Source organism: Gymnodinialimonas mytili (genome assembly GCF_037544085.1).
Classification (GTDB): Bacteria; Pseudomonadota; Alphaproteobacteria; order Rhodobacterales; family Rhodobacteraceae; genus Gymnodinialimonas; species Gymnodinialimonas mytili.
This window is the reverse complement of record NZ_JBBIFW010000001.1, coordinates 280423-338093: the sequence shown is the minus strand read 5'-3', so window position 1 is coordinate 338093 and position 57671 is coordinate 280423. Positions and strand designations below refer to the sequence as shown.

The window sequence follows — 57671 nt, the reverse complement described above, 5'->3', positions numbered from 1 at the left end:
GTGTGGACCGCACCAGGTCGGGCGCGATGTCGTAATCGTCTTCCGGGGCCATGATGCCACGGGGCTTCTCGCCGTAGCGTAGACCACCGCAGGAATAGAGCACCTCACCCAGATCGTCATATTGATGTTCGTTGATCCAGGTGTGCAGATAGGTCGCCACCATGATCGCGTATTTGCAGGCGTCTTTGAGGTTTTGCCAATCCTCCGGCCCAGCCTGATCGAAGCTTTGCGCGGATGTAATGCGTGAGATTGCACGGGTTTGCCCATCGACGACTGGGCGGTCCAACGTGGGATCAAAGCAATACTGGCCGCAATAATAGTCAAAGCGGCGCTCTGCCAGATCGTGCCACTTGTCCCCTTCAGGCGGCGCATCGCCCGGCGCGGTGAACGCCACGGGCACGGCGTTGTTCACCAAATCCTCTGAGAAACGGTAGATTTCATACCAATGCTCTTTGATCTCCGCTTCGCGCAGCGCAAAGAACTCGTCGACATAGGTGCAGACCACATCCCAGAACATCCCTTCGGCCTTGGCGCAGCTATGGGCGGGGCTGATGGGTTCCATCGGTCGCCAACCCTTCCAATCCTGCACGCCCATGATGTCTCGGGTACGTTGCTTGAGCCCATTTTCACTCAGCGCGCTGGCCGATTGGATATAGCCGCCGATTAATGTCTTGTCGGCGGTGTGGTTGATCAGTGAGACCTCTTTCAGGTGCGGCATCAGCAAAGCCGCCACCGGGTTCAACGTGAGGTTGCGATAGCAGGGCACGGCGAATTGTTCGGCGTTCAGATGTGTACCGGCAAAGTGTTCTTCGACCTCGGTGTTGAAAGCCCCACTCACCCGCGCGACGCGTTTGGCATAGGTCCAATTCGGTTCGTCCTTCGGGGTGTATTTGCGGGTCTGCCACGGATCGGTGTCATAGGCGGACAGCTTGCCGGTAAGGTGGATTTCCACCGGCTCCGGAAGCCCGTTTTTCTTAAGCTTGAAGCAGATATCGACATCGGGCAGGGCGTAGATTTCGTTATGCTCGTACCAACATTTGCCGAAATAGCGGACCCAGTACCGGCCCTTACGGGTTTTGTCGGGCTGGAAATAGCCACGGTTCATCCCGTTCATCATCCGCTCACCGAACCAATCATCTCCGCGCGTATAGCCGGGCAGATACTTCTCAATGCAGGTGGTCAGGTTGACGGGGTAGTCCTTCTGGATCTGGGGAATGGTCAGCGTGCCGGGATCCATCTCGATCTGGTCGAGATGCTTGATTTTGGTCAGCTCGATCGGAATGACCTGCGAGATAAGCGCATCGACACGCCCCTCGCTATAATGCTCGGGCGCGTTGGTGGTGGTGTCGACGTGGGCGCGCGGGGTGTAGCCGTTTTCGCGGTAGCGCCAGAAATCCAGCCGAAGCGTGCGCAGGTTGTAATCCATGCCAATCAGATCTGATGGCTTGATCGGGATGCGCTTCCACAGATCGAAGTGGAACTGCGGGTCGTCCTGCTTGAAATAGACCCGCGTGGTGGTGTGCACTTCGAAATAGGTTTTGCGCATTGAAAACGCCCGGGCCTGACGCAGGTCGAAGGGGAGGCGGAACTGGCCGTCTTTATCGGTGCGGGTTTGACCCAGCTTGCGCCAGCTTCCCAACCAAGTCCGGCCCCAAAATTCCAGATGTAGATGATGGATGGGGGCGCCTTGGCCCCGGTCACCGCCAAAGATGGTGCGACCGACCAGATGACTGTCCACACGATCACACCAGATCTTGTCGCGGCGCGGGAACAGATCGGCCAGCACCTGTTTGATCCGGCGCTTGACCGCGATCCATTGTTCAAACGCCCATTCCAGCGCAATAGTGATCGGGTTTGTGATGATCTTGGAGCGACCGACTTCGAGGTGGTTGATCGATCGCATACGGGGCGTGAAAAAGCTGCCCCGGTCTTTGTATTCGATGCGGGTTTCCCGTTTTGCCTTCTCGACAATTTCCCGGATCGTAGCGTCGTCCACCGAAGTGGCGCCCGGCGTCAGTTCCGCCTCGGCCAGCGTGTTTTCGACATTCATCCCTCTCTCCCCACTGGCATTCGATCCCTGAGGTGATCCGCAAAATACATCGGCATTTTGCCTTTCCCCTTCGCGGCCAGTTCCCCTCGAAATGTGAACGCAAATCTGTCGCGTACCAAATCGTATGTTGTTTGCGAGACATTGATGCGACCCACTTCTCCGGCGGTTTCGATGCGCGCAGCCGTATTTACGGTATCTCCCCAGAGATCGTATTGAAACTTCTTTAACCCGACAATGCCGGCGACGACCGGGCCAGTATGCACCCCGATGCGCAATCCCATACCATAGCCTTCGCCCGCTGCATTGCGCGCGACCATGACATCGCGGATTTCCAGCGCGGCGTTCAGCACATTTTCGGCATGGGTCGAATTGGGCACCGGCAATCCACCGACGGCCATGAACGCATCGCCAATGGTTTTGATCTTTTCGATCCGGTGTTTCTCGCAGATCAGATCAAAGGTCTTGAAACAGGCATCGATCTCGCGGACCAGATCATCGGGGGACAGTTCTGAGGACAGCTTTGTAAAGCCTTCGAAGTCCGTGAACAGCACCGTGACACGTTCGTAGTATCGCGCGTCCGCATGGCCTTTGGATTTCAACTCCTTCGCGGTTTCGGCAGGTAGAATATTAAGCAGCAGATCATCGGTTTTCTGCTTTTCCTGGGCCAATTGTGCGGTGCGTTCGCTGACCTTTTGTTCCAATTGCGCATAGAGCCGCGCGTTGTCGATTGAGACTGCGATCTGTCCCGACAGCAGCGTCAACAGATCGACCCGGTCGCGGGTGAACGCCCCGGTGGTGAGGTTGTTTTCCAGATAGAGCACACCCACGCGCTTGCCCTGATTGACGATTGGAATGCACAGGATCGATTTGGGTTGATGCTGGGACAGGTAACGCTGCCCGCGCAGGCGTGCATCGCTGGTGGCATCTGCGATCACCACCGGCTCGCCCGTCCGGTGCACATATTGCGCGATGGGCACTGACAGATCGGTGTGCTCCTCCAGAAGCGTCCCTTGCATCACATCCAGTACGGCGCCGCCATCATCGCCACGGGCCTGCACGCGCAGCGCATCCTCTCCATCCTGCGCGAGCAACAGGAAACCGCGCTGTGCACCGGCGTTTTCCAGAACCAGCCGCATCAAAACCGTCAGCAAGGCGGTTGGCTTGACCTCGGAGGAGATCGTGGTGGAGGCTTTGAGCACGGTCGTGATGTCAAGCGCTGAGCCATCAATCAGGGCGGTAGAGGCCCGCTCTTCCGCACCCGTAGCGGTATCACCGCCAGATCCTGACAGATATTTCGGAAATGCATCGGCCAAGTCGCGCAGTTTGGCGCCAGCGCCCCATTCGCGATAGGTGGTATAGGCAGCCTTCAGGTGAAACTCCGCCAGCACGGCGCGGCCGGTATCGGCATAAAATCGGCCTGCCAATTCATACGCCAAGGCCTGTTCGTGCAAATAATCGTTCTCCGACGCCCCGGCGATGGCGCGATCATAGGCCAGGCGCGCCACATTGCCGTTGCCCCGAATGCGGGCCAGTTCCGCGATGCACAAATCGTATTTGTGGCGATAGTTTTCGGGTGCAAAACGGGACCAGCGTTTGAGCTTGGCGATGTCGCGCCGCGCCCGCGCCAGATGTGTGATCCTTGCCCGACCTGACTTGGTTTCGGCCAGGCCGATCAGGCAAAGCGCTTCGTAAAAATGATGGTTGGGGACTTCGAACTTTGCCAAGACCGCATCGAGCAGCTTCCGCGAGGCCGCGGCGTGTTCAGCCGCATCGGAAAAGCGCCGAAAATAGGTATTCAACATCAACTTGTTGAAATGGATAAAGAACGTTCCGGTCTTGTCGCTGCGCTCCAGATTCTGGGCCAGCATCCGGTCTTCGTCATAAGCATCACCGACCAGCCGCACGGGATCCTTGGATTGCCCGATGAAGTTCTGCATCGCCTGGAGGAAGACCTGATTGTAGTTGTAGTTGGTCTCCTGTTTGAACTGCAGGTAGAGCTGGCTGTAGGCTTTGGTTTCATCGGCAATGCGGGTCAGAGGGCGCCCGCAGAGATACGCTTGAATGCAGTAGATATTGGTGTTCACACAGGCAAATTCGATCAGCCCGGTTTCCATCCCGATCTGGAAGGATTGTTGCAGCGGTCGCAAGGTCTCACGCACATGCCGGTTCCAGTGGAAGATCAGCGCGTAAGGCGTCACGTAAATCTGCGCCTTCCATTCCTTGGCATTGAGCTTGTCCAACAGGTCGAGCGCCAATTGCCCATAGCGATCGCCAGTGCGCATCGCCCCCAACACACCGCACATCAGCACGCCGTAAGCGCCATAGGCAAAGCAAGAGACCGGGTGATTGCCATGCGCCAGCGACAGGCGGACCATGCGAAACACCAGCAGCGGGACCAGATTTGGCCGCCCCCAATAGACCGATGACATGATGTCCGCGATGATCCGCATCGCAGCACTTTTGCGCGGATCGATCATCAGCGGTAGCGCCATCAAATCGTCATTGGACCGCCCGCGCAGGGCGAGATGCGTCGCGATCAGGTCGCGGCCCACATGTGCGAAATTGGGGTGTTTGGGGAAGGTTTCGCCAAGGCTTTCCAGCAGTTCCAGCCCGGTTTCGATCGCATCGTAGAACTTGTTTTGCGCTTTATAGGCGAGAATTCGGATCTCATAGGGTTTGACCTGCTCCAGAATATCGCGCGAGCGGGTCAGGATTTCGCGGAACCATCCATCCATCTGGTCAAAATCGCCGCTGAGATAGGCCGCTTCGGTCGCTTCGGTGTAAAGCGCGAGGGTAAGGGTGTAGTTCTCGCTCCATGGTTCATCGCCCGGTCCCATCAACGCGATCCCGGTTGACAGATAGTCAAGCGCCGTGGGGAAGGCGGCGTTCAGCTTGGCACGGCGGCCCGCATCCAGGTTCAGTTGCGCCAAGGCGACTTGCGCGTCCCGATCCGTGATCAGCCCCCGCGCCAGGTTAAGCTGGTTTGCGATATCGAAAATCCGCGCGGGGTCTGGATCCTCTGTTTCATGGGCCTGAAGGCGCGTGCCGATCCGCAGATGGGTTTGCTGTTTCTCGTCGGCATCGATCAGCGAATAGACGGCCTGCTGGATGCGGTCATGGCTGAATTTATACGCCTCACCCCCAAGCGGCAGGATGAGCCCGTTGGCGAACGCCGGTTTCAGCTGGCCAGACAATGCGTCGGTGCTTTCGTTGCTGATCCAACTGAGCGTTTGCAAATCAAAGCGGTTGCCGATGCAGGCGGCCAGCTTCAAGCGGTGTTGAACATCCTGATCCAGCTTGCGCACCTTAGCTGCGATCAGGTCCACCACATTATCCGCGACGGATTTTTGCGCGATGCGGTCTGCATCCCATTGCCAGCGCGCCGTTTCGAAATCAAATTGCAGCAGATTTTCATCTGCGAAAGACTTCATGAATTCTCTGGCGAAAAAGGTATTGCCCTGGGTCTTGTCAAAGACCAACCGGGCCAGCGGCGCCACGTCGCGCGTTTCAGCGTTTAGCGAGTCGGACAGAATCTGAGCGATGGTGTCTTGCGACAGGGCGCCGACCTGGATGCAGTCCGGGATCAAGCCGGTCTCGGTGATCTCGTCGATCATGCGGATGAACGGGTGGGTCGGGTCGACTTCGTTGTCGCGAAAGGCACAGATCAGCATCAGATGCCCGCTTTCAGGGTCAGTCATCAACGCATGCAACAGGGCCAGCGACGCACTATCCGCCCATTGCAGATCATCAATGAAGATCACAGCCGGATGATCCACACTGCACAACGCGCGCACGAATTTACGGAACATGTACAAACAGCGGTTCTGTGCTTCGGCGCCGCCCACATCGGGAATCTGGGGCTGCGGCCCAATCAGGTGTTCCAGATTGGGCAGCAGATTGGTCAACACGCGGCCCTCATCGCCCAAAGCCGCCTGCAGTTTCTGGCGTAAGGGGGCGAGCTTGGCCTCATCCTCCGTCAGGAGCGTGTCCAAAAGCTGCGTGAAGGCCTCAAGCACGGCGAAATAGGGTGTGGCGCGCTGCAATTGGTCGAACTTGCCTGAGCAGAAATAGCCCGCGCGGGCGGTGATGGGTTTGTGCACCTCATGCACAAGGGCGGTCTTGCCGGTGCCGGAATAGCCACCCACCAGCATCAGGCTGCGGGCGCCTTTGGCGCAGGTGTCGAACGCGGCGACAATCCGGTCTATCTCCGCCTCGCGCCCGTAGAGCTTTTGCGGAAGGCGGAAGGTGCTGGAATAGTCCTCGGTGCCCAAATCAAAGGCGGGCGCCGCGGATCCGTGCTGCTCAAACGCAGCCAGACAGCGCACCAGATCAGCGTGCAACCCATGCGCCGATTGATAGCGCGCATCGGCGTTCTTTGTCAGCAGCTTGGCGACGATATCGGAGAGAGGCTGCGGCACCTGCCGGTTGTGATCGGTGAGAGGGCGGGGGATTTGGGCAAGATGCGCATGGACCAGTTCCAGCGCGTCCAGCCCGGCAAAGGGCGGCGCTCCGGTCAGCATTTCGTACAACGTCACCCCCAGCGAATACAGATCGCTGCGATGATCGACCGTGCGGTTCATGCGGCCAGTTTGTTCGGGCGAGACATAGGCCAGCGTGCCCTCAATCCGGTCGGGATTGCCGATATAGGGTTGCTTCAGGTTCAGATTGGTGGCGTTGCCAAAATCGATCAGCGACACGCGTCGGTCCTGCAAATCCACGATCAGATTTTGTGGGGTGACATCTTTGTGGATGATGTTGCGCGCATGGACCTTCGCCAACGCGTCGGCGGCGGCAATGGCGATGTGCAGGGCATCGACGATATCGTTCCGCTTGTCCTTGAAGGCTTTGTCCAAGGGTTCTCCAGGCACCCACTCAAAAATCATCGCATGGCGATTATGTTCCCGGGTTTTGTCCAGGACATGGCGCACGCCCTCGGGGGACAGCTCGGTCAGGATGTCGTATTCGTTATAGAATTGCGCGATATCGTCCGGGGTGGGAAACTCATAGTTGAGCACCTTGACCGCTTGGACCGCATCCGCGTTGCCGCTGCGACGAAACACCTTGGATTTCGGGCTTTCATGGATCAGGCGGTCGGTCATCTGCTGCGCTCTGGTCCTGGCCGACAGCCGCACCGCCCGACGCATCTCAGCCCCCTCTGAGGTCGTTTGTCCGAAAAGCTCGGTCGCACTGTTCGGCGCGGCACATAGATCATGTGCTGGTCGTCCTCCAAAGATCCGGTGATTTGCACAAAGCTTGACATGATTGTCGGCCCCTCGCGAGTACAAACACGCAACCTGCCCCTAGAGATACCCCTATTTTGTGGGGGTGTGGCTTTGTCAGCAATCCTGCAACATTGGCGCATCGGCCGAGCCACTGGTCTTCCGGTGCGCGCTGTCATCTACTGATCCTGATCTGATCGCTTTAATCCTATTGCCGCCTTCCTCGTCGCGCGAAACCGTCCCGTGCATGGCGTTTCGGAATAATCTCTTGGCGCTGCTTTGATTGGAACATATAGTGAACAAATGGCCCGTAAGACTCTGTCCGAAAAGCTTGCGATCCTCGCTGATGCGGCGAAATACGATGCCTCCTGTGCGTCTTCAGGGGGCGAGCGGCGCAATTCGCGTGATGGGACGGGGTTGGGATCGTCAGGTGGGGCAGGGATCTGCCATTCCTATGCGCCGGATGGACGTTGCATCAGTCTTCTGAAGATCCTGATGACCAACTTTTGCATCTATGATTGCGCCTATTGCGTGAACCGGGTCTCAAGTCAGATCGAACGGGCACGGTTTACGGTGGAAGAGGTGGTGCACCTGACCGTCGAGTTTTATCGCCGTAACTACATCGAGGGTCTGTTTCTGTCGTCGGGCATTATCCGATCACCTGACGATACGATGGCTGACATGGTGCGGATCGTGCGGACGCTGCGGCAGAAAGAGAATTTCCGCGGCTACGTGCATCTTAAGACCATTCCCGACGCGTCGCCTGAATTGCTGGATGAGGCGGGCAGATGGGCCGACCGCCTGTCGATCAATGTGGAGCTTCCGACGCAAGACAGCCTCGATACCTTTGCACCCGAAAAGAATCTGGCCGAGATCCGCAAGGCGATGGCCGATATGCGGGTTCGGCGCGAAGCCTCGCGCGAAAAGACATTTCGCGGGCGGGCCAGGACGAAATTCGCGCCTGCAGGTCAATCCACCCAGATGATCATCGGGGCGGATGGCGCAAATGATGCCACTATTTTGCGGCAGAGCACGAACCTCTATGCGAATTACGCGCTGAGCCGCGTCTATTACTCGGCGTTTTCGCCGATCCCCGATGCCTCCGAGATCCTGCCGCTGAAATCTCCGCCTTTATTGCGGGAGCATCGCTTGTATCAGGCCGATTGGCTGCTGCGGTTCTATGGCTTCAAAGCGGAAGAGCTGGGGCAGGGTGGGATGCTGGATTTGGATCTTGATCCGAAGCTCGCCTGGGCCCTGCAGCATCGCGGTCTGTTCCCGGTGGATGTGAACCGGGCGTCGCGCGAGATGCTGCTGCGGGTGCCGGGTTTGGGCGCGATATCGGTTCAGCGGATCCTGTCCGCGCGGCGCCACCGGGCGCTGCGCTATGAGGATGTCAAGGCTGTGGGTGCCAACATGAAAAACGCGAAGGCGTTTATCCTGGCCGAAGGCTGGTCTCCGCGTGGCATGACCGATGCCGCAGCGTTGCGGCAGCGCTTTGCGCCGCCCGCCGAACAATTGCGCCTGTTGTGAGCTATGCGGTGGATCTGCCCCGGATCGGAACGGTGACCGCATGGCGCCGCGCCGCGCGGCAGGCCTTGGCCGCTCAGATCCCGCCGGAGGCGTTGCGCTTCGATGCGACGCCGGGCCTGTTTGCCACCACCGCGCTGCCTGTGGACAAAGCGCCTGCGCTGCGCCTTTCAAAACCCGCCATCCAGACCATCGAGGCGGCTTTGTGCCATTCCGACCCGGAACGCTTTGATCGCGCCTACGTGGTTCTCTGGCGTTTGTCGCAGGGACAGCTGCGTTTCAGTGACCGATCGGACCGAGCCATGTCCAAGCTGTTGCACCAGGCCAAGGAGGTGCGCCGTGATATCCACAAGATGCATGCCTTTGTTCGTTTCCGCGAAGGCCCGCCCAAGGGCGGCCGTCGCGCCTTTGCGGCTTGGTTTGAGCCGACCCACCGCATCGTCGAAGCGGCAACGCCGTTCTTTGCGCGTCGCTTCGGTGACATGGATTGGATCATTAAGACGCCGGATCTGACCGCGATTTTTCGTGGAGGTCATCTGAGTTTTGAAGAAACGCGCGATACGTCACCGCCGTCGGACGACATGACCGAAGAACTGTGGTGCACCTATTACGCCTCGATCTTCAATCCAGCGCGGGTGATGGTGAAGGCGATGCAATCCGAGATGCCGCAAAAGTACTGGAAGAACCTGCCCGAAGCGAAACAGATCCCCGATCTGATCCAATCCGCCCCTGCCAGCGTGCAGCGAATGGCCGAACGCGCGCCATCGATGCCACCGGCCCACGCCGCAGCGATTGCGCGGCGGCGTCATGGCGACGGGCCTGCACCCGCTTTGGCGACTATGGACCGGGCGATTGAGGAGGCGCGCCGCTGCGACCGCTGCGCCATTGGGCAGTGCGCAACGCAAATTGTCTGGGGAGAAGGGCCGCGCGATGCCGATCTGATGGTGGTCGGTGAACAACCAGGTGATCAAGAGGATCTGATCGGTCGGCCCTTTGTCGGGCCGGCGGGCAAGGTGTTCGATCGCGCGGCGCTGCAGGCGGGTCTGAGCCGCGACGAGATCTACATCACCGATGCCGTCAAGCATTTCAAATTTGCGCCCCGCGGCAAACGCCGTCTTCATCAGCGCCCGAATGCGGGTGAGATACAGGCGTGCAAATGGTGGTTGGATTTCGAGATTCGGCAGGTTCAGCCGAGACTGATCGTGGCATTGGGGGCCACAGCCGCCGAGGCATTGACGGGGAATGGTCGAGAGATGCTGCGGCGCCGCGGGACAGTCGAACGCGGGTTGCTGGGCGTTCCTGTGTTTCTCACGATCCACCCGTCATTCGCCTTGCGCTTGAGCGATCCGGCACAACGGGCAGATCAAGAAAGCGCGTTTGCGGCGGATCTCGAATTGGCGCGCGTGGGCTTGGCGGCATTGCCGACCAATAGCCAGACCGCCTAAATCTACTTCGCCATAAAGGCCGAGAGGTCATCGAGGACAAGATCGCGATGTGCCCTCTGTGGCCAAGCCAATGGCTGTGTCAGGGCGGTCAGAAAATCTTCCGACCATTTCGCGATGTCGCTGCTTTCGATAATATCGATCAACTCCTGATGCCGGGCTTTGCGATCGGCCAGCGGCATGGTCAACGCGATCCGTAACGCTTCTGCGATATCGGACGGGTCATATGGGTTTACCTGCAGGGCTGCTTGCATCGCCTCCGCCGCGCCGGTCATCGATGACAGGACAAGAACGCCCGGATCATCGGGGTCTTGAGAGGCAACAAATTCTTTAGCGACAAGGTTCATGCCGTCGATCAAAGGGGTCACCAGCGCCACATCGGCTTGCCGATAAAGACCCGCCAGAACCTCCCGATCAAAGCCGCGGCATAGATACCGGATCGGCGTCCAGTTCAACTCGCCATGGGTGCCGTTGGTGGCGCCCGCCACGTTTTCCAACTGGCTCCGAATATCCTGGTAGGCCACAACTTCCGCGCGGCTCGGAGGTGCGATTTGCAACAATGTTGCCTTTGGATCTTGCTCGCCGCGTTGGTCAAGATAGGTGCGGAACCCTTCGAATTTGTGCACCAACCCTTTCGAGTAGTCGAGCCGATCCACCCCGATGATCAGTTTTTCCTGATGTTCCAGCCGGACCGGGGTGCGGTCCTGGTGTTTAAGGGCGGTGTCGCGCATATCGTCGACATCGATCCCGATGGGAAAGGATCGGACATCCACCTCACGTCCCGCGACCGAAACCTTGGCGTTCGACAGGATCTCGGCATCGGCAAATGAGCGCAGGGCCGAGAGGCATTCCCGCACATCGCGCTGCGCTTGCAGCCCGACCACGTCGTATTGACCTAGCCATTGCGCGAATTCCTGAACCTCTGACAATGCGCTCAGATCAGTCGCGCCCGGGAACGGAATATGGAGAAAAAAGCCGATACGATTTCTACAACGGAGTTTCCGAAGCTCCTGGGCGAGTGGCAGAAAGTGGTAATCATGTACCCAGATGACATCATCGGGTTCCAGGATATCCAGCAATTGACGCGCTACTCGTGCATTCACAGCCCGATAGCCCGGCGCGAAAGAGGCGTCGAATTCCATCAAATCCGTGCGACGGTGGCATAGCGGCCAAAGGATCGAGTTCGAATAACCTGAATAGAACGCCGCGTGATCTTCCGCAGTGTAATCGAACGTAAAGCGGCGATAAGCGCCACGCTTTAATTCACGAAGAGCTTTAGACGGCACATCTAGAGGGTCGGCTGCGGCGCCAACCCAAATCCCGCCACGTTTGGTCAGGAAATCGTGCAGCGCAAAGACCAGGCCGCCAGCGGGTGGACGATCATCTGCGATCCGGTTGGAAATAACGACTAGGCGGCTAGGACTGGTCAAAATCGACATCTCCCCTGTCGCTCCACCGTTGCAAATGCGCCTTCACATCGGAAGGGGCGGGCAGCCGATATCTGGCAATACTCTCTCCCTCGCCTACTTTCACGCCAAAGCCGCCCATAGATTGGGCAATTTCAAAAGCGGATTCGTCGGTGACATCGTCGCCGATATGGATCGGGCGCGCGGGGGACCACCCAAATCGCGCCATCGCATCAGCAAGCGCCGCGCGTTTCGTGGCGCCCTTCGGTTTTAATTCATAGGCGAATTTTGCCTGCTGGACGACAACATCGGATGCGGTACGGGCGGCGAGTTGGTCCAAGAAGTCGTGGACGATCGTTCTTTTCGGCGGATCTGCACGATAGTGGATCGCCGGGCCGAAGGGTTTGCGTTCCAAGCTGAGCGTCGGGTGATCCGCGCAGAAATCGGCGCAAGCCTCGGTGAGATTGGCGACATCGCTGGGCGGTTCGACCAAACGTTCAACTGTCTCGCCAATGGCAAGCTCTGCGCCATGGCTGCCATATATCGGGACGTCGATATTGTGAAGAAATCCGCGGATGTCATGCACGTTTCGGCCTGTGACAATCGCCAGGCGCGTTTTGAACGCGGTATGTGCCCCGGTCAGGATGGAGGGCAGATCCGGGTCGACCTCGACTGCATCCGGAGTGGCAGCGATGTCCACCAGCACGCCGTCAAAATCGAGAAATAATGCAATTTCCGAGCTGGTTACCTGCATGTCCATTGGGATGTGTTGCCTCTGCCGGTTGCGCGCCGTCGGTTTCAGACCATTGCGGGGCGAAAATGCATCAGCGTTGCATCGCCTCATCTAGTCTTGGCCGCGTTCCGCACCAACGTCGCCTACACAACATATAGTGTGCTACCTGCGTTTCGCTATAGGTCAAATTGCAAAGCTTTTGAGACAGTGTCGGCGAGTAGGCCCTAACTTCCGCAAGGTGCCCCGGCCAGAAGCCGAGGCGATCCGTGCTTTACGATGCCGCGATAGAGCGGAGCATCCATGCAGCTTGTTCGTGAAACGCCGAACGCTCTGTTGCCAGATCCTCAGTCACGGGGTCTTGCCGACCTTCGACCAAATTAATCAGGGCATGTAGCCGATAGGCCAATTGCGCATGATCCTGGGCAAGGTCCTCGACCATCCTCTGTGCGGAAGGTGTTGCATCGAGATCGACAATTTTCGACCGCTCCAAAATATCGTTCATCCGCATCGGAGCCAGTTGCCCCAATGCGCGGATACGCTCGGCCAACTCATCCGCGGCTTCGAACATATTCTCATATTGTTCTTCGGTCAGTTTGTGGATCGAGTAAAAAGCCGGACCCGTCACATTCCAATGATAGGCATGCGTTTTAAATATTAGGCGATAGGTATCGGCCAAAATATCGGCGAGACCATCAGCGATCCCTTCGACATCGCGAACGCCAGTAGTTACGTCTTCGCTTTGCGGTTTGATTTTCAGGGTCTCATTCATCGTTGAACTCCTTTTGACACTGGTTCAACCCGCGCGGCACGGCTTGGTTCCAGAAAACTGGACCGGAACAAATCAAACCTCTCGCGCGTTATGGCCAAAATTCAGAAGGAGCCGGGCGTGCAAGAAGAACAAGCCATTCGCGAGGCGACACGCCTCAATTCCAAAATGGTCTACGAAATTATACGCCGTGACGGAGAAGAGGAATTGGAGCGCCCGCTGAACTCCCTGGTTTGGTCCGGCGTCGCGGCAGGTCTGTTGATTTCATTCTCGGTACTGGGTGAGGCAGTTTTGCGCGCCAACCTGCCGGAGACCGATTGGCGCTATATTGTCGAGAACCTGGGGTATAGTTTCGGCTTTCTGCTCGTCATTCTTGGTCGGATGCAATTGTTCACCGAGAACACGATCACAACGATTTTGCCCCTGGTCGCTAGGCGCTCGGTCGCGTGTCTTAATCGCGTGATCCGATTGTGGAGTGTCGTGCTTGTCGCCAACATCATTGGTGCGGCGGGAGCGGCCGCTTTCATGGCCTTTAGTGGCGCCTTTGGCCCCGATCTGCTGGCTGTGATCGGTGACTTGTCGCGCCACGCAACGGGATTTCCCGCGGGTGAAGCGTTTTTTCGCGCCATCCCCGCGGGTGTGCTGGTGGCCTCGATCGTTTGGATGATGCCGGGCCAAAATGGCAGCGAGGTGTTGCTGATCGTTCTGTTTACCTGGCTGATCGCGGCAGGTGATTTCACGCATATCATCGCCGGATCGGTCGAGATGTGGTTCCTCGCGCTGCAAGGCGAATTGGGCGCGGGCCCGGCGCTGTCTCAATTTTTCCTGCCGGTGTTGGCGGGGAATGTGGTCGGCGGCACGCTCGTCTTCGCGCTTCTTGCCTGGGGGCAGGTTAAGGCGGAGGTCGAGCCGGGGAGTTGACTGACGCACGAGCTGCAATGCGGCGGAATAGGCCACTGAAATTGAGAGCCTGGATGCGTGCACATCTGCCAATGCGCGCTTCTGGATCGCCTGACACCAGTTTCTTGAGGCGCCAAAACACTGGACAACAATTCATCGTCAGCCAACCGCGATTGCTGCACACGACGACACTAAGAAGGGGCCAGATCAGCCGAGATATCTCATACCGGAGCCTTACGACGCGCAGTAGTTTGGTAGTGAGAAATGGTGCTGCTGGAGAGAATTGAACTCTCGACCTCTCCCTTACCAAGGGAGTGCTCTACCTCTGAGCTACAGCAGCGCCGGGGTGAGCGCGATTTAGACGCTTGGGCGCGCCCTTGCAAGCGCAATCTGGACGGCAATTGCCCAGCGGGGTAAACGCTGTTTCATGGCGCGCAAATCATCTCAGACAGGGTCGGACGAGCGATCCTCCAATCCCCGTGAGGATCGCTTGAAAACGGCGTTGAAGGCCAATTTGGCCAAGCGCAAGGCCCAAGCGCGCGCCCGCGCCGCCGAAGCAGACGTGTCTGAGGCCAACCAAGATAAACCGGCGAAAGCGCCGTAGAAGGGCAGAGCAGATGGACAGGATCGTAGTCACGGGCAATGGCCCGTTGAGCGGGCAAATCCCGATTGCAGGCGCCAAGAACACCTGCCTCAAGCTAATGTGCGCCGCGCTTCTCAGCGATGAACCGCTGACATTGACCAATGTGCCGCGTCTGTCGGACGTGGCGACACTCAGCGATTTGCTGGAAAGCCTAGGGGTCGAGATTGGGCGGCTCAGTGGCGGGCAGACGCTGGCCTTGTCAGCCACCACTCTGACTTCGCACCTGGCGCATTATGACATCGTGCGGAAATTGCGGGCCTCGTTCAACGTTCTCGGCCCGCTGATCGGACGGACAGGCGAGGCAATCGTATCTCTGCCAGGCGGCTGTGCCATCGGCGCGCGCGCGGTCGACTTCCACATCGCTGGGCTCGAGAAGATGGGCGCGACCGTTGAACTCAAAGACGGCTATGTCCATGCCTCGGGTGATTTGAAAGGGACCGAGGTCGAATTTCCCTTCCCATCGGTCGGCGCCACTGAAAACATCATGTGTGCCGCGGTCCGCGCCAAGGGCACGACCGTGATCAAGAACGCGGCGCGGGAACCTGATACCAAGGCGCTGGCCGAGTGCCTGATCGATATGGGTGCTGATATCGAAGGCGCGGGGACGGACCAGATCGTCGTGCGCGGCGTCGATCGCTTGCGCGGCGCCACCCATCGGGTCATCACCGATCGGATCGAGCTTGGCACCTATATGGTCGCCCCGGGTATCGCGGGCGGTGAGGTTGAATGCATCGGCGGCGAACGCCACTTGGTCGAGGCGCTTTGCGTCAAGATGGAAGAGGCGGGGCTTGAGATCACGGAAACTGACGTAGGCCTTAAGGTGCGCCACCCCGGCGGGCGACTGCGCGCAACCGATGTGACGACCGCACCGTTTCCGGGCTTTGCCACGGATCATCAGGCGCAATTCATGGCCATGATGTGCCTTGCCGAGGGCACCAGCACGCTGGAAGAAACGATCTTCGAGAACCGCTTCATGCACGCCCCCGAACTGATCCGCATGGGCGCAAACATCGAAGTGCATGGCAACACGGCCCGTGTGACCGGCGTTGAGACGCTGCGCGGGGCGCCGGTGATGGCGACGGATTTGCGCGCTTCGGTCTCGTTGATCCTGGCGGGGCTCGCCGCGGAAGGTGAGACCGTGGTGAACCGTGTCTATCACCTGGATCGCGGCTATGAACAATTGGTTCGCAAACTACGCGGCGTCGGTGCCCAAGTGGAGCGGTTGAGCGATGGGTGAGGACGCACGGTTCGAGGATGCTGGCGGCGCGCCGGTTGCGCTGCGCGCATTGGAAGCCGCCGATGTGCCGGTAATCTCTGCATTGGTTCAGGATGCCATCTTTCCGATCACTGAGATGCGCTGGGATCGGTCCAAGCGTCGGTTCGCGCTGCTGTTGAACCGCTATCGCTGGGAACAGCACCAGGCGGGCCGCAGCCCGGAACGTGTGCAATCGGTGTTGGCGATCGAGGATGCGTTGAAGGTTGCTAGTCAGGGGATCGACCGGTCCGATGCCGATACCGTTTTGTCGCTCTTGGCGGTGGAATGGGCACCCGCCGATGATGGGATGGGCTGTCTGACATTTGTGCTGGCCGGGGACGGGGCCATTGCGGTGGATGTTGAGGCGTTGGAACTGACCCTGCGTGATGTCACGCAACCCTACGCGGCGGTGTCGGGCAAAGCACCTGAACACAGGCTATGATCCGAACTCTGACCGAGGAGGATGCGAAGACGTTTGCGGCGTTGCGGCTGGAAGGCATCGCGTTGTTCCCCGAAGCCTTTCTGTTGACCGAAGCGGAGGCCGCAAAGGCGCCGATTGACGCCGTCGAGCGGTTTTTGTCACGTGGCACGATGCAGGGCTGTTTCGATGGCGAGCGTCTTGTCGGCTTCATCGGAATGGACACACATTTCTGGAGCATGACTACGCATCGCGCCCATATCGGTCCGTTCTATGTGACGCCCAGCCATCAAGGCCGCGGTACGGCTTTTGCCTTGATGGACGCGGTCGAACAGCGCGCCGCCGATAACGGCGTCACACAATTGGAGCTTTGGGTGGCCAGCGGCAACACACGGGCGCGGGCGTTCTATACTGGACGTGGATTTCGCAAAACGGGCGACCTGCCCGCTGCGGTGTTGATGGATGGCACCCCTCAGAGCGATGTGTTCATGCTGCGTGATTTGACCGATCCATTGCCTCTCCCCGGCGGCGACGGATTGCGGCGCCTTGGCCCCTTGGATTGGCGGCTCTACCACGAAATACGGTCAGAGGCGCTGACCACGGCGCCGAAAAGCTTTGGCAGCACATTGCGCGAATGGAAGCAGAAGGCGCCTGACGACATTGCCGACGGGTTGCGGCGGGTGAATTTCTGGGCCGTGGTGCACGACGGGCGCGTTGTGTCCGCTGCGGGCTGGCATCGAATGCCGGGTGCCGTACAGGCCCATCGGGGTCACATCGTCGGCGCCTATACGCGGCCCGAGGCGCGCGGGCAGGGCCATTTTGCGGCTATCATGGCCAAGATCATAGACGAGGCGCGCGCGGCGGGGATGGCCCAACTGGAACTGGATGTGGGCAGCGAGAACGCACCGGCGCGCGCGGCTTATCAGAGATTGGGCTTTGAGGTGACAGGGACTATCCCCGGTGCGTTGAATCATGATGGCCATATTCATAACCAACTCTACATGGTGCGCCCGTTATGACGCTTGAGGCGCGCGATCCTGCGCGGTATTTGGCGCAAGATTGACGGAGGGCCTATGCCAAAGTTTCTGAACACAACAGACGCGGATTTTGAGGCTCAATTCACCGCACTCCTGGCGATGAAACGCGAAGACGCGCCTGAGGTCGATGATGTCGTGGCTGAGATCATCGCAGATGTGCGCGCGCGCGGCGACGAGGCGGTGATCGACCTGACCGAGACGTTCGATCATGTCGAGCTTACGCCCGAGACCCTGGCCTTTTCGCAAGATGAGATCGCGACCGAGGTTGCGAAGGTCAGCCGTGAGGACAAAGCCGCCTTGCAGATGGCCGCCAAGCGCATCCGTGCCTATCACAGCCGTCAATTGCCCAAGGACGAACGGTGGATCGATGGAACCGGCGCCTCGCTCGGTTGGCGATGGGGCGCGATCTCTGCGGCTGGGCTCTATGTGCCTGGCGGCCTGGCCAGCTATCCGTCCAGCGTTTTGATGAATGCGATCCCGGCCCAGGTCGCCGGTGTGAAAGACCTGACAATTTGCGTGCCCACACCCGACGGTGTCGTGAACCCGCTGGTCTTGCTGGCCGCCCAATTGTCCGGCGTGGACCGGGTCTATCGGATCGGCGGGGCACAAGCGGTTGCGGCCATGGCTTACGGCACCGAAACCATTGCGCCCGTGGACAAGATCACCGGGCCGGGCAATGCCTATGTGGCCGCAGCGAAACGCCGTGTCTTTGGCAAAGTGGGCATCGATATGATCGCCGGGCCGTCAGAAATCCTGATAATTGCGGATCGCGACAACGATCCCGACTGGATCGCCACAGATCTGCTCAGCCAGGCCGAACACGATGCCAGCGCGCAATCGATTCTGATCACCGACAGTGCCGATCTGGCCGCGAAAGTCGCGCACGCGGTGACGGAACAGCTTGAAAGCCTGCCGCGGGCCGAGATTGCGGGTGCCTCTTGGCGGGACAATGGCGCGATTGTCACCGTCGCCAATATGACCGAGGCGGTGGCCCTGTGCGACCGGATCGCGCCCGAGCATCTTGAGATTTGCACCGCCGCGCCGGAAACGCTGTTGGCGCGGATCAAACATGCCGGAGCCGTCTTTTTGGGTCAGTGGACACCGGAGGCAATCGGCGATTACATCGCTGGGCCGAACCACGTGCTGCCCACGGCGCGCTCGGCGCGGTTCTCCAGTGGGTTGAATGTATTGGACTTTATGAAACGCACAACGGTCACGCGGATGACGCCTGAATCGCTGAAGGCGATCGGACCATCGGCAGAGCGGCTGGCGGCCTCCGAAGGGCTAGGCGCCCATGGACGGTCGGTCACTGCGCGGCTTGAGCGATTGAACAAGGGGCCTGGTGAGTGACGATGCATATTTGCCATATCGAGATCGACACGGTCGGGATGCCCGCGCCCACGGCCGAGATCGAACAGGAACGCAAGGTCGCAATCTTCGATCTGCTTGAGGAAAACACCTTTGTCTTGCCCGCGGATCGCGGGGCGCCCGACGGGCCTTATCGTCTGACGCTCGGCATCCGTGACAAGCGTTTGGTGTTTGACATCGACACGGAAGACGGTGCCAAGGCTGCGGAGTTTCATCTGTCGCTTAGCCCGTTTCGCCAGACGGTTAAGGATTATTGGCAGATCTGCGAAAGCTATTTCAGCGCCGTCAAAACGCTGCCGCCAAGCCAGATTGAAGCCATCGACATGGCCCGCAGGGGGATCCACAACGAAGGCGCGCGGTTGCTGCAAGAACGGTTGGAGGGCAAGGCGGAGGTTGATACCGATACCGCGCGGCGGCTCTTTACCCTGATCTGTGTTCTGCATTTCGGGGGCTGAGGCCGGTGCCCGCCACACACCCCTCCCCGGTGACCTTTCCGCAATCGGTCCTGTTTTGCTGCGACCACAATTCCACCCGCTCGCCGATGGCCGAAGGGCTGATGAAGAAGTTCTACGGCCACCGCGCCTATGTGCAATCGGCCGGCGTGAAGCACGAGCTTGAGATTGATGGTTTTGCGGTTGCGGTCTGCGCCGAACTTGGTGTGGAGTTGGAGCGTCACCGCGTAAGGTCTTTCGATGAGATGCAGGAATGGGGCGACGATCTGTCAGGATTTGACCTGATCGTCGCATTGTCGCCCGCAAGCCAGCGCCGTGCGCTGGATATGACACGACACTACCATATCGATGTGGAATATTGGCCCATCCTCGACCCAACCGGCCTGGGCGAAACCCGCGAGGCGAAGCTTTCCAGCTACCGTCAGGCGCGTGATCAGATCATCGCGCGGATGAAGGAACGGTTCGGCGAGGCGGCATAGGGACCTGACGTTGTCAGACTGGCACCCGGCGGACGTGCGTCAAGGCCGCGGTGAAGCTGGCCTTGCTTCCCATTCTGCATCCAACGGCAAATGAAAGCCGTCGCGCTGTCGCGCTCTCCGAAACTCAGACCTCCGTGGCGTTTTACACGCTGGTCGCCCTGGTTTTGTCTGCCGAAGCGTTTCGCATGCGCGCGGGATATGCCGCCTGGATGCTGGTCTTCTCTGTCATGTTTGTCGCCTTCGTTCTCGGCAGCGTCTTGGTGCTTTTGCGGACGTTGGGCGCCCCATCCATGGATAGGGCGCGGTTGACGATCGCGGGACGGGAAGGCCGGCTTTGGCTGAAGGCTAACCCGGTCAAGATACCCTTCTGACGGACCGCTTTTGGCGGTTTGACCGATATCACGTGTCTTCCCTCTGCCGCCGCCGACCTGTATCCCAAGTGCCATGGACACTCACGCTCTCATCACTCGTTACTACGCCGCGTTCAACGCCCCCGACACCGAAGGCATGATTGCATGTCTCGCCCCGGACATAGCTCACCACGTCAATGAAGGGGCGATCCGGACCGGTCACGATGCGTTTCGCGCCTTCTGTGCCCATATGGACCGCTGCTATGACGAAACGCTGACTGATATCGTTGTCATGACCACGGGCGACGGGAGCCGCGCCGCGGCGGAGTTCATTGTGCACGGTGCTTATCTAGAGACGGATGAAGGTCTGCCCGAGGCCCATGGGCAAAGCTATTGCCTGCCTGCCGGTGGGTTTTTCAGCGTCGCGGACGGACAGATCACCCGCATCGTCACCTATTACAACCTGGCCGATTGGGTCGCTCAGGTCAGCCGATGAGCCTGCTGGTCGAGCCGCTTTCCGGTGCGGCGCTGGATGCGGCCTTACCGGATCTGGCGCGATTGCGGATCACGGTCTTTCGCGCCTTTCCCTATCTCTATGACGGGAACGAAGACTACGAGCAGCGTTATATGCGATCTTATCGGGATAACCCGAGCGCCATTCTTGTTGCGGCGCGGGATGGCAACCGGGTTGTCGGCGCGGCCACCGGTATGCCTTTGGCCGACCATCACGATGCCGCACAGATCAAGGACGCCACGGATGTCAGCGATGTGTTCTATTGCGCCGAAAGCGTTCTTTTGCCGAACTATCGTGGTCGGGGGATTGGGCATGCATTCTTTGACCAGCGAGAGGCCCACGGCCGCGCTTTGGGCCTGTCCAAATCCGCTTTCTGTTCGGTCGAGCGCCCCGAAGATCACCCATTACGCCCGACGGATTATCAACCGCTCGACCCCTTCTGGCGTAAACGCGGCTACGCGCCCATCCCGGGTCTGACAGCTGAATTCAGTTGGAAAGACGTCGATAGGCCGGCGGAAACGGTCAAATCCCTACAATTTTGGATGCGTGCGTTATGAGGATTGCCACAGCCGCCTATCCGCTCGACCTGCTGCCGAATTGGACTGCCTATGCCGAAAAACAGATCGCTTGGGTGCGGGAGGCCGCTGGTGCAGGGGCCGATCTGCTGGTTTTTCCGGAATACGGCAAGATGGAGTTGGTAGGCCTTGCTGGGGTGCAAACTGCTGGAGATCTGGAAGCGAGCCTGCACGCCGCTGCGGATCTGGACGAACAGGCCAATCACCTGATGGCCGATTTGGCGCAGGGCTATGGCGTGCACATCCTGTGCGCAAGCGGACCCGTTTTCGAAGAGGGCCGCGCGCGACCCGTCAACCGCGCCTGGCTGGTCGGCCCCGATGCCGAGGCGCCGTTTGTTGCGTATCAGGACAAGCAGGTCATGACGCGGTTTGAGCGCGAGATCTGGGATGTGGTGCCTGGTGACCCGCTGCAGGTGATCGAGACACCGTTGGGCAAGATTGGCGTTCTAATCTGCTATGATGCGGAATTTCCGCTGCTGGGCAGGGCGTTGATCGAACAAGGCGCTGAGATCCTGCTGGTGCCGTCCTGCACGGATGGATTGGCGGGCTATTCCCGTGTGCGTATCGGCGCCATGGCCCGCGCGCTGGAAGGGCAATGCGTTGTCGTTCAATCTCCGACCGTGGGCGAGGCGCCTTGGTCGCCTGCCGTCGATGAAAATGTCGGCGCCGCCGCCATCTACGGCCCGCCTGATCTGGGCTTTCCCGAGACGGGGGTCATCGCCGCAGGCGACCTGAATGAACCGGGCTGGATCCTGGCCGATATCGACCTGTCGGACATCGCCCAGGTGCGCCTCGAGGGGTCGGTTTTGAACCAAGCCCATTGGTCCGAGAGCCACAACCGCGCCATCCAAAGTGACCATAACGGCGATTTGCCTTGAAACCTTTAGCCTTTGCGCGCATTTACCCCGCATCTGCTCCGATCCTCGGGGCGCAACAATTGGAGTGACCATGGCCAAGGAAGAGATGCTCGAATTTCCTGGTGTCGTGAAGGAACTCCTGCCAAACGCGACATTCCGGGTCGAGCTCGAAAACGGCCATGAGATCATCGCGCATACGGCGGGTAAGATGCGGAAAAACCGCATCCGGGTTCTGGCTGGCGACAAGGTGCAAGTTGAGATGACGCCCTACGATCTGACGAAGGGCCGCATCAACTATCGATTCAAGTAACGGGTCTGTCGCAATGGCATTGATCCTCGGCTCTGGCAGCCCAAGGCGGCTGGAGCTTTTGGCGGTGCTTGGCTTGACGCCAGACGATACCCGCCCCCCCGACATCGATGAAGACCCCGTGAAAGGGGAATTGCCGCGGCCCTATGTGGAACGTATGGCACGGGAAAAGGTTGTGGCCGTCAAAGCCGCGCCCGGAGATGTCGTATTGGCCGCAGATACCAGTGTCGCGGCAGGGCGACGGATCTTGGGCAAGCCGGCCGATGAGGCCGAGGTGCGCGATTTCCTGACGCTGCTCAGTGGGCGACGGCATCGCGTCTATACCGGCGTGGCGGTGCGGGTTGGCGACAAGGTTTCTGTACGGCTGGTGGAAAGTCGGGTGCGGATGAAACAGCTAAGCGCATTGGAAATCGACGGCTATATTGCCACCGGCGATTGGCGTGGCAAGGCGGGCGGCTATTCGATCCAAGGGCCCGCCGGGGCGTTTATCCCGTGGATCTCCGGCAGTCATTCCGCGATTGTCGGCCTGCCATTGGCGGAAACGGCACAGCTTTTACAGGGGGCGGGTGTACCCGTCTGGGGCCGATGAAAGGCCGGGTTGTTCTCCTTGATCATCTGGAGGGTCGTGCGGCGGCGGCCTTGATGGTCGACGGGGCCTTGCAGGACGTTTTGATCGATGCACCGGACGGGATGGCGCCGGGTGTGGGTGCCATTGCATGGGGCGTGGTTTCACGTCGGTTTGGCGGGCAGGGCGGGGCGATCCTGAATCTGGGCGATGGCCGCGAAGGCTACCTGCGCCGGGCGAAGGACATGCAGCCCGGTGACGCACTATGGGTACAGGTCTCGGGTGTGGCGGAACCGGGAAAGGCTATTCCAGTCAGCGAAAACCTGATCTTCAAATCCCGCTACGCCATCGTGACGCCGTTTGCGCCGGGCCTAAATGTCAGCCGTGCGATCCGAGACGACGAAGAACGGGACCGCTTGTTGGAAATCGCCGCAGACAGCCGCGCAAACTCGGACGAATACGGGCTGATCCTGCGGTCGGCGGCGGCCGGGGTCGATGCGGATGCGATCTATGACGACATCTACGCCATGTGCAAAACCGCTACGATGGTGGTCGAACAACGCGACGGCCCGCCGGAATGGCTGTTGGATGCCGAGGATGCGCATGCCTTGGCGTGGCGCGATTGGTCGGAGCCCGACCCAGATGAGGTGATCCAGCAGGATGGCTGTTTTGCCGATCACGGGGTTCTGGATGCGGTGGAAGCGGTTTTGGCGGCACGTCAGCCGCTGGCAGGCGGCGGCCATGCCTATGTCGAGACGACTCGCGCCTTAGTGGCGATTGACGTGAATACTGGCGCCGATCACTCTTTCGCAGCCGGTTTGAAGGCCAATTTAGCGCTCGTCAGAGATCTGCCACGGATCCTGCGGATCAAAGGATTGGGCGGGCAGATCACGCTCGATATGGCGCCGATGCCCAAGAAAGAACGGCGCAAGGTCGAAGATGCGGTGAAAAAGGCGTTCCGTCAGGATGGCAGCGATGTTGTCGTGGCCGGTTGGACGCCGCTGGGCATGTTGGAACTGACCCGCAAGCGTGACCGTCATCCCTTGGCGCGGATTTGGCCGTCAGCGTAGCCGTCTCAACAGTGCTGGCGTGGCGGCTCCGGTCACGGGAAGGCCGTTTGCGGCCTCATAGGCCTCAATGGCGGCTTCAGTACCAGACCCGATGACCCCGTCCGGGGTGCCAGCGTCAAATCCTGCGCGGTTCAGCAGGCCTTGCAACTCGCGCCGCTCAGCTTGGGTCAGACCCGTGCTGTCCGCCCCGAAGCTTTGGCGCAATCCGCCACGGCCCGCGATCTGGTCTGATAGATAGCCGACGCCGATGCCGTAATTGGTCGAGGCGTTGTAGCGCAGGATGACATTGAAATTGTGATAGAGGATCCATGCTGGCGCGCCCGGGCCACCCGGCGCATGGATCGCTGCGCTGCCATGGTCGGGTAAGGACCCTCCGGCGGCGGGGCGGACCCCCAGATCACGCCAGGCGGTAACGCTGCGCCGATTGTCCCGCCCGCTTGCGGTATTGAACCCGGCGGGCAACGCCACCTCCAATCCCCAAGGCGCGCCGGTCCGCCAACCGAAGCGTTTGAAATAGCTTGCGGTCAACGCAAAGGCATCGGTCGGGTCGTTCGTCCAGATGTCGCGCCGTCCGTCACCGCGAAAATCGACGGCGTATTCCTCGTAGGTGGTTGGGATCAACTGTGTGTGCCCCATCGCGCCTGCCCAGGACCCCAACATGCGGTCGGGCGTCGTGTCACCATTCTGCACGATCCGCAGGGCCGAGATCAGTTGCGCCTCGAAAAAGCGGCCTCGTCGGCCTTCCCATGCCAAGGTGGATACTGCCGAGATAACCGGTATGTCGCCCAGTCGCGTGCCATAGGCACTCTCCACCCCCCAGACCGCGCAGCAGATCTCGGCGGGAACGCCATAGGCGGCCTCAACATCGGCGAGAACATTGCGTTGTGCGGCAAAGCGCCGGCGTCCCAGGGCGGCATCTTCCTCAGAGGCGACAAGTGCGAGGTAATCTTCGGTTGAACGGCGGAATTCGGTTTGGTTGCGGTCGCGTTCGATGACGCCGGGGAGATAGCCCGCGCCGTCCAATCCGCGGCTGAGAGTGTCTTCGCTGATCCCCTGTGCCCGGGCGCGTCCACGAAACGCGGCCAGCCACGCGTCGTAATCGGCGTTTGGCTGCGGCCGAAAGGCCGGATTGGTGGACGGGCCGCCATCGCCGGGCGTGCCGATGCTCGTTGTCCCAAGGGTATTGAAGGCCCCACCTGTCACGCATCCACTGAGACCCAGTGCAGCGGTACCCGCCAAAAGGCCGCGCCGTGAGATCTGGCTAATCATGTTGAGCCTCTTCCGAATGCCTGTGCTGTGCAAGGCGTAGCCGCGCAAAGGGTATTGGCGCAAGGCCCGGTTGCAGATGCGCAAGCGCTGGCGCATGTTGGCGCCGAGTTTTGCGGAGGTGCAATCGATGTCCTGTCCGATCTGTACGAAGGTTGCCGATCAGAAATATCGCCCGTTTTGTTCCCGACGCTGCGCGGATGTGGACCTGGCACGGTGGTTGAACGGGTCCTATGCGGTCCCGTCAAGCGACCCTGAAGATATCGAGCGCGCCGCCGAAGAGACCGCGCAGCAGGCCCCCAAGCTGCACTAGCGCCAAGCGCGCTAAAAAATCCGTACGATCGGTATGGACAGCACCCGACGAACACCCTAGAACGCGGCCACCCTAGGGGCACGCTGATGCTCCGATCCCGTGCCCGGGTAGCTCAGGGGTAGAGCAGTGGATTGAAAATCCTCGTGTCGGTGGTTCGATTCCGCCCCCGGGCACCATTATAATCATTTAAAATCAGATGTATGGGAGATTTTGTCAGATAGCGAGCTCACTAAGACTCGGCGTTGGGTATCATATGGGTAGCATTTTATGCCGTTTCTCGCGCTACTAAGTTAGTGTCGGCTTGCGACTGCCCGCCATTGCGATCAAGGCTTGCCGCAGTGCAAAATGACAAGGTTGCATTAGCCTCTGTGCGATTGCGCTGAAATCGCACTCTACGGCAGAGTACTTTATTCGTGCTTCATCAGCACATACTTGGTTCGGATGGCATATCTTTACCTAGATGATAGCAAACACCATCGTTTTGGATTTTCCCTAGCGGCGTTTGTAATTTGCAACACCGATCCATCGGAGCACGTCCGTTCCACTTTTCGAAGACTTGGCTACGATCCTCGAAAATTTTGAGTACAAGTCATCGACTAAGATGAAGGGTGACCGGCACTACAGGCCCTGCGAAGTTCTTTGAAAGCCTTCATCGGAAGGCACTGCAAAACTGCCGTCTGCGTTGTAGATGGTGACAAACGGCTGGGACCTGCTGCTCTTGAATTACTCAGCGCCGCTCTCTCACATCCCTTACTTGAAGGGCAATCGCACAAATTTCTTCGATCAAGGGCTGTTTCAATCATCAAGAGCTGCGGCACGGTCGGTACATGGCGTCGCCGACTTTGAGCTATGCAAGTTCCATTTTGAGCAGGATTCGCAAGTGCATTTGGGCATTCAGTTAGCTGATATCGTTGCACATACATGCAGCACGATGCTGCTGGAAACTCTTGGCCATGTTACCAAGAAGATCGTCGTTAATACGCCGGGAGACAGCGTCTATGATGGCATGGAGATCGAGCTCGGCTTTGAGATGTGGGCCGGTATTCTCTACGCGTTCTTAGCCAAGAACAAACAAAATCCGAAGGATGACTTCGATCTGGCTAACGTTGACGTTCACCCTTGGGGCCTGTTCATCGACGAAAGTGTGAACGAACAAATCTCCAACGCAGCGATGAAGCGATTTGGCGAGAACTATCTTGGTTGGATACACTGACGGCCCATTCCCGACATTTGGCACCCCGTCTGCATGCTGCATTCGCAGCCCGCATTGCTGCCACTCGCTGCGAGAACAAAACCAGGCTAAGTTTGGATCCACGGCTTATGGGACAAAGTAGCCGCCGAGTGACGGATGGCTTCCTTGCATGGCGTTAGAACGCAAGGCATGGCATTAGGCTCGTCGGGCGCTATTCGGCAGAGTTCAATATGCGTTGCGGCGGATGTAGATTTATATCCCGCTCGCCGCAACACTTGTTTACGCAGCTTCTGAGCTGCTGCGCGTCCACGTAAATTGTGTGAACGCAGGATCGACGGGTGTTTGGGCGATGTGGTTGGTGTAGTTGCTCAGCACCTTTTGCGCCACGCCGAGGATAACTTCGAGGACCTGCTGTTCGCCATATCCAACGGCATAGAATGTGTCCAAGTCAGCTTGTGTGACATGGCCGCGGTTGCGCACCACCAGAAGCGTGAACGTGCGCAAGGCTTCCAACTTGGTGCCATTCAATGGTGCCTCGTTGCGCAGCGCCTCATTGAGAGCCGGATCGACGTTCATCATGCCTGCAAGCGCGGTGTGGGCTGGCACGCAGTAGGTGCATTCATGCTCCACATTGATCGTCTGCCAGACAACGGTCTGCTCTTTTGCGTTGAAACTGGTTTTTTGAAAGGCCTGATGAATGGCACCGTATGTTAGGAGCAACTGGGGCGCACCCGCCATCACTTGATATAAGCCCGGCACAAAACCGAAGGCTTTTTCGGTCTGAGCCAGCATGTCTTTTGAAGCTTCTGGTGCCGTCTCAACGGTGTGTTGTGTCAGTCGAGTCATTGAGGGTTCTCCATTTGTTAAGTGGTTGGGGAAAGATTGGTTCAGGCGACGCGTTTCTGACCGCCGAACCATTTCATGGTCTCGCGAATGTCGAACAGAAGGGAGATCGTGTTGACGACAAAGACGATAGCGTAGGCGATGTAAGTGAAGCTCGCATTGGCGGGGGTCTGGAGGAGATGGTTGCCGAGGATCGCAACCTGGGGCGCCCAGAAGAGGAGATGCGGCAAGGCCATCGCTGCGGAAAACCCGTTCTGCACCCAGGCGATGCCGAGATTGGGGATGAAGCCGAGCATGGAAAGCAGCGGCACAATCAGTCCAAGCGGGCCATCCACGAGTGCAAGCGCCAGGAAATTGGCTGGCGCGAGAACAAGCATCATCCAGATTTGGGTTGGCACAGTCAGGCGACGAAACGAGGCGTAGAGGTCTGAGATTTTTTTCATGGAGCTTTCTCCGGAACGGGCGCGAGGGTCAGCTGGCCAAAGCGGTCACAGCGGAGGGGGATTTGTAGAAATCGGAGATCGAAAGGACATGGCCGTGCCCGTTCTCTTCGAGGATCAGTTGGGGGACACCGCCAAGGTTTAGACTTGCGAGCGTTTGTCTGGCCTGTGCCGCGGTTTGCATGGCGTCTTGCGCACCGTCTTCGAGGGCGGCGGTCACCCCAAGCCTTGCTATCGCCGCTTCAACGGCCGCGCGGTTTTGCGCAGATATGCCATCGATGTAGCGTTGGTTTTGCAGGTCGTGCGCAAGGGCTATTTCTGTGCGAGCACCCTGGTCGTGCACGAGGGCGGCGGCCCAGGCCGTGAACGTCGAGTCCAGAACTTCCGTTGACGACCCGAGCACCTGGTTGACATAGCGTTGATCAAAACCCTGCCCGGACAGCCCGGCAACCCGCGTGTCATGGGCGAGCGCCACCATTCCAAAACCATCGGCCATACGGTGGGCGTTTGCGCCTTGAAAGAGGTGTATATGGAGCATCTCCACCTCGGCCCCGCTTTCGATCAGGGTGGCGATCACGGGATGGGCGCCGCGACACCAACCGCAATAGGTATCGTAAATGTAGGTGAATCGGCAGGACATCGCGTTGGTCTTTTTCTCGGTTGGTCTGAACTGTTGGAATGAAGTTAGGCGCTTGGCGATGTCACCTAAAGGCAAACTATCTGTAAGATGAGTCAGCTAAAAACTGACATTCAGCATGATCCGCGTTAAGGTGCTTTCGAACGAGAGACAGCGGATATGTCAGATAACCTGAACAGGCTTACTTACTTTGTGGCCATTGCAGAGGAAGGCACGATCACAGCCGCGGCAGCGCGTCTGCGGGTTTCCAAGGCGGTCGTCAGCAAACAGCTCCAACTCTTGGAGGATGACCTGGGCGCGACGCTTGTTCTCAGAAACTCCCGGCATTTCAATTTGACCGAGACCGGCGAGGGTTTCTACGAGGCCGCGCGTGCCGCAGTTGCGCAAGCAAAGGACGCTTTTCATCTGGTGCGGAAAGGCCGAGATGAGCCTTCGGGCGAGCTCCGTGTCACGGCCCCGCTTGAGTTTGGCGTCGACTATGTTGCGCCAGCAGTTGCGGAGTTCAGCTTACTCTATCCCGCTCTCAAGATTGATCTGACGCTGAGCGATACGCGGTTCGATCCCGTGGAAGCACGGTTTGACATCGCGTTTCGGGTCGGCTGGCTGGAGGACTCATCCAATAGAGCGCGGAGACTGACCTGGTTCTCTCAGGTTGTGGTTGCAGCGCCATCCATCGTCGAGACGTTCGGGATGCCGCAAACGCTCGACGATCTTACGCGCCTTCCTTTCATCGAGAACAGGGCGTTGAAGACGCCCTCCAAACTGACCTTCACTGACAAGCTTGGCCGGAACCGAGACATGACGTTTCAACCATCTGTTACTGGAGATACGACGCAGGCTGTGTTGTCAGTCGTCAAGGCCGGTGGTGGCATCGCCAACATGCCTGATTTCATAGTTATCGACGCACTTCGCAATGGGGACCTTGTTGAATTGCTCCCTGAGTTTGCGTTGCCGTCCGGGACAATTTCCGCCGTTTTCCCGCCGACAGCCTACCGTTCTGCAGCCACGCGGAGATTTACCGAGTTCTTTCTCGAGCGTTTTCGCGAGCAGCGGAGACGATCCGACGAAACCAAAAATGGTCTGTGACAGACGGCGTCCCATACTCGCGACAGGTTTGCGACTGCAACGTTTTGCAGTTGCAGACTGAGCGCCGTTCGACTTCATGCCATTCTTGGAGCGTTAGCAGCAAGAATAAACAAACCTAAAGTTGACCATTGCAAGACGGCCCGTAGGTGTCGTTTGTGTCCCGCGGCGGATGGCCGCTGCCAGCCCGAAGCAGAAATGACGCTCCTGCTGGTCGGGCGGAGAGCCGACATTCGCTGCGAGCGCGGGGGCATCCTTGAACAACCGCAGAAGCGGACCTTTACTCCGGGGACATTGTCATGGTGAACGCGGTTTCCGGGCCTTGGCCAATTCGGGGTTTGCCTTGGCATCATCGGCGGCAGCGCGCAGGCGTTCGCGAGCTTCGCTTGGGTCGAGTTTCATTTCTTCGCACGGCGCTTTCAGTGTGACGATATCGGCCATTTCGATCTACTGAGTTACTGATGCAGATCGATAGACGCAAGGCCAGATCGTGTCAGGGATAACCCTAGCTCGGCTTAAAGATTTCTGAGACGTCGGGACCGAAGTTCTTAAGGTAACGGTTCGACCACCAAGATCGACGGGTTACTCCGATTGGGTGATGGGTGACGTGGTCTCGGGCGGTGAACATAGAAAGCCGTAGGCGGGCCATGAGGCGCGTTCGGGCTGCTCGATGTCGACCACTTCGCAATGCAGGTCTGGGCGCTGATGTTCGATCCAGCGCAACGCTTGCTCACCGTCCGTGGGAATGACGATGCCGCCCACCTGTTCGCGGCGCTCGACCTCGTCGTGGATGCGCCAAGCAACGCGATAGGTGGCTGGCATCGGTGTCTCCCCCTGCAACTCGTGATAGAGCGTCGCCATCCGCATAAAATAGGTCATTGAAACCAGCGGATCCTCCACGGGGGATTGGGGTATCACGGTTTCCAGGACCGGAACCAGGTCTGCGAAGGGGGCCGTGCGTTCTGTGAGATCGCCCGCCATCTGGACTGTCCGGACCAGGCCGAAGATCAGAAGCGCCCCGCTGACCCAGAGGCGTGGATGCGGCCGCTTTGCCGCCCACCAGCCGATGGCGGAGATCGTCCCCACAAGGAGCGGGCCGAGCACCGGGAGGTGAAACGCCCGGATGTCGTAGGCTCCGTACCAGAGCATGAAGGGTGTGAACGCGAGCCCTGTCCCCAGGACGAGCGCGACCCCGTACCAAGCCCAATCCCGACCCCTTTGGCGCCAACCGGCCACGAACAGCGAGAGGCCCACAGCCATGACCGGAATGGAAACCCCCGGATGGGCATAGCTGAAAGTGCCAATCAGCACCTCCATCGTCTGCGTGGACGCCAGACCCGCGCCGTAGAGATCACCGAAATAGGTGCCGGCGATATAGTTCACCACCTCCCCCGCCGTCGGCGGAAGCGGCATGTATTCCGAATAGGCGGTCGTGGGCTGATGTGTGACCCAGAAAAGGTAGAGATACTGCGTCGCACCCAGACATAACAGAAGCGCGATTGCCCCCAAGATGCGCGGGCGCAATAGGATCTGCGCATGGGCCACCATGACCCACAGGCCAACCGGGGCCAGCATCACCATCATCAGATGGTTGCCGAAGGACAGCGCATAAAGCCCGCAGGCGGCCACGAAGTATCCGCTGCGCTTCGTCTCGATAAAGCGCAGCATCAAGAAGACTATTCCAAAGACGAAGGCCAGTGCCAGCGGATAGACCTCTGCTTCGGTCGATTGCACTGCCATAAGGCCAGCACTGCCCAGGAGCGTCGCGGAGGCCAGGCCGAACACTACGCTCCCCGTCAGACGTCTGGTGATGAGAAAGGCCAGTGCATTGGCGATGGCGCCGGGAACCGCGGCCATCGCGAACGTCATCGCCCACCAGGGTTCGACCGGCAGTGCCAAAGACCGAACCAAGCTGCCGAGCATGAGGATGAACGGATAACCTGGCCCATGGACCAGGATCGATGTATGGCCGAGCGTCTGGAACTTCGCGCTATCGCCCGCATTCAGCATTCCGCCGATGCCCGGAAACAGGCACCAGCCGTAATAGACCATCCAGAACAAGAGGATCCCGACGGCTATCGACGGGCTGCGGGCGTCACTCCCGACGCGGAAAAAGGCGGCGTTGGACATTATGTGCGTCATCGCTGATCACGTGAACCGCGCGCACACGCGTCGCCCGGTTCGCCCCCATACACGCTCGGCATCATCAGTCACCCGCTGGCCGGAAGCGTGTGGGAATTTCCGCCTCCTCTCGGGGGCGTTCGTTCTCAAGCCGGGGCACGCCAGCAGCTACGACCGGTTCGCGCAGCGTGCCGCCCACCCCGAATGGCAAGTCGACCTCCACTTCGACCGAGGTCGCTTCGGCAAGAAGCCTCGCATTGCCTTCGACGTTCATTGCGCCGTCTTGCAAGACCAAGATGCCCGCCATGCCGATCTCAAACAGGTCGCCGGCGATCGTACTCTCGAGGATCCGCGCGGCTCCGTCCGCAAGGTCGACGCGGGTCTCGATCCGGTCGAACGGTGTCCGCCCCGCGGCAGGGATCAGCGGGCCGTATTCTTCGGTCATGAATTCGCGGCCATCCCGCAGAGATTGCAGTGTCGTAACCACGTCACCCCCCGTGAGGCTGCCGTCCTCAAGCGTAACGCTGACCGAACCAATGATCGCATCGACGATCTGGCCGAGGCTGTCACCAGACGCGGTGAAGCGGGTCTCAGCCGACAATGTGCCCCTCGGCAATTGCCGCGTGCCGATCAGGGGCGGAGACGTCGCGTCGGAAATGATTTGAGCCAGCGGCCCGACCGAAACGTCGTCCATGTCCCCGTGAAACGCAAATTGCGGTTCTGGGGCCATATCGGTCGGTCCGACTTGAGCAATGATCGCGGATTCCAGATTGCCAAATTCTTCGCTGCGACCCGCCAGGTCCAACCGTGCCGCGCCATCGTTGACCGTGAACGAAAGACTGGCCCGGTCGACCGTCACGGCAGCGATCTCAATCGCCTCGCCGGACAGCGAGAGATCGATATCCAAGCCGTCGAGCCAGCTAAGCGAAACCGGCGCCTCTGGCCAGTTTCCGTCGCGGATCTCGCGCGCGGCTGCCCAGATGGCGGTATGGGCCCCTTCGGCAAGCGTTTGGATCTGTGCCGCAAGGGGCGCCGTGGAACTGGAACTGAGGCTGATTTGGCCGTCCAAAGTCAGATCACCAACCGTGACCGTTGCATCGTTGATCGCCACAGCGTGCGGGTGAAGCGAGAATTGACCATCGACGACGATTGCGTCGAATGCCGGGAGACCCAGGGCGATCACCGCCGCATGAAGACGATCGCCTAGGTCGTCGAGAAGCTGGGTATCCTCCTGGCTTGCTAAGTCGCCGCCGCTCGATGCGAGGTGCGGACCCAGGCGGACCGACAGGCGGCCCGGCGTGCCGTCCGTCGATGACAGCGCGAGCGGGGTTTCCATTTCGAGGTCGACATGCACCCGGCGGTCGTCCACGACGAACGCCGCGTTCACTACCATCCCTTCAGAGGGGGAGGGGCGGGACAAGCGTAGGTCGATATCCGACAACAGATCATCGTCCCCTGCATCGACATTCCCCAGCCGGACGACGCCGTCAATCAAGACGATATCCCCCGGCGGCGTCGGTTGCATCATCGCCGCAGGTGGGACATCGACCCCCGAGATGCCAGGCAATCCAAGGGGCGATGCGCTGTCGAGCAATGTGATGTCGGGCCGCAGTAGCCTCAAATCCACAATTTCGACGCGACCGAGAAGGAGGGGCATGAACCGCAACCGCGCATTGATTGCGTCGGCCGAAACACGCCAGTCGCGCTCTTCTCCTGCCGCCGGCGGCACGAATGTCGGCTCGGCGATCTCCGCGCGCAGGAAGGGCTGCGCCGCGATCTGTGTCTCCGGCCCCAACTCCAACGCGCCTCCGGTCCAACTGTGCACCTGCTCGTTGATCCGCACCCGTACCGGATCGCCCGGGATCAAGGGCGGTAGAAGCAGCAGGACCAACACGGCGACAAGGCCTGACGCCGTAAGACCCAGAACCGCTCCTCTTAGAAGGCTGGTTAGGCGATATGTCATGCGGCTCCTTTCTCTGGCGACCTTGCACATGGGCCTGGCCACGTCCTCTACGGCCTAAGATGGTCGCGACATATCGGCAGCAGATGGCCCGGATCTGAGCCCGCTCGATCGCTTCGTCGCGTGCTCTAAAGCCGCCTGGTCAGACAGGCTGACAGGGTTTCGCCACCGGTCGTTACACCTTCGACCGCGTCGTCGCGGACAATGTGAGACGCTGGCTCCTTAGGCAATTCGGCACGCCCAAACGCCCCGAATTCGGCTCCCAATCGGCTTGGCTCTGCCGAAATCGGCTTCGAGATGGCATATTCCCGCTTGCTTTCGAGTGCGCTCCATCCGCCCAGACCGTGTCATCCAGGGCTAGCCGACAAGACCAGCGACATGCCGAACTGAGATGCGTCTCGTGTCAGAGCCGTCACTCGGATCGGATCCCCATCACATATGGGCCGACAGCGATGGCGTCGGATTTCGACGGCTCATCGGCAAATGGATCACGCCCGAGCTGACCCATATCATGGGCAGATAGGGACGACTGGGCGCAGAGCGCATAGATCCCGCAGACGCGGCCAGGGCGGTTCATGAACATCGCGACACTTTGGCTGAGGCAGCCTTTGGTGCCGCCAGCAAGGTACAGCCGAAGTTCACCTCCCATTTCGATTCTGCGAGCCAATGGACGGCGTCGTGCATAGGCCCAATCCATTTGTCCCACCTTTGGGACACGTATTGTTCGACCGGCGATTGCAAAGCAATCTGCGGAGAAGGGACGTCGTTCACGATAAACTCAGCAATGCTCAGCAGCTGCAAAACATTGACGGTCTGGATGAGTACACACGGCAGTTACTGGCAGTGCCTGTTTGCACCGGAGCTGACGCACGGCTGGCTGCGACGCGTCGAGACAAAGCCGATCCGGGATCGCCCTCGGGAGCGCAGATACAACAAGCGATTCAACGGGACCCTGCTCAACGGGACGCTGTGCCACCAAATCCTCAATGCGGAGTGCTTGGCCGTAACTAGAAACAAGATCGACCGTAGCGACTAGTACGGCTGCCATGTGTTTATCACCTTCGGCGACCAAGCGTCCCTGAGGCGTCGAGCGAACTGGATTGATAGCCAGAGGCAGCACTGAATGCTGCTATATTTGCGGGCATTGCCGCCGATAGTCGCCGCTTTCTTGAGCGCTGGGAGTATTCCGTCCGCTCTTTTTTCAGAACAATTGACCGTATTGCACTCTGTTTCCCACGCTCAACCCTGCGCAGCGCATTTAGGGTTCCGCCTGATTTCTCATTGATCAGGGCTGGTCCGAGAAATGCGAGCCGGACGGCAAATTCCGTTTGGTACACGGCGGGCCAAAATCCCGGGAGATTACTGCGCGACCAGTTCGGCCGCTCCCCGATCATCTTATTTCCTGGCCGAACGTACAGATAAACCACGTTCGGAGGAACCATAGATGACCAAATTATTGCTCGCCGCCACGACGGCCATGGCTTTGGCTTTCACCCCCAGCCTCGCTTCGGCGCAGGAACGCACCGAGTTTCGCGTCGCCTGGTCGATTTATGTGGGTTGGATGCCCTGGGGCTATCTTGAAGAAAGTGGCATCATGGATCGCTGGGCCGAGCGCTACGGCATTGATGTCGAGATCGTACAGATCAACGATTACGTGGAATCGATCAACCTTTATACCGCTGGCGAGTTTGACGGTGTAAGTGCCACGAATATGGACACGCTTTCGATCCCTGCGGGGTCGGGCGTTGATACGACAGCTTTGATCGTCGGTGACTTTTCCAATGGCAACGACGCGGTGATCCTGAAAGGCGAGGGCGGGTTGGAAGACCTCGCGGGGATACCCGTGAACCTCGTGGAATTGTCGGTATCCCATTATCTTCTGGCGCGCGCCTTGGACTCTGTAGGTTTGGCCGAGCGAGACTTGGACGGGGTCATAAACACATCCGACGCCGATATGATCGCCGCCTTCCAAACCGAAGACGTTCAGGCGGTCGTCACCTGGAACCCGCTCGTGTCAACAATTCTCGAAGATCCGAACGCCAATGCGCTGTTCACCTCTGCCGATATTCCCGGCGAAATTATCGACATGATGGTCGTGAACACCGAGACACTGGAGGCCAACCCGGATTTCGCTCGCGCGTTAGTGGGCGCCTGGTATGAGCTGATGGCGCTTATGTCATCCGACAGTGCTGAGGGCGTTGCCGCCCGCACGGCGATGGCCGAAGCCTCTGGCACCGATCTGGCAGGCTACGACGCGCAACTCGCCTCGACCCAGATGTTCTGGGATCCCGCCGATGCCGTGGCTTTCACCGAAAGCGAGGCGTTGCCCGAAACCATGGTGACCGTCGCCGAATTCCTGTTCGATCAGGGTATTCTGGGCGAGGGGGCGCCAAGCGCGGATTTTGTCGGCGTTGAGTATCCCGGCGGTGTCACGACCGGCGATCCGGAGAACGTCAATCTGCGCTTCGATCCCAGCTACATGCAGATGGCAGCCGACGGCGATCTGTAAAGGCAACGGGCGGGGCAGGCGCGATGCGCTGGATCAATCGGCAACCGGGGGTGGCGGCGCGGACCTTTCTAGCCGCGTTGCCGTTTCTTCTGGTGGCGTTGGCCTATGGCGCTGGCTCGGCTGCGCGGCTCGCCGAAAACCCGCAAGATCGCATCCTGCCCGCGCCCTCTGCCTTGCTCGATACTGCCATACGCCTGATGACGGAGCCGGACCGCCGTTCGGGCGAGATCCTATTCTGGGGCGACACGATATCGAGCCTGTCATTGCTGTTCATGGGCGTTTGCATCGCGGCGCTTGTCGCCCTATGCCTGGGGCTTGCCATCGGGTTGATCCCTGTCGTCAGAAGCACATTCAAAAGCTTTGTTGCCGTTATCTCGATGATCCCGCCCTTGGCCGTCCTGCCGATCCTGTTCATCACTCTTGGGGTCGGCGATACTGCCAAGGTCGCGCTGATCGCCATCGGCATCACCCCTTTCCTGATCCGTGATCTGTCGGCCCGCACGATGGAATTGCCGCAGGAACAGATCGTCAAGGCGCAGACATTGGGCGCGTCGTCCTTGGCGATCGTGATCTCGGTGGCGCTGCCGCAGATCATGCCGCGGCTGATCGCGGCCCTGCGCCTGTCGCTTGGTCCCGCATGGCTGTTTCTGATCGCGGCGGAGGCGGTCGCGTCCGATAGCGGCCTGGGCTACCGCATCTTTCTGGTGCGCCGGTTCCTCGCCATGGATGTAATCCTGACCTATGTCGCTTGGATCACTGTGTTGGCTTTTCTGTTCGACTGGGCGCTCGCACGGCTATCGCGATGGCTTTATCCGTGGGCGGAGGCGAGGGGATGAGCTTTGTCACCGTCGAGAATATTTTCCAAAGCTATGACCGCCGACCGATCCTGGAGCGTGTCAATCTGATAGCGCAAGAGGGCGAGTTCGTTTCAATTGTCGGCGCGTCCGGCTGTGGTAAATCCACTTTCCTGCGGCTTTTATTGGATCAGGAGCGTCCAACCCGCGGTGAGATCCTAGTGGACGGGCAGCCTTTGAAAGGCGAACCGGATCAATCCCGCGGGATCGTGTTTCAGCGCTATTCCGTCTTTCCGCATCTGAACGTCCGCGACAACATCGTCGCAGCCGAGGGCCTCTCGCGACCTCTTGGGCGGCTCTTTGGTGGTGCCAAGCGCGCGGCGCTGGCGCGGGCCGATGCAGCGCTCGACAGGATTGGCTTGGCCCATGTCGCGGATCAGTATCCCGCGGCGCTGTCCGGCGGTATGCAGCAGCGGCTTGCCATCGCCCAGGCGCTTGCCGCGCGTCCGCGCATCTTGCTGCTCGATGAACCATTCGGCGCGCTCGATCCGGGCACGCGTGAACAGATGCACGGGTTCTTGCAGGATCTGCGCGCCGAGACCGACATGACCGTCTTCATGGTCACCCATGATCTGGCGGAGGCCTTCAAACTGGGTGACCGTGTGATTGTCTTCGACAAGACCCGATGGGACATCCATGATCCCGCCGCCTATGGCGCGACCATCACCTACGATTTCGATGCGCGTGACGGCGGTATTCCCTTCCAGCAGATCGTGACGCAGCCATGACCGCACTTATGGAAGTGACCATCACCTATGACAGCGCGGATCTGGCTCGCAATGCGGCGCGCGACCTGATCGAGCAGCGCCTGGCGGCCTGTGTGCATGTCGCAGGCCCCATCGAAAGCACCTTTTGGTGGGATGGCGCCGTGCAATTCGACCGGGAATGGCGCCTGACCGCCAAGACCAGCCCCGCCATGGCGGACCGGGCCGTCTCGGTCTTGCTCGAGGGACATCCCTACGACCTGCCAGGGCTGGTGATCCATCCCTGCACATCCACACCCGAATTCGCCGAATGGGTCGCCAGCGAGGCCTCAGGGCCCAGCACGCCACCCGCCTAAGACACGCAAAAGGAGGAGACCCATGTTGCCATCAATCACCGACCGTTCGCGCTCGCACCACCCGAAGGACGCGCCAAGGCGCGCGCGCCGATTCCACCACCCGGATCTGACCCGGCTGCAAGGCTGGAAGTCGATGAAGGCCGAGGCCGACCTGCCGGAGGGCCGCTGGGATGAGGAACGCCGCTGGGCCCTGCGCATGGGGCTGACGGGCGCCGACAGCATCGAGGACAAGTCCATCCCCACCTTCGCGCGGGGCGAGCTGCCGCATTACGCGGGCATCAACACCTTTCTCAAGGCGCCCTACACCGAGGATGTGACCGAGGTGAAGGACTACGACGCCACGGTTCTCGGCATCCCCTTTGATGGCGGTACAACCTACCGCCCCGGCACGCGCTTTGGGCCGCAGGGCGTGCGCAAGATCTCAGCGCTTTATACGCCATACAACTACGAAATGGGCGTCGATCTGCGCGAACAGATGACGCTGTGCGATGCGGGCGATGTGTTTACTATCCCGGCCAATCTGGAGAAATCATTCGATCAGATCAGCCGCGCGGTCTCCCACGTGTTCTCCTCCGGCAGCCTGCCGATCATGATCGGCGGCGACCATTCCATCGGCTTCCCCTGCGTGCGCGGCATCGCTGAGTGCACGTCGAAGAAAATCGGCATCGTTCATTTCGACCGCCATGCGGACATTCAGGAAAAGGATCTGGATGAGCGCATGCACACAACCCCTTGGTTCCACTCAACATTACTGCCCAACGTGCCCGCCAAGAACCTTGTACAGGTCGGCATCGGCGGCTGGCAGGTCCCGCGAGAGGCGGTCAAGGTCGCCCGCGAGCGCGAGACCAACATCATCACCATGGGCGACATGGAGAAGATGGGCGTCGACAAGACCGCCGAGATGGCGTTGGAGATGGCCTGGGACGGGGTTGATATGGTCTATATGTCTTTCGACATCGACAGCATCGACTGCGGCTTTGTGCCCGGCACCGGTTGGCCAGAACCGGGTGGCTTCCTGCCGCGCGAGGCGCTGGCGCTGGCGTCCAAAGTGGCGGCCGAAGGCATCTGCGGCATGGAGCTGGTCGAGGTCTCGCCGCCTTACGACACCTCAGATATCACGGCCCTGATGGGCACACGGGTGATTGTCGACGTGCTGGGCAGCCTCGTGGCCTCCGGCAATCTGGGCAAGCACAAGGCCCATATCGACAAGCCTGTCACCATCCCTCATGGCGAGTTTGAAGGAAAGCGATGGTCCAATGCCACATGATATCGTGAACGGCCACATTGGCCACAACCATGCCCACGACCACCTGCACAGCCACCTCAAGCCCGAAGATGAGGCTTCGGATTTGCAGGTTTTAACCGCGCAATTCATCGATGGCTTCGTGCAGGCGGCCGATAAGGCGGCCTATCTGAAGCTTGCGGGTGTCCCACTGGAACGCCCCGGCAAGGCGGGTGACAGCGCGTTGAAGCTGGTCGATGTGGAACTGACCACGGAATGGCAGGTCGGCACGGCTTCGCCGTCCTTCGGGTCCCGCGAACTGAGCTATCTGCCGTTCCCCGGAGAGATGATCCGCGAACGCACCAATATGTCGCTGATCTACGTGTCGATGGACGAAAAAGACAAACTCGATATTCGAACCTTCCTAGCAAACAAAGAAAGAGGCTGACCCAATGACCCGTTTTGTAATGACTCTGGTGGCAATCCTGATCCCCTCGGTCGCGCTGGCCCACGGGGCCGAGGGCGTGCCGCATATCCACCCCCACGGCACCGAAGCGCTGCTGGCCGCTCTGGTCGTTTTGGCATTGATCATCCTGTGGCGCATGCGTCGGTCCTAAGCGATTGCCCGGCGACTTAGGCCGTCGGGCGTTTGATCTAGTTTGGATTGTTCCCCGCGTGTCCCGTGGGGTGAACCGCATCCCATCGCAGCTTGGGCCTTGAGTTTGTCGCTCATCTACGGTCCAACTGCGCCTCGGTTTAGTCTTTCCATGGGGCCCGCCATTGCCAGCCACCGAAGAATCCGTTCAGCGCGTGCGGTCCACCTGGGCCCTGGCCGCCGCCGAGCCAGACCGGACGGCCCGCGCCTTTTACGCCAATCTGTTTCGCATCGATGCCAGCACAAAGCCGCTATTTGTCGGCGACATGGAATTGCAGGGTCGGAAACTGACCCATACGTTGGGTTTTATCGTGGATCATCTTGATGACCCCCAGGCGCTTTTGCCTGCGGCCGTGGATCTGGCGCAACGGCATGTGGGGTATGGCGTGACGGCGGCGCAATATGCCTCGGTCGGGGCGGCGCTGATTGAGACGTTTCAGCAATTGCTGGGCCCTGAGTTCTCTGCCGCCGATGAAACCGCCTGGCGCCAGATCTATCAGGGTTTGTCGGATGCCATGGTCAAGGCGGCCTACGCTGCCTGACTATCCTTTGGTATAGGTGACTATCCGAATGACCCACCTGCATGTCGCAAACTTGCGTTAGGGCAGGGGCGGATCCACCGGAGGCCCAGTTTTGAAAATCACCACCTTTGCCGCGCCATCAGCCAAAGATCTGGGGCGCGATTTGTCAGCCGTCCCCTATGACTTCGCCTCGATCCACGGCAATTGTGCCATGGCAATCCACGATCTGCTGTCCTTGGGCGGCAAGGGCGCGTTGCACGGGGCCAGCAGTTGCCTGGGCGCAATGACGCAAGCCGGAGTTGAGACCGGACTGACGGCCTTTGTCATCGAAGACCCTGAAGGCGCGTATGGCACCGCCATGTGCCCGAATGGCGATGATATCCGCGACGCCGCCCGCATGGCCACACGCGGCGCCTTGCAGAATGCGGATCGGCTGGGAGAGCGGCCAGAGATCATCTGGATGTCTGCGACGCCGGGCGCAGAAGAAGAGGTGTTGGCCGGGATCGAAGATATCGTCGGACCGGACGTGCCCATCATCGGCGGCAGCGCGGCAGATAATGACGTGTCCGGCGATTGGTTCGTGTTCGATCGCAAAGCGCAAAGCGGTGCAGGTGTTGTGGTGTCCGCGCTCTTCCCGTCGCGGCCCGTCTCCTTTGCCTATCAAAACGGCCATTCTCCGACCGAGCATTCGGGCGTTGTTACCCGCGTTAGCGGGCGCCAGATCCACGAGATCGACAACCGCCCCGCTTGGCAGGTCTATTCGGATTGGACCGGCGGTGATGTTCAGATCGACGCCGCCCGGTCTGATATGCAAACCATCTTGTCGGCGAGTACCCTCTGGCCGTTGGGGCGAGAGATCAGCCAGGTGGGCTCTGTCCCGTTCTACCTGCTCGCCCATCCCGCCAATGCCCATCCCGGCGGCGATATTGATCTGTTCGCCAATGTCGCGGAAGGCGAGGTTCTGACGCTGATGAACGGCACTGTCGAAGGGCTGGTCGACCGCGCAGGCCGGGTGGCCAAACTCGCCCGCACCGCCGGCCACGGCCCGCACGGGGCCATTGCTGGCGCCCTGATGATTTATTGTGGCGGCTGCATGTTGACCGTGCGCGATCAACTGCCCGATGTGGTGGCTGGTGTAAATGCGGCCCTCGACGGCGCGCCATTCCTCGGCGCGTTCACGTTTGGCGAACAAGGCGCGCTGCTGAAGACCGGAAACCGCCATGGTAATCTGATGATCTCCTGCATAGTCTTTGGGGCATAGCAACCAAGGCCGAGCCATGGCAGATGACGAGCTTTTGCGCGAGGCGCTGCTGGAATTGCAGCTTTTACGCGACAGGGAAGCCCGCAGCTTGGCGGAAACCCAGACGCTTCTGGAATGTCTGGAGGCCTATACCACGGCGCCCAATCCCGGTGCGGCGCTGGCCTCGATCTTCATGTCGCTGCGCCAAAAGATCGGTGCGGATCTGTCGCTTGTGTTGCGATCTGAAGCTGATGGCCGCCTGATCGTTCTGGCCAGTGATGCCGCCGAACTGGTGGAAACTGAGTTGGACGCGCCTATCGACCTGTTCGCCCGACCCCGCAACATCACGGATATGAGCCTTGTAGGCGTATGGGCCGGGGCGTTGGATTTTTCATCCTATGGCGGCCTGTTGGTGGTGCCGGTCCTGGACAATATCGCATTTCTGTCTCTGCGGCGAAAACCGGCGCTATTTGGCAAAGACAGCCTCAGCCTGGTGTTGCGGCTTGCGGGTTTGGCGTTCCAGGCGGTGCAAAACAGCAAGATCGCGTCGGAAAACACGCTGCTCGCGGCAGCAATTGCGGGGTCGTCTTCGGGTTTTGCGATCTCTGACGCCACCAACGAGGACCGGCCTTTGGTCTATGTGAACGCAGCATTCGAGGCGATTTCTGGCTATTCGGCGGCGGAGGTGCTGGGTCAGAATTGCCGATTTTTGACGGCCGAACCCGAAGACTCCTCGGAACGAGCGCGGCTGCGCGATGCGGTTTCACGGAAGGTCGGCGGCACGTTCCTGCTGCGCAATCGGCGCAAATCAGGAGAGCTGTTCTGGAACGAATTGACGCTGTTTCCTGTCAGCGACGGTGACGGTCTGGTGCGCAGCCTCGTCGCTACGCAAGTCGACGTGTCCGACCGGGTCGAGGCCGCGCGCGAGCGGGACCGCGCCAAGGCTCGAATGGATCAGGCGTTGGCCGCGACTGAGGATGCTTTTCTGGTGCTTGAAGAAGATGGGCACGTCGCCTTCACCAATGGCACGGTGAACACGTTGTTCCCCTCGCCGGAATTGGCCTGGGCCGCCGGCACGGCGTTCGAGGCGAACTGGGCCGCCTATCTGGACAATGCGAAGGATTTTCCGGGCCGCACCACCAAATTGCTAAAAGACGCCGATCTCAAGCGCCTTTCGGAGCTGCATGGCGCGCAGGATGTCGATCTGCCGGATGGGCGCAATATCCTTCTGCGCGCGGCGGCTTTGGATGATGGCGGTCTGGTGATCTCGGCCACCGACGTGACGGCTATGAAATCCGCGCAACGCCTGTTGGCGCAGCGCTTGGCGGCAATCGAGGCGGCGATTGACGGGATCGCGGTGACCGACGATGCGGGGCGGCTGGTTTATCTGAATTCGGCGGCGGCAACCTTGTTGGGCTTCAGCTCGGCCGCCTCGGGCTTGGGGCGCAAATGGCATCGGCAATATAGCGGCCCGGTGTCTATCCCCGCACAAAAGCCGTTTGAGCGCACACTGACGCTGGATGGCCACGCCGGTCCAGCCACACACGACATCACCGGGTCGCCTCTGGAAAACGGTGGATCGGTTATCGTTGTGCGCGACGTGACGGCGACCTTGGCGACCGAGGCGCGCGAGGCCGAATTGATGCGCGATTTGATCCGGTTGCAGCGGCAGGAGGCCATCGCCCAATTGACAGCCGGGATCGCCCATGATTTCAACAACTTGCTGTCGGCGATCAATGGCTCGGCCACGTTGATCGAGATGTCGAGCAACATCCCCGACCCGATCCGCCCGCATCTGGATCGGATCATGGCCGCGGGGGCGCAATCGGCCAAGCTGGTCAATCAATTGCTCGATATCGGCGCGGGCTCGGATGCGGATGGCGCCTTTGACCTCCGATCCGTCCTGCGCGATTTGCCGGTTCTGGTGCAACCGAGCCTGCCCGAAGGCATGACGTTCGAGGTCGATCCGGGCGCTGCGACGCTGGCGTTGCGGGGCAGCCCCGGTGCGCTCAGCCAAGTGCTGATCAACCTATGCCTGAATGCTCGCGACGCGATGGAAGGCGGTGTTGGCCAGATCTCTCTGACCGCGTCGGAATGCCGGGGCGGCACACTCGAAGATCTGCGCATTGGCCAAGCGGAGGAAACTGCGCGCTACGCGCGGATTGAGGTTGCCGATACGGGGATCGGCATGGATGAGGACACCGCGGCAGGTATTTTTCAGCCCTATTTCACCACCAAAGGTCGCCAGGGCACCGGGTTGGGCATGGCGATCGTGTCGATGCAGGTGCAAAGCGTGGGCGGCTCCATCGGGTTGCGCACCGCACCGGGGCATGGCACCGCGATATCGATCTACTGGCCCCTGGCAGGCGGTGCGCCTTCTGAAAGTGGGCCGGTGCTGTCGACTGGCCATGACCTGTCGGACATGACCGTCATCGTGGTGGATGATGATCCCGGGGTGGGGCAGGTGATTGCCGATTACCTGCAAGCCCATGGCGCCGAAGTGGCCGTTTGTGAAGACCCGCGCGATGCGGCGATGGCGATCACAGAGGATCCGGAAAGCTGGTCGGCGTTAATCACCGATTACGATATGCCCGCCATGAATGGAGGGGAATTGGCCGCTTTCGTAAGGGAGATTGTGCCGGATCTGCCGATCTTTGTTGTCACCGCACTGGCTCGGCGCCTGACCGATCCGCGGCTTGTCAACGGGCAGGTAGCGGGCATTCTGTCAAAGCCGGTTGATCTGGACCAATTGTGCCGGGCGGTGGCCGAACGGCGGCCTGACGAGAAGGGGACATAAGATGCGATTGCTTTTGGCCGACGACCACGATCTGGTGCTGGAAACGCTGAGCGCGTTTTTGACCAATCAAGGAGAGTTTGAAGTGGAGACCTGCGGCTCGCTTGAGGCCGCGTGTGAGAAGATCGGAAGCGATATCGCCTATGATCTTGTGTTGCTCGATTATTCCATGCCCGGCATGAACGGGCTTGAGGGGCTGCAACGCGCTATCAAAGCCTCCTACGGTCGCCCGGTTGCAATCATGTCAGGGACAACGACGAAAGCGGTCGCGCAACAGGCCATCGATGCGGGTGCGATCGGGTTTCTGCCCAAAACCATGGCCGCGAAATCCCTGGTCAACGCGGTGCGGTTCATGGCGATGGGGGAAACCTATGTACCGCTCGATTTTCTGAATGCCGAAGAGCCCGAGGCCGAAACGCCCCTATCGGATCTGTTGTCGGAACGAGAATTGCAGGTCTTGAACGGATTGTGCCGTGGCCTGGCCAACAAGGAAATTGCCCGCGAACTCGATCTGCAAGAAGTCACAATCAAGCTGCATGTCAAAACGCTGTGCCGCAAGCTGGATGCCAAAAACCGAACCCACGCGGCGATGATCGGAAAAGACGCCGGGATCGTATGATCCCGGCGCCCGCTTGGCTTTAGAACAGGAAGCTGTCGACAACCTCTTGGTACAGGTCGGTGCCGTGCGCCAAGACATGCAGTGATGCTCCGCCCAAATCGACGATAACGCTGCCGTCGCTGTTGTTCTGGACATTCTCCGCCGTCCACGTTGCGGCATCGGTCCCGTTCAGCAGATCAAGCTGACGCAGATCGATGATATCGCTTTGGCTGTCGTCGCGTGTGAGGTCGGTGATCGTGTCGATTGACCCGTCCAGATCCTCGAAGCGGAAGACAAACCGGTCCGATCCCAAGCCGCCGGTGGCCAGATCCGCCCCGGCACCCAGATAGATGCGGTCATTCCCGTCGCCGCCATCCAGCACGTCATTTCCGGATCCGCCGTTCAGATAGTCTTTGCCATCACCGCCGGACAGGTTGTCATCGCCGGACCCGCCCTTCAGGTAATCCGCGCCGTCATCGCCGCTCAGCTGATCATCGCCTTTGCCACCGTCAAGGTGATCGTCGCCGTCGCCGCCGTTCAACGTGTCCGCGCCCGATCCACCTTTCAGCTTGTCGTCGCCCAGCCCGCCGAACAGCGCGTCGTCCCCCGATCCACCATCCAGCGTGTCGCGACCGGTATCGCCCGACAACAGATCGTCACCGCTGCCTGCCGACAGGTCATCATTGCCCGCGCCGCCCTCCAACCGGTCGTCACCCGATCCACCAGACAATTGGTCGTCACCGCTGCCGCCCGCGAGCGCGTCATTCTCACGCCCACCTGACAGGGTATCGTTGCCTATGCCGCCCTCCAGCGTGTCATGGCCAGATCCGCCCGACAAAACATCCGCGCCTGCGCCGCCGTCCAGGCGGTCATGGCCAGCCGATCCGTCCAGCACATCGTCGCCGTCCCCGCCGATAAGCGCATCGTCATCCTCGGGCAGCAGGTTGCCGAACTGATCATAGCGCAGCCCATCCTGATCATAGGTCGAGATGAGGGTGGAGGTGCTGTCGGGCCCTGCGCCGCCATAGATCAAATCGCTGCCGTCATCGCCGTGCAGCGTATCGCCGAGGGAGGCGCCGATCAGCATATCGGCGCCATAGCCGCCATGGACGTCATCTTTGCCCGCGCCAGCGTCGATGACATCATCATAGCTTTTGGAGGCATCTTCGACCTCGTAAAGCTCGGGCCCACGGATCAGCACGATGGCGGAGGGGTCGAAATCGCTAAACGGGTCCATCGACCGCGGGTCGACTGCGCCGTCATTGCTATAGGCTTTCGGCGCGTCGCTGACCAATTCAAGATGCGCGCTACCGTCCGCCATTGTCACAATCCGGTAGATGCCACCCGACGTGCCGGTGGCGTCATCCATATCGTGGTCGCCGCCATTCCCACCGGCGTAGAAATTACCGTCGCCATCAATCACAAAGGCTCCAAACGTGATCAGCGGGACGCCATCCTGCATGACACCGTCAACAAGCGTGCCGGTCACAGCGCGGGTTGAGAATTGCGGCTCACCGCCCGATTGCACCTGCGAGATGTCAATCTGGATCAACGTCGCGTCACCGCCCTCGGCGCTGGGGCGAACCAAGCCGAAAAAGCTCTGGCTGGCCGCATCAAAGGCGACATCCCAGACCTTGTCGGTGATCATATCCGTCGGGAATTTGAACGTGGTGGCCAGGGGATTGCCATCGGCATCTCGCTGATCGACATCGACCATGGTGATCCGGTCGAAATCTGCCTCGAACGCCCAGAGATTTCCCTGATCGTCGAAATCGCCTGTCCAAGACCGATAGGGCGTGCGGCCCATACCATACGCATTGCCCTGGGCGTCATACATCACCAGATCGCTTTGGCTGACGGCATTCCCAAGCGCATCGACGCCGTCGCGCACGGCGATGCCATAGATCAGATCGTCCTCTCGGTTGAAGCCGATTGCGTTGACCACAACGCTCGCATCAGCCCCGGCGGGCGTGTAGGTTTCGGTTGCCGGGTCGAAGACGTTTAGCTGGCCATCCATCACTTGATAGATATTGGCCTGACCCTCGGCAAAGGCCTTCACAGTTACAAGCTCTCCGCCGATGTCGACGGCTTTCTCGTACCAGAAGACTGGGCCGTCGGTGTTGATGTTGGCGTCTTGATCGCCCTGGCCAGGACGCGCGCGAAAGGTCAGCTCTCCCTCGCCACCGGTTCCCTCAAAGCTGATCGTGGCGTCCGAAAACACCGCGCTTGAGGTATCGACGCTTCCGACCACCGTGCCATTCCACAAAACATCGACCGTGCCAGATAGGGCGCCCGCGGCGTAGTTGGCGGCGACCTCAAACGACACATCGTATTGCGCCCCTTTCAGCGTCGTGACCGTTTGCGACATCTGCGGCAGGCCGGTCTCGTCTTCGCTGACACGCCAGGTGCCGCTGGTGCCGTATTGATCAAAGCTGGTCGCATCTGTGGGGCTTTGCAAACGGTTCTCGGCAATGAAATCGCCGTAAATTGTATCGCCGCTAGCGGCGCCTTCGATCCGATCGTCGCCGGACAGGCCAATAATCACGTCAGAGGTCTTGGCGCCTTGCAGCGCATCATCTTGGGAAGTGCCCACAATGGGGCTGGTTGAGTCAGGCTGTGCCATCTCATTCATCCTTGTCTAAATTTGAAAGTGGGGTGGGGGCAGCCCCGGCTGGAGTTACCAGCCGATGCCGCGATACTCCGCAGAAGTGGGGAGTTCTTGGAACGCGCGGACCACGTCGATCACGGGCGTATGGTTTGTGTCCATCGCATGGCGCGCGATATCAGCGTAAAGGTCATTGCGCTGCGTGACGATAATGGCCTCGGCCTCGGCTGCCACATCCTGCGCGTCGTCCACCAGGAAGCCGCGCAAATCTTGGGCCAAGGCGGCAAGGCCGGGGCTGGCATGCTGCACATAGCTCAGTTGGCTTTCGATGGCGGTGTCGGCTGTAACCGCCGGGTCGTGGGCGATCACCTCGACCCCGTCCTCGCGCAAGGCTGCAATGACTTCCAGGATCGGGCTTTCGCGCAAATCGTCTGTTCCGGGCTTAAAGGCGAGGCCCAGGATGCCCACCCGCTTGGCGCCGGTCTCGCGCACCATGTTCACCGCTTCGTCGATCTGCGCGCGGTTGGTGACGTCCAGGCTCTCGATCATCGGCAGAGACACGCCCGCTTCCTGCGCGATATGGGCAACGGCGCGTACCTCTTTGGGCAGGCAAGACCCGCCATAGGCAAAACCGGGCTTCAGGTAATAGGGCGATAGGTTCAGCTTCTGATCTTGGCAGAACACCGCCATCACATCGTGGCTGTCGACCCCTTGAGACTTGGCCAAACGCCCGACTTCATTGGCGAAACAGACTTTGGTCGCATGCCAGACATTATCGACATATTTGACCATTTCGGCGGTCTCGATATTGGTGATGATCGCCGCGCGGTCGACCGGGCGATAGATCTGGCGGAGCGTATTGGCCGTGCGATCGCAGGTGGCGCCGATCACGGTTTTGGGCGGTGCGTAGAAATCCTCAACCGCCACGCCCTCCCGCAGAAACTCTGGGTTGAAAGCCACGCCGAAATCCTCGCCCAGCCGCTTGCCAGAAACACGCTCCAGGATCGGCGTCATTACCTTCATCGTCGTGCCCGGCGGGATCGAGCAGCGCATGACAAAGATATGGAAGCTGGATTTCTGCGCTAATCCTTCGGCCATCTGCTGGGCAGCCGCCTCGATAAAGCGGTGATCGCAGCCGCCATCCGCTGCGGTGGGCGTGCCGACCGAGACGAAGGTGACATCAGTGTCTTGCACCGCTTGCGCCAGGTTGTCCGTCGCCGATATCAGGCCTTGCGCCACGCCATCGGCCAACAAAGTGCCAAGGTCTTTTTCGTGAATTGGCGATTGGCCCGCCGCGATGTCGGCGACCTTAGCGGCGTCGATATCCACCCCGATGACCTTGTGGCCAAGCGCGGAAAGGCAGGCGGTCGACACTGCGCCGACATAGCCCAGCCCAACAACCGAGATTGCGGGCTTGTGGTCCAAAGCATAGAGCGACGTGGCGTGGGCATTAGCGGTGTTTAGGGGGCTCAGATCCATAATCTTTTTCCAATCAATTGAGTTTTCTCGTTGTCTGGAAAATGCTTACGAAACCTGTATACATGTTTCGCGATCCTGAAAGGCTACCGGTCGGCGCAAAGGAACGGGCCGACTATCCGAAAGGGTAGCGGTGAGGCCAAACGGAATATGCCGATGCAAAAACCCCGCCGGATCGGCGGGGCAGGATGCGGAACGTCAGGAGGCTTAGAACGGGGCGGGTAAGGCGCCGATATACAGAGCGAGCAATGTGACGAAGCCAGACACCGCCACGGTTAATTGCAGTTTTGCGGTCGTGTTCTGCACCCTCGCGACCCAGCCTTCGCCGCCGCCAGCGCTTTGATTGCCGCGATTGGACCATTTCTGTTTGGACAAGTGAAAGATCATGAAGATCTTTACAGAGGCGTTGATGACCTGGTTGAGATACAGAATGAACGGCCAGCTCAGATCGACGTTGCGGCTATAGGTGTAGAGGAAGACGCACAGGATCACGCGACTGAACAGCACCCAGATCAGACAGGACCACAGGTAGAGTGGATCAAACAGCGCTGCCAAAAGTGCGAGAGTGGGGCTTACCATCATCGTCCACATGGCCAGGCGTTGATCCACCAGGCACCACCAGATGAATGGCGTGACTTGGCGTGGCCCCAAGGCGATGGCGCGGGTGCCATTGCGCAGCATGTTGCCCGACCAGCGGCGGAAATTCTGCACCATCCGCTCCAGCCCATTCTCCTTGATCACCTCGATCGTGTAGACGGTGGCATCGGGCACATAGGTCATCTTCGCGCCGCAGCTGAGCAGATGATACCAGGTTGATTTGTCGTCGCCCGACAGAAAGCGAAACCGCCCCCAAAGCCAGTGATCCAGGTGATCGGCTTCGATGGTGCGGATGAAGCGCTCGGATCGGATATGCTGCGCCCGAAACACCGACATACGCCCGGTCAGCGTCAGGACTTTGCCGGACATCGCGTGGCTCTGCATGGCCAGCCGCCTCTGCGCGAACCGCATATTCAGCCAGGCGGCGATCCATTTGGGCCCGTAGCAAATGACCTCTTCATCGGTGGTGAGTGCCTGCAAATCGGGGTCGGCGCCGAATATTGACAGGGTCTTTTGCAACACGTCATTGCCGAAAAGCGCATCGCCATCCATGAAGATCACCAGATCGTCGGGATCAACGCCGTTGCGGTTGATGGCGCGCAAAATCATCCCGATGGCCATGCGCTTTCCGGGCTGGTTTTGGCGCAGAAACACCAGTTCGGCCAGATCATCGGGGATATCTTGCGCGTAGGTTTCCACAAAGTCGCGGATGATCTGTTCGTCATAGGCCGAGCCGGTGCCGATATAGATCGTGGTCGGAATGCGCTCGCGCCGGATCTGCGCGAGCATGGCACCGATGACACGTTTGGTGATCGACGGCTCTTCGAAATAAGTGGTCATCTGGATGTGCAGTCGACGCGGGCGCCAACCTGTTGCCCAAACCCCGTCGGCTTGCGCGCGCAGCTTGGGCCAACGGCCGCGGCGGTAGATCTCGGCGCGGATAGCATGGCTGAACCACCAGCCAAAGCGCCACAGACCAAGCGTGCCCAATACCAGGGTCACGTGCAGCGTATCGGGTTGGAAAAACCGGTTCTGGGTGTGGGTCAGAAGCCAGCCCAGCGCAAGAAGCAACATCGCGACCAAAATCAATTGGGATGGGCGCCACTTGGCCAGGCCATGTCTTGCGGGCCGCTGCAATGTTCTCAGGCGCGCGGCCAGGTCCTTGTCGAATGCATATTCAGTGTCCGGCGCATGCATTGGATTACCGCGCGCGCCAAGGCAACAGCGCGCGCGCCCGGATCGCCCACTCCCGCGTTGCAACCAATTCCACGGGCATCAGGTGGGGCAGGTCGGTGCGGCTTTGCTCTGCCGCAAGATCGGGGAAGCCAACAGTGACCAGCATGCCGAAATCCGGCGACAGTTCTGGATCGATGCCAGCCTCCAATCCGATGATCTGTCCGTCCAGGCGTTGGGCGCCGGCGCCGGTGTTCAGCGTGACCGAAACCGCCATACCGGGATGAAAGGCTGCGGCCATGCTGTGATCGACCCAGCCGCGGGCCTGCCGGGCCGCTTGACTTTCCAATTCGGCGGCGATGGCCCCGCGCGGGACAAATTGCCCGTCCAGCACTGCGATCTGCGTCACGACCCCGGCCTGAGCGGCCATGATATGCAGGGCGTCGCTGGCATCGCGCAGCCGTCCACGTTCGCGGCGTAGACGGCGCAATTCCTCGGTCAGGGTGTCCATATCGCGCCTGGCTGCGCTGGCCATCTCAAACAAGGTCATATGCACCGGAGCGTAGCCGCCATCGAAGGCATCTAATGCGGCATTGGCGGCCTCAAGATCTGCTCTGGATGCGCGTGCGACAGCGTCCACCAAAGCCGCCCGCGCCGACGCCAGGCGGGTATTCAAGGCGACGGCGCGATCTTCTGCGGCGCGCAGGCGCTGTTCCACTAGGTCGATCCGGCCGCGCACCTCGGACAAAGCCGCCTCGCCGGCGGGCGTCGTCAGACGGATCAGGACATCTCCCGCCGCCACATTGTCGCCCGGTCGCGCGATGATCTCATCGACATAAGCGCCTTGTGCCGCACTATGGGGGATCAGCGGTGCCTCGATGCGTGCATTGCGGATGTTGAGCGTGGCCAAGCGGTTCGCAATACCGCTCCCCAAAGTCCAGAACACCAGCGCCCCCAGTGTCAGATAGATCAAGGTCGATAGAACCACACGCACGGAGCGGGGCGTTTTCCTCGCGATCGCAATGTCTTTTTCCTCTTCGGTTTCGCCCATCGGAACCAGATCGACGGGGGCATCCAAGCTGGTGATGATCTCATCGGTTGCGGCCATTCTGCCCGATAGCAGCGACCGGTAGAACACAGCCAATGTCTCGCGTTGGCGCCCGCTAAGCCCGTCAAACCGCAGGAAGCGAGACTTTGCGCCGGATATCAGGCGTACGGGAAAGCGGATATCGACCCCCTGAAACGGGATCGACAGCGTTGCCTCTTTCGGGACCACATCGCTGTCTCCCGGAAAGGTGAGCCCCTCCAGTGACCAGCTTGAGATTGTCACAACCTCGCCTGTGGCCAATTCCAAGCCAAGCGGCGCGCTGACCTGAAAGGCCAGATCCGACATTGGACGTTCGTGACGAATGTGCATGGTTCGGGCTCCTGACTTGGAGGCCATTGTGTATCGCGTCAGGGTACCGTGAAGGCGCGAGCAATCGGGTAGATCCTGTCTCAAAAGTATAGGAACTGCTGGTGAGCGGCTTAAGCCGACCTGCTCGCCGCTAGAAGATGCGCCGAGGGGGCATGGCCCATGACACGCGCAAATTCGCGGTTGAAGTTGGACTTGGTGTTAAAGCCGCTGTCCAACATCGCTTCGGTCACCGACGCACCCGCCTCAAGTCGTGCGCAGGCATGGCGCACGCGATACCCGTTCACGTAGCGTGAGACGTTTTCACCCGTTACACGGTTGATCGCGGCGGACAGCTGTTTGATCGGAACGTGCAGGCGATGGGCCAGGCGGGTCAGGGTCAGATCGGGATCGAGATAGAGCTGATCTTCGGACATCAATGCATCAAGGCGGACTATCAGATCCGCCTCAGCTTCGGTCGAGCTTATGGGCGGCTCGGGGGGCGATGCGCTCGGATCGTCCGGCCCGTCAGCATCTGGGGACAGGCTCAACAGACCGATGCCAAGCAGTGCGAAGGAGGTGAAGATGCTGATGATCAGCGGCGGCAGAGCGGTGTTGCCCGCTGCAAGTGCAATCGCGATCATTGCATCCGACAGCGCCGACAGGATCAGCATCACCCCAACCGCACTCCAGATCCGCCGCGGCAATGGGCCCGCACCCAGCCGGGTCAGCGGTAGCGTCTCATCGGCCTTCAAACGGATCAGAATCGCGATGCCATAACCTGCAAAAATCCCGGACAAGACCGCATCCAGCGTCGCTGGCGCGAAGATGATACAGAAGATGATGAAAAGCGGCCCGAGCGCGTGTAGCGCCGCTTGCAGTCGCGTGACGGGGTGCAGGGCCGCCGATTGAAAGGTCAGCCAGGCCAAGCCTGGCGTGATCGCTGCCGTGATCGGTTGCAGTTTGGCCAGGCCAACCAGGCCGTAATGCTGCGTCAGCGACACCAGCAGCGCCTGCAATGCGCAAGACATTAGCAACATAAGAAACAGTACCGAGCGATCCGCGGCAACCGCGTGGCGCAGGGCCAGAAAGCCAAGGATCAGAGCCACGATCAGGGGCAGGGGCAGCGTCAACATGGGGCTTGGCCTAGACCGAAAACCGGATCTGCGCGACCTGAAACCGGTTTGAGGACGCGCGAAATCAGGGCTTTCGACCAGATCAAGACATCGCTTCACAAAGAAACAGGAGATCTTGATATGAAACGTGCTCTATCCCTTTCTGCCCTGACTGCAACCTTGACTTGCCCCGCATTGGCCGATCCTGCGGTAGGTTTCGACAGTTTCGATGTCTCAGCGGACCACCGCTCAGGCCTGATTGCGGCGGGCATCTGGTCGCCAGCGCCAATCCCAACTTATATCACTCGGATCGGCAACGATTTGGTGTTTGAGGGCCTCGATGCATATATGGCGCCCGCGTTGCCCGATGGGCCATTGCCATTGATCATCATCTCGCACGGATCGGGAAGCAGCATGATCGGTACCGCTTGGCTCGCCTCCGGACTGGCCGAGCAGGGCGCGCTGGTGGCGGTGATGAACCACCCCGGCACGACTTCAGGCGACAGCTCGCCCCGGCGCACCGTGCGGTTGGCAGAACGCGCCGCCGATGTCAGCGCCGTGCTGGACCACCTGTTGGCCGACCCGTATTTCGCCACCCGCATCGATGCGGACCGTATTTCGGCCCTGGGCTTTTCGCTGGGCGGGTCCACAGTGCTGGGCTTGGCGGGTTTGCGGTTGGATGCCGAGGCCTACGGCGCCTATTGTACGGAACAAGGCGATGCAGCGCAGGATTGTCGGTTCCTGGCGCGGGGTGGGGTGGATTTCGACACACTACCGCCCGAGTTCTCGGCCGATATGGGCGATCCGCGGTTCGGGCGGGTGATCGCGGTCGATCCCGGCTTCACCTATGCGGCGGTGCCCAGCAGCGCGGCGGAGGTCGACATCCCGGTGCAGATCGTCAGCCTGGGGCAAGACTTCCCCTGGCCCACAACGGATGTCCGCAGTGAGGGAAGCGGCCTGATCGACATGTTGCCCCAGGTCGAACACGCCATCATTCCCGATGCGCACCATTTTTCGTTTCTGCCCATCTGCACGGAGATGGCGCCGCAATTGCTGATCGAAGAGGGGGAAGACCCGATCTGTGACGATCCCGAAGGATCGGATAGGGCAACGGTCCATGCCGCGTCTTTGGCCGCCATCGCGGCATTCCTGGACCTTTAGGCCATGACGCCACCGCCGGGTGATCCAGGCGGTGGCGATCTGGTCTTAGCTGAACAGCATCCCGCCATTGATATCCATATTGGTTCCGGTGATGAACGCGCTGTCATCGCAGGCCAGGAACAGGACCAGATTGGCGACATCCTCGGACACACCCTGGCGCTTGACAGGGGCGGCGGCCTCGAACCCTTTGCGCGCCTCGGGCTTGGTGTGGATATTGTGGAAATCGGTGTCGATCATCCCGGGGCACAGCGCGTTGACGCGGATTGCGGGCCCCAATTCCTTGGCCAGGCCGCGGGTCATCGTCATCACCGCGCCTTTCGACGTGGCATAGGCGACAGAGCCTGGCCCGCCGCCATCGCGGCCCGCTTGGCTGGCCAGGTTCACAATCGCGCCCGAGCGCATATGCGGCAGACAGGCCTTTACCATCAGAAACGTGCTGGTCAGGTTCAGATCCATCACCGCGTGCCAATGGTCCAGCGACATTTCGGCAATCGTCTTGCGCGCGATCAGCCCGCCGGAATTGTTGACCAGCACATCGACCGAGCCGAACTGCGCGACCGTCTCTGCCACAAGCGCATCGACGCCCGCCTGCGTATTCAGATCGCCCTGAAGCGCAAAGGCACGGCCTGCATTTTGTTGGATCTCGGCCACCGTACGTTCCGCGCCCTCGGCGCTGGCGAAATAGTTGATCGCCACATTGGCGCCTTCAGAGGCCAGTTTCAGGGCGCAGGCCCGCCCGATATCGCGCCCACCACCGGTGATAATGGCCGTCTTGCCGTTCAATTTCATAAGGTTTCCTTCCTGGGGACGCATTAATCGGATGCCGAACCGGCATCGAAGGTTTTGGGCACGACAACCTTGAAACTGCGGTCATCGGCATCGGTGAAATACAGGTCGCAATCGTAGCCCTGGTCATCGAGAAAGCTGAACACGCGCCGGGGCGCCGAAAGCGGGTAGGGCACGATCAGCGTGGCGATCCGGTGGCGCGTGGCTTTGGGAAAAGCGGCGTTCAGGCAGGTGCTGACGGGCAGGCCGTCATATTCGGCGGGATCCACATCGGGGAAGCCCTCCTGCTGGCTGAGTTGCGGTGCGCCCGCCTCGGACCATAGGAATTGGCCGTAGAACCCCGCCCGCTCGCCGGTGTAGCGAAACGAGGTCTCGCCCAGATGCATCGGCCCGTTGGCGTGCAACAGCCACTCGATCGACATCGGCGCCTGGGCATCCACGGTATCGACGATGACGAAGTATTGCGACCGCACAAAATAGACATCGCGCTGGGCCAGGCTGACCTCGGGGGTCAGGCTTTGATAAGCTGCCGTCGCATCGCCCTGGATAAAGATATGGTCGTCGCGCTGTTCGGCGGTCACGATCTGCCCGGTGGAGCGCATGGCGCGCGGTTTGTCCTGCCCGGCATATTGTCCCTTGCCATTGATCAGCAGCGCGTTTTTTGACCGCGTCTGCCGCCGCCAGCTTTGGTGCATTGTACTGTTGAAGGCGACGTAATGGCCCGATTGAATGGCCAGATCCTCGCCGAAGGCCGACAGGCAAAACGCGTTTTGATCCCCGTGGCTATGGCTGATCGATCCGAAGGGCGAGGATTTCATCACGAATTGAATGTGATTTTCGGGATCGTCCATCCCGTGCTGGATTGCGACCCAGCCGATCCCCTTGAACCAGCGCATCCCATCTTCGGGCGGCGTTGCCTCGACCAACGGGAAATCGGTGCGGTAGACCATCTCGTCGAAATGGAAATCCCACCAACCCCAATTATAGAATGCCATTTCAGTGCCGGGATTGCCGCGCTTGATCTCGTCGTAATACCATTGATAGGCGCCGTTGCCGGTGACACCTGCGAATTGGCGTAGGTTATAGCCGATCTTCACGGCGGGCAGATCACCCATCGTGCTGTCATCGCCAAAGGTCGCGCGGCGCGTATCGGGGGCCTTGGTGTAGAGCGGAAAATCCCCGGTATGCTGAAAGAAGGGCCGCTGGTACAGATCCAGACCGGTATGGGATTTCAGCAGGTTGGCGGCATCGATCAGATAGGCCATGCCCGTCATCCAGTAATGCGGTCCCTCCGCCCAACCGCCATCGGCATCGCCCCAGGGCGAATAGACGGTGAAGAGGAACTCCACTGCGTAGTGCAGCCACCCTTCGGCCTCAGGCGCCTCGTCAAGCAGCGCGATAGAGGCCGGGATCAACACCGCCGAGACGGCGCGCACCGCATGGCTATCGAAGGGGAACAAATGGATATTGGCGTGCCTGATGATGTGATCGGCGGTTTCGCGGGTGCGGGCCAGCAACGCGTCGCGTACCTTCGCGCGGTCCTCATCCGACAACTCGTCATGGAGCCAATCGTAGCCCCAGGCGAGCGCCAGATTCACACGGAACGCCCATTCATCGGTATAGGCGCGGGATGTAGTGCCCGCGGGATTCCACGACGCGGCCTGCAAGAGCCATTCCTTGGCGCGGGCCACCATTTCGGCATCACCCGTGACCTTGCCGCCTATCGCCAGGTGGCGGATGGCATAAAGCAGCTCCTGGCAATCGATATAGGTCTGGCGCCAGATCGATGCGACGCGTTGATGGTTGGGGTAGCCCGCAGGCTCGGCCATCACATCGCGATCCATCCAGGGCAGAACGGAGTTTTCGAAGAATGTCGCCCAAGTGCAGTGATCCGGGTCGGCGGCAATGTCTTTCTGGAACGCCTTCAACCGATCCTCTGTCATCCATAGGCGGGGGTGGGCACGCGTGGCCTGCGCCAAGCGCGTGTTGCGACCGGGCAGCGGCGTTTGCGGCAGGTCGGGCGCCAGGTCAAAGCTGCGCGTTTGGCTCCACCCGCTTTGCGGCTGGCCGGTCTGCGCGTCCCAAACGGCGTAGGACCAATGCCATGTGCCGGGTTCAAGCACA

General features: G+C 60.1%; 51 protein-coding genes, 2 tRNA genes, 1 pseudogene and 1 riboswitch (2 of these 55 only partly in view). Of the genes and pseudogenes, 34 read left to right on the top strand and 20 right to left on the bottom strand.

Features of this window, described 5'->3' with window-relative positions; genetic code table 11:
- Both V8J82_RS01730 and V8J82_RS01725 read right to left on the bottom strand, forming a co-directional pair.
- Positions 1–2050 carry the 5' portion of a lipoxygenase family protein gene (locus V8J82_RS01730; RefSeq protein ID WP_339971499.1) on the bottom strand. Its footprint begins 170 nt before the window's first position, so the window shows 2050 of its 2220 coding nt (coding positions 1–2050); its start codon is at positions 2048–2050; its stop codon lies off the left edge, out of view.
- Positions 2047–7149: an adenylate/guanylate cyclase domain-containing protein gene (locus tag V8J82_RS01725; RefSeq protein WP_339971497.1), complete on the bottom strand. Its 5103-nt coding sequence runs from the start codon at positions 7147–7149 to the stop codon at positions 2047–2049. Before V8J82_RS01725 ends, V8J82_RS01730 begins: the two co-directional genes overlap by 4 nt.
- A 423-nt stretch (positions 7150–7572) precedes the next feature.
- Between V8J82_RS01725 and V8J82_RS01720 the strand changes: the two genes are divergently transcribed.
- Entirely contained in the window at positions 7573–8799 is a 1227-nt protein-coding gene (locus V8J82_RS01720; RefSeq protein ID WP_339971495.1) for a putative DNA modification/repair radical SAM protein, read from the top strand.
- Positions 8796–10241, top strand: a complete 1446-nt coding sequence (locus V8J82_RS01715; RefSeq protein ID WP_339971493.1) for a UdgX family uracil-DNA binding protein — start codon at positions 8796–8798, stop codon at positions 10239–10241. Before V8J82_RS01720 ends, V8J82_RS01715 begins: the two co-directional genes overlap by 4 nt.
- Before the next feature lie 2 nt (positions 10242–10243).
- On the opposite strand, the gene V8J82_RS01710 is transcribed toward V8J82_RS01715, so the two are convergent.
- The 3 genes from V8J82_RS01710 to V8J82_RS01700 all read right to left on the bottom strand — a co-directional run bounded on the left by V8J82_RS01710 (position 10244) and on the right by V8J82_RS01700 (position 13146).
- Entirely contained in the window at positions 10244–11668 is a 1425-nt protein-coding gene (locus tag V8J82_RS01710; RefSeq protein WP_339971491.1) for an alpha,alpha-trehalose-phosphate synthase (UDP-forming), read from the bottom strand.
- Positions 11655–12404 (bottom strand): trehalose-phosphatase, encoded by a 750-nt coding sequence (gene otsB / locus V8J82_RS01705; protein ID WP_339971489.1) that lies wholly within the window; start codon positions 12402–12404, stop codon positions 11655–11657. The genes V8J82_RS01710 and otsB overlap by 14 nt, the downstream gene beginning before the upstream one ends.
- A 244-nt stretch (positions 12405–12648) precedes the next feature.
- Positions 12649–13146 (bottom strand): Dps family protein, encoded by a 498-nt coding sequence (locus V8J82_RS01700; protein WP_339971487.1) that lies wholly within the window; start codon positions 13144–13146, stop codon positions 12649–12651.
- Positions 13147–13263: 117 nt separating this feature from the next.
- Between V8J82_RS01700 and V8J82_RS01695 the strand changes: the two genes are divergently transcribed.
- On the top strand, positions 13264–14064 hold the full coding sequence (locus tag V8J82_RS01695) for a formate/nitrite transporter family protein (protein WP_339971485.1): 801 nt from the start codon (positions 13264–13266) through the stop codon (positions 14062–14064).
- Between the two features lie 244 nt (positions 14065–14308).
- Here the strand turns inward: V8J82_RS01695 and V8J82_RS01690 are convergent.
- Positions 14309–14383 (bottom strand) — tRNA-Thr (locus tag V8J82_RS01690).
- 87 nt (positions 14384–14470) lie between these two features.
- Here V8J82_RS01690 and V8J82_RS01685 point away from each other — a divergent pair.
- The 14 genes from V8J82_RS01685 to V8J82_RS01620 all read left to right on the top strand — a co-directional run bounded on the left by V8J82_RS01685 (position 14471) and on the right by V8J82_RS01620 (position 23933).
- Positions 14471–14647, top strand: coding sequence for a hypothetical protein (locus V8J82_RS01685; protein WP_339971483.1), 177 nt, complete (start codon positions 14471–14473; stop codon positions 14645–14647).
- Positions 14648–14660: 13 nt separating this feature from the next.
- Positions 14661–15923, top strand: a complete 1263-nt coding sequence (murA, locus tag V8J82_RS01680; protein ID WP_339971481.1) for a UDP-N-acetylglucosamine 1-carboxyvinyltransferase — start codon at positions 14661–14663, stop codon at positions 15921–15923.
- The gene (locus tag V8J82_RS01675) at positions 15916–16383 is read left to right on the top strand and encodes a DUF2948 family protein (RefSeq protein WP_339971479.1); all 468 of its coding nucleotides are present in this window, start codon (positions 15916–15918) and stop codon (positions 16381–16383) included. Before murA ends, V8J82_RS01675 begins: the two co-directional genes overlap by 8 nt.
- A complete protein-coding gene (locus V8J82_RS01670; RefSeq protein ID WP_339971477.1) occupies positions 16380–17378 on the top strand; it encodes a GNAT family N-acetyltransferase in 999 nt (332 codons plus the stop codon). Before V8J82_RS01675 ends, V8J82_RS01670 begins: the two co-directional genes overlap by 4 nt.
- A 54-nt stretch (positions 17379–17432) precedes the next feature.
- Complete coding sequence (gene hisD, locus V8J82_RS01665) at positions 17433–18746, top strand: histidinol dehydrogenase (protein WP_339971476.1); 1314 nt, start codon at positions 17433–17435, stop codon at positions 18744–18746.
- Between the two features lie 2 nt (positions 18747–18748).
- Positions 18749–19219: a UPF0262 family protein gene (locus V8J82_RS01660; RefSeq protein WP_339974490.1), complete on the top strand. Its 471-nt coding sequence runs from the start codon at positions 18749–18751 to the stop codon at positions 19217–19219.
- A gap of 5 nt (positions 19220–19224) precedes the next feature.
- Positions 19225–19695 carry an arsenate-mycothiol transferase ArsC gene (locus V8J82_RS01655; RefSeq protein ID WP_339971474.1) on the top strand — a complete coding sequence of 157 codons (471 nt, stop codon included), beginning with the start codon at positions 19225–19227 and terminating at the stop codon, positions 19693–19695.
- 62 nt (positions 19696–19757) lie between these two features.
- Positions 19758–20066, top strand: coding sequence for a hypothetical protein (locus tag V8J82_RS01650; protein WP_339971472.1), 309 nt, complete (start codon positions 19758–19760; stop codon positions 20064–20066).
- A gap of 73 nt (positions 20067–20139) precedes the next feature.
- Positions 20140–20541, top strand: a complete 402-nt coding sequence (locus tag V8J82_RS01645; RefSeq protein WP_339971470.1) for a ketosteroid isomerase-related protein — start codon at positions 20140–20142, stop codon at positions 20539–20541.
- Entirely contained in the window at positions 20538–21116 is a 579-nt protein-coding gene (locus tag V8J82_RS01640; RefSeq protein ID WP_339971468.1) for a GNAT family N-acetyltransferase, read from the top strand. The genes V8J82_RS01645 and V8J82_RS01640 overlap by 4 nt, the downstream gene beginning before the upstream one ends.
- Positions 21113–22012, top strand: coding sequence for a carbon-nitrogen hydrolase family protein (locus V8J82_RS01635; protein WP_339971466.1), 900 nt, complete (start codon positions 21113–21115; stop codon positions 22010–22012). The genes V8J82_RS01640 and V8J82_RS01635 overlap by 4 nt, the downstream gene beginning before the upstream one ends.
- Positions 22013–22082: 70 nt before the next feature.
- A complete protein-coding gene (gene infA / locus V8J82_RS01630; protein ID WP_011455993.1) occupies positions 22083–22301 on the top strand; it encodes a translation initiation factor IF-1 in 219 nt (72 codons plus the stop codon).
- 13 nt (positions 22302–22314) lie between these two features.
- Positions 22315–22887 carry a Maf family protein gene (locus tag V8J82_RS01625; RefSeq protein WP_339971441.1) on the top strand — a complete coding sequence of 191 codons (573 nt, stop codon included), beginning with the start codon at positions 22315–22317 and terminating at the stop codon, positions 22885–22887.
- Positions 22884–23933 (top strand): ribonuclease E/G, encoded by a 1050-nt coding sequence (locus tag V8J82_RS01620; protein ID WP_339971439.1) that lies wholly within the window; start codon positions 22884–22886, stop codon positions 23931–23933. Before V8J82_RS01625 ends, V8J82_RS01620 begins: the two co-directional genes overlap by 4 nt.
- On the opposite strand, the gene V8J82_RS01615 is transcribed toward V8J82_RS01620, so the two are convergent.
- Positions 23925–25202 (bottom strand): lytic murein transglycosylase, encoded by a 1278-nt coding sequence (locus V8J82_RS01615; protein ID WP_339971437.1) that lies wholly within the window; start codon positions 25200–25202, stop codon positions 23925–23927. The two genes, V8J82_RS01620 and V8J82_RS01615, sit on opposite strands and share 9 nt — an antisense overlap.
- Positions 25203–25329: 127 nt before the next feature.
- Here V8J82_RS01615 and V8J82_RS01610 point away from each other — a divergent pair, with 127 nt between their 5' ends.
- The 3 genes from V8J82_RS01610 (at position 25330) to V8J82_RS01600 (ending at position 26725) form a co-directional block, all read left to right on the top strand.
- Positions 25330–25512, top strand: a complete 183-nt coding sequence (locus V8J82_RS01610; RefSeq protein WP_339974488.1) for a DNA gyrase inhibitor YacG — start codon at positions 25330–25332, stop codon at positions 25510–25512.
- A 101-nt stretch (positions 25513–25613) separates the two neighbouring features.
- Positions 25614–25688 (top strand) — tRNA-Phe (locus V8J82_RS01605).
- Positions 25689–26200: 512 nt separating this feature from the next.
- A complete protein-coding gene (locus V8J82_RS01600; RefSeq protein WP_339971435.1) occupies positions 26201–26725 on the top strand; it encodes a hypothetical protein in 525 nt (174 codons plus the stop codon).
- A 258-nt stretch (positions 26726–26983) separates the two neighbouring features.
- On the opposite strand, the gene V8J82_RS01595 is transcribed toward V8J82_RS01600, so the two are convergent.
- From V8J82_RS01595 to V8J82_RS01585, 3 genes are read right to left on the bottom strand one after another with little or no spacing between them, the layout of a single operon-like run.
- A complete protein-coding gene (locus V8J82_RS01595; RefSeq protein WP_339971433.1) occupies positions 26984–27550 on the bottom strand; it encodes a carboxymuconolactone decarboxylase family protein in 567 nt (188 codons plus the stop codon).
- A 41-nt stretch (positions 27551–27591) separates the two neighbouring features.
- A complete protein-coding gene (locus V8J82_RS01590; RefSeq protein ID WP_339971431.1) occupies positions 27592–27990 on the bottom strand; it encodes a hypothetical protein in 399 nt (132 codons plus the stop codon).
- Between the two features lie 28 nt (positions 27991–28018).
- A complete protein-coding gene (locus tag V8J82_RS01585) occupies positions 28019–28564 on the bottom strand; it encodes a hypothetical protein (RefSeq protein ID WP_339971429.1) in 546 nt (181 codons plus the stop codon).
- Positions 28565–28783: 219 nt separating this feature from the next.
- Between V8J82_RS01585 and V8J82_RS01580 the strand changes: the two genes are divergently transcribed.
- Entirely contained in the window at positions 28784–29710 is a 927-nt protein-coding gene (locus V8J82_RS01580; RefSeq protein ID WP_339971427.1) for a LysR family transcriptional regulator, read from the top strand.
- 294 nt (positions 29711–30004) lie between these two features.
- Here the strand turns inward: V8J82_RS01580 and V8J82_RS01575 are convergent, their stop codons facing one another.
- The 3 genes from V8J82_RS01575 to V8J82_RS01565 all read right to left on the bottom strand — a co-directional run bounded on the left by V8J82_RS01575 (position 30005) and on the right by V8J82_RS01565 (position 33791).
- Complete coding sequence (locus V8J82_RS01575) at positions 30005–30148, bottom strand: hypothetical protein (RefSeq protein WP_339971425.1); 144 nt, start codon at positions 30146–30148, stop codon at positions 30005–30007.
- Between the two features lie 141 nt (positions 30149–30289).
- The gene (locus V8J82_RS01570; RefSeq protein ID WP_339971423.1) at positions 30290–31837 is read right to left on the bottom strand and encodes a protein O-mannosyl-transferase family; all 1548 of its coding nucleotides are present in this window, start codon (positions 31835–31837) and stop codon (positions 30290–30292) included.
- A 76-nt stretch (positions 31838–31913) separates the two neighbouring features.
- Positions 31914–33791 (bottom strand): AsmA family protein, encoded by a 1878-nt coding sequence (locus tag V8J82_RS01565; RefSeq protein WP_339971421.1) that lies wholly within the window; start codon positions 33789–33791, stop codon positions 31914–31916.
- 518 nt (positions 33792–34309) lie between these two features.
- Between V8J82_RS01565 and V8J82_RS23665 the strand changes: the two are divergent.
- The 12 genes and pseudogenes from V8J82_RS23665 to V8J82_RS01505 all read left to right on the top strand — a co-directional run.
- Positions 34310–34480 (top strand): annotated as a pseudogene (locus V8J82_RS23665) (IS5/IS1182 family transposase); the annotation flags it as partial.
- Positions 34481–35035: 555 nt separating this feature from the next.
- Positions 35036–35148: riboswitch (guanidine-I (ykkC/yxkD leader) on the top strand.
- Positions 35149–35232: 84 nt separating this feature from the next.
- Complete coding sequence (locus V8J82_RS01555) at positions 35233–36297, top strand: putative urea ABC transporter substrate-binding protein (RefSeq protein ID WP_339971417.1); 1065 nt, start codon at positions 35233–35235, stop codon at positions 36295–36297.
- Positions 36298–36320: 23 nt separating this feature from the next.
- Entirely contained in the window at positions 36321–37133 is an 813-nt protein-coding gene (locus V8J82_RS01550; RefSeq protein ID WP_339971415.1) for an ABC transporter permease, read from the top strand.
- Entirely contained in the window at positions 37130–37879 is a 750-nt protein-coding gene (locus V8J82_RS01545; protein ID WP_339971413.1) for an ABC transporter ATP-binding protein, read from the top strand. The genes V8J82_RS01550 and V8J82_RS01545 overlap by 4 nt, the downstream gene beginning before the upstream one ends.
- Complete coding sequence (gene cutA / locus V8J82_RS01540) at positions 37876–38211, top strand: divalent-cation tolerance protein CutA (protein WP_339971411.1); 336 nt, start codon at positions 37876–37878, stop codon at positions 38209–38211. Before V8J82_RS01545 ends, cutA begins: the two co-directional genes overlap by 4 nt.
- Before the next feature lie 133 nt (positions 38212–38344).
- Complete coding sequence (locus tag V8J82_RS01535) at positions 38345–39478, top strand: agmatinase family protein (protein ID WP_339971409.1); 1134 nt, start codon at positions 38345–38347, stop codon at positions 39476–39478.
- Positions 39468–39881 carry a hypothetical protein gene (locus V8J82_RS01530; protein WP_339971407.1) on the top strand — a complete coding sequence of 138 codons (414 nt, stop codon included), beginning with the start codon at positions 39468–39470 and terminating at the stop codon, positions 39879–39881. The genes V8J82_RS01535 and V8J82_RS01530 overlap by 11 nt, the downstream gene beginning before the upstream one ends.
- A gap of 4 nt (positions 39882–39885) precedes the next feature.
- Positions 39886–40050 (top strand): hypothetical protein, encoded by a 165-nt coding sequence (locus tag V8J82_RS01525; RefSeq protein WP_339971405.1) that lies wholly within the window; start codon positions 39886–39888, stop codon positions 40048–40050.
- 193 nt (positions 40051–40243) lie between these two features.
- Positions 40244–40630 (top strand): globin domain-containing protein, encoded by a 387-nt coding sequence (locus V8J82_RS01520; RefSeq protein ID WP_339971403.1) that lies wholly within the window; start codon positions 40244–40246, stop codon positions 40628–40630.
- 91 nt (positions 40631–40721) lie between these two features.
- On the top strand, positions 40722–41870 hold the full coding sequence (locus tag V8J82_RS01515) for an FIST signal transduction protein (protein ID WP_339971401.1): 1149 nt from the start codon (positions 40722–40724) through the stop codon (positions 41868–41870).
- A 16-nt stretch (positions 41871–41886) separates the two neighbouring features.
- The gene (locus V8J82_RS01510; protein WP_339971398.1) at positions 41887–44646 is read left to right on the top strand and encodes a PAS domain S-box protein; all 2760 of its coding nucleotides are present in this window, start codon (positions 41887–41889) and stop codon (positions 44644–44646) included.
- A 1-nt stretch (position 44647) separates the two neighbouring features.
- The gene (locus tag V8J82_RS01505) at positions 44648–45262 is read left to right on the top strand and encodes a response regulator (RefSeq protein ID WP_339971396.1); all 615 of its coding nucleotides are present in this window, start codon (positions 44648–44650) and stop codon (positions 45260–45262) included.
- A gap of 19 nt (positions 45263–45281) precedes the next feature.
- On the opposite strand, the gene V8J82_RS01500 is transcribed toward V8J82_RS01505, so the two are convergent.
- From V8J82_RS01500 to V8J82_RS01480, 5 genes are all read right to left on the bottom strand, one after another.
- On the bottom strand, positions 45282–47864 hold the full coding sequence (locus V8J82_RS01500) for a calcium-binding protein (RefSeq protein ID WP_339971394.1): 2583 nt from the start codon (positions 47862–47864) through the stop codon (positions 45282–45284).
- Between the two features lie 54 nt (positions 47865–47918).
- Positions 47919–49325 carry a nucleotide sugar dehydrogenase gene (locus V8J82_RS01495; RefSeq protein WP_339971392.1) on the bottom strand — a complete coding sequence of 469 codons (1407 nt, stop codon included), beginning with the start codon at positions 49323–49325 and terminating at the stop codon, positions 47919–47921.
- A 204-nt stretch (positions 49326–49529) separates the two neighbouring features.
- A complete protein-coding gene (locus V8J82_RS01490) occupies positions 49530–51116 on the bottom strand; it encodes a glycosyltransferase (RefSeq protein WP_339971389.1) in 1587 nt (528 codons plus the stop codon).
- Between the two features lie 4 nt (positions 51117–51120).
- Positions 51121–52509 carry an HlyD family secretion protein gene (locus V8J82_RS01485; protein WP_339971388.1) on the bottom strand — a complete coding sequence of 463 codons (1389 nt, stop codon included), beginning with the start codon at positions 52507–52509 and terminating at the stop codon, positions 51121–51123.
- Between the two features lie 110 nt (positions 52510–52619).
- Positions 52620–53621: an AraC family transcriptional regulator gene (locus V8J82_RS01480; protein ID WP_339971385.1), complete on the bottom strand. Its 1002-nt coding sequence runs from the start codon at positions 53619–53621 to the stop codon at positions 52620–52622.
- A 120-nt stretch (positions 53622–53741) separates the two neighbouring features.
- On the opposite strand from V8J82_RS01480, the gene V8J82_RS01475 reads away from it, so the two are divergent.
- Positions 53742–54761, top strand: coding sequence for an alpha/beta hydrolase family protein (locus V8J82_RS01475; protein WP_339971383.1), 1020 nt, complete (start codon positions 53742–53744; stop codon positions 54759–54761).
- 45 nt (positions 54762–54806) lie between these two features.
- Here the strand turns inward: V8J82_RS01475 and V8J82_RS01470 are convergent, their stop codons facing one another.
- The gene (locus V8J82_RS01470; protein WP_339971381.1) at positions 54807–55550 is read right to left on the bottom strand and encodes an SDR family NAD(P)-dependent oxidoreductase; all 744 of its coding nucleotides are present in this window, start codon (positions 55548–55550) and stop codon (positions 54807–54809) included.
- 23 nt (positions 55551–55573) lie between these two features.
- Positions 55574–57671, bottom strand: the 3' portion of a protein-coding gene (locus V8J82_RS01465; RefSeq protein WP_339971379.1) for a DUF4962 domain-containing protein. The gene runs 221 nt beyond the window's last position; 2098 of the gene's 2319 nt are visible here — the last part of the coding sequence; its start codon lies beyond the right edge, outside the window; the stop codon is at positions 55574–55576.

What these genes read in the sequence shown, in the direction of transcription:
- V8J82_RS01725 (WP_339971497.1), bottom strand. Translation starts at nt 7,149, where the DNA reads ATGACCGACCGCCTGATCCATGAAAGCCCGAAATCCAAGGTGTTTCGT.
- V8J82_RS01720 (WP_339971495.1), top strand. Translation starts at nt 7,573, where the DNA reads ATGGCCCGTAAGACTCTGTCCGAAAAGCTTGCGATCCTCGCTGATGCG.
- otsB (WP_339971489.1), bottom strand. Translation starts at nt 12,404, where the DNA reads ATGGACATGCAGGTAACCAGCTCGGAAATTGCATTATTTCTCGATTTT.
- V8J82_RS01700 (WP_339971487.1), bottom strand. Translation starts at nt 13,146, where the DNA reads ATGAATGAGACCCTGAAAATCAAACCGCAAAGCGAAGACGTAACTACT.
- V8J82_RS01685 (WP_339971483.1), top strand. Translation starts at nt 14,471, where the DNA reads ATGGCGCGCAAATCATCTCAGACAGGGTCGGACGAGCGATCCTCCAAT.
- murA (WP_339971481.1), top strand. Translation starts at nt 14,661, where the DNA reads ATGGACAGGATCGTAGTCACGGGCAATGGCCCGTTGAGCGGGCAAATC.
- V8J82_RS01675 (WP_339971479.1), top strand. Translation starts at nt 15,916, where the DNA reads ATGGGTGAGGACGCACGGTTCGAGGATGCTGGCGGCGCGCCGGTTGCG.
- V8J82_RS01670 (WP_339971477.1), top strand. Translation starts at nt 16,380, where the DNA reads ATGATCCGAACTCTGACCGAGGAGGATGCGAAGACGTTTGCGGCGTTG.
- hisD (WP_339971476.1), top strand. Translation starts at nt 17,433, where the DNA reads ATGCCAAAGTTTCTGAACACAACAGACGCGGATTTTGAGGCTCAATTC.
- V8J82_RS01660 (WP_339974490.1), top strand. Translation starts at nt 18,749, where the DNA reads ATGCATATTTGCCATATCGAGATCGACACGGTCGGGATGCCCGCGCCC.
- V8J82_RS01645 (WP_339971470.1), top strand. Translation starts at nt 20,140, where the DNA reads ATGGACACTCACGCTCTCATCACTCGTTACTACGCCGCGTTCAACGCC.
- V8J82_RS01640 (WP_339971468.1), top strand. Translation starts at nt 20,538, where the DNA reads ATGAGCCTGCTGGTCGAGCCGCTTTCCGGTGCGGCGCTGGATGCGGCC.
- V8J82_RS01635 (WP_339971466.1), top strand. Translation starts at nt 21,113, where the DNA reads ATGAGGATTGCCACAGCCGCCTATCCGCTCGACCTGCTGCCGAATTGG.
- infA (WP_011455993.1), top strand. Translation starts at nt 22,083, where the DNA reads ATGGCCAAGGAAGAGATGCTCGAATTTCCTGGTGTCGTGAAGGAACTC.
- V8J82_RS01625 (WP_339971441.1), top strand. Translation starts at nt 22,315, where the DNA reads ATGGCATTGATCCTCGGCTCTGGCAGCCCAAGGCGGCTGGAGCTTTTG.
- V8J82_RS01620 (WP_339971439.1), top strand. Translation starts at nt 22,884, where the DNA reads ATGAAAGGCCGGGTTGTTCTCCTTGATCATCTGGAGGGTCGTGCGGCG.
- V8J82_RS01615 (WP_339971437.1), bottom strand. Translation starts at nt 25,202, where the DNA reads ATGATTAGCCAGATCTCACGGCGCGGCCTTTTGGCGGGTACCGCTGCA.
- V8J82_RS01610 (WP_339974488.1), top strand. Translation starts at nt 25,330, where the DNA reads ATGTCCTGTCCGATCTGTACGAAGGTTGCCGATCAGAAATATCGCCCG.
- V8J82_RS01600 (WP_339971435.1), top strand. Translation starts at nt 26,201, where the DNA reads ATGGTGACAAACGGCTGGGACCTGCTGCTCTTGAATTACTCAGCGCCG.
- V8J82_RS01595 (WP_339971433.1), bottom strand. Translation starts at nt 27,550, where the DNA reads ATGACTCGACTGACACAACACACCGTTGAGACGGCACCAGAAGCTTCA.
- V8J82_RS01590 (WP_339971431.1), bottom strand. Translation starts at nt 27,990, where the DNA reads ATGAAAAAAATCTCAGACCTCTACGCCTCGTTTCGTCGCCTGACTGTG.
- V8J82_RS01580 (WP_339971427.1), top strand. Translation starts at nt 28,784, where the DNA reads ATGTCAGATAACCTGAACAGGCTTACTTACTTTGTGGCCATTGCAGAG.
- V8J82_RS01575 (WP_339971425.1), bottom strand. Translation starts at nt 30,148, where the DNA reads ATGGCCGATATCGTCACACTGAAAGCGCCGTGCGAAGAAATGAAACTC.
- V8J82_RS01570 (WP_339971423.1), bottom strand. Translation starts at nt 31,837, where the DNA reads ATGTCCAACGCCGCCTTTTTCCGCGTCGGGAGTGACGCCCGCAGCCCG.
- V8J82_RS01565 (WP_339971421.1), bottom strand. Translation starts at nt 33,791, where the DNA reads ATGACATATCGCCTAACCAGCCTTCTAAGAGGAGCGGTTCTGGGTCTT.
- V8J82_RS01555 (WP_339971417.1), top strand. Translation starts at nt 35,233, where the DNA reads ATGACCAAATTATTGCTCGCCGCCACGACGGCCATGGCTTTGGCTTTC.
- V8J82_RS01550 (WP_339971415.1), top strand. Translation starts at nt 36,321, where the DNA reads ATGCGCTGGATCAATCGGCAACCGGGGGTGGCGGCGCGGACCTTTCTA.
- V8J82_RS01545 (WP_339971413.1), top strand. Translation starts at nt 37,130, where the DNA reads ATGAGCTTTGTCACCGTCGAGAATATTTTCCAAAGCTATGACCGCCGA.
- cutA (WP_339971411.1), top strand. Translation starts at nt 37,876, where the DNA reads ATGACCGCACTTATGGAAGTGACCATCACCTATGACAGCGCGGATCTG.
- V8J82_RS01535 (WP_339971409.1), top strand. Translation starts at nt 38,345, where the DNA reads ATGAAGGCCGAGGCCGACCTGCCGGAGGGCCGCTGGGATGAGGAACGC.
- V8J82_RS01530 (WP_339971407.1), top strand. Translation starts at nt 39,468, where the DNA reads ATGCCACATGATATCGTGAACGGCCACATTGGCCACAACCATGCCCAC.
- V8J82_RS01525 (WP_339971405.1), top strand. Translation starts at nt 39,886, where the DNA reads ATGACCCGTTTTGTAATGACTCTGGTGGCAATCCTGATCCCCTCGGTC.
- V8J82_RS01510 (WP_339971398.1), top strand. Translation starts at nt 41,887, where the DNA reads ATGGCAGATGACGAGCTTTTGCGCGAGGCGCTGCTGGAATTGCAGCTT.
- V8J82_RS01505 (WP_339971396.1), top strand. Translation starts at nt 44,648, where the DNA reads ATGCGATTGCTTTTGGCCGACGACCACGATCTGGTGCTGGAAACGCTG.
- V8J82_RS01500 (WP_339971394.1), bottom strand. Translation starts at nt 47,864, where the DNA reads ATGGCACAGCCTGACTCAACCAGCCCCATTGTGGGCACTTCCCAAGAT.
- V8J82_RS01495 (WP_339971392.1), bottom strand. Translation starts at nt 49,325, where the DNA reads ATGGATCTGAGCCCCCTAAACACCGCTAATGCCCACGCCACGTCGCTC.
- V8J82_RS01490 (WP_339971389.1), bottom strand. Translation starts at nt 51,116, where the DNA reads ATGCATGCGCCGGACACTGAATATGCATTCGACAAGGACCTGGCCGCG.
- V8J82_RS01485 (WP_339971388.1), bottom strand. Translation starts at nt 52,509, where the DNA reads ATGCACATTCGTCACGAACGTCCAATGTCGGATCTGGCCTTTCAGGTC.
- V8J82_RS01480 (WP_339971385.1), bottom strand. Translation starts at nt 53,621, where the DNA reads ATGTTGACGCTGCCCCTGCCCCTGATCGTGGCTCTGATCCTTGGCTTT.
- V8J82_RS01475 (WP_339971383.1), top strand. Translation starts at nt 53,742, where the DNA reads ATGAAACGTGCTCTATCCCTTTCTGCCCTGACTGCAACCTTGACTTGC.
- V8J82_RS01470 (WP_339971381.1), bottom strand. Translation starts at nt 55,550, where the DNA reads ATGAAATTGAACGGCAAGACGGCCATTATCACCGGTGGTGGGCGCGAT.